Origin of the sequence: Lacibacter sp. MH-610 (assembly GCF_045780045.1) — a bacterium.
Classification (GTDB): domain Bacteria; phylum Bacteroidota; class Bacteroidia; order Chitinophagales; family Chitinophagaceae; genus Lacibacter.
Window position 1 is genome coordinate 1384115 of sequence record NZ_CP116002.1, and the last position, 57671, is coordinate 1441785.

The window sequence follows — 57671 nt, forward strand, 5'->3', positions numbered from 1 at the left end:
CATCCACCGCTAGGTGTAATAGAAACCACCCAGCCTTCTTCATCCGCTGCTTCAACGCTGGTAGTGCCCATCCATAAGCGTTCCATATACTCCGGATCATTCATAGCTACTCCGTTATTACGCACATCATGGCTGGGCATGAAATTATTTTTATTTGTTGATGATGTGTCCATTGAAAAACCACGCTTCTTCAACATATCCATGTAAGGATTTGTTTCGTTCTGAAACGGATAAGGATCACCGGGGCCCACATTGGCATTGTTACGTTCCCACATAATCTGTTTTGCTCTTTGCCTTGCATAGTCTTTACTCAGGAGCCCCTGCATGGGTTCGGCAGGTGGAAATGCAGGATCTCCATAATAAAAATCCCTGTCAGCAAATGCCATATTCATAGTTTGATAGATCGTATGAATGTATTTGGCACTGTTAAAGCCCATGCTTTTCAAATCGAAATTCTCCAGTATGTTGAGTGATTGCAACAGCATCGGGCCCTGTGTCCATTGTTGCAGTTTGTACACTTCAATACCTTTGTAATTCACATGCATGGGTTCTTCTTCAATGGGTTTCCAGTTAGCCAGGTCATTCATGGTAATTAAACCGCCCTGCTCCTGGCATCCACGAACAAACTCCTGCGCAATATCACCTTTGTAAAAACGATCATAAGCTGCCATGATCGCATCTTTTCTATTCTTTCCTTTTTTTAATGCCTGTTGCTCGGCTTCAACTAATTTGGTGAGTGTTTCCAGTAACTCTTTCTGTACAAATATTTCACCACCCTCCGGTGCTTCTCTTTTTTGTCCCAGGTGCGGAAGAAAAACTTTTTTACTGTAAGGCCATTCTTTAATCAATGCTTTTTGCCGTTCAATACTATTGGCAGTTGAACTTTCAATAGGGTACCCTGCAGCCATCTGCATAGCAGGTGCCAATACATCTTTTAAACTCAGCTTGCCATAATTCGCCAGCATTAAACACAAACCGCCAAAAGTTCCGGGAGTAACTGCTGCCAACGGTCCGTACTGTGGCGGAAAATTATAGCCTTTGCTTTTGTAAAATTCAGGTGTAGCTCCTGTTGGTGCCACACCTAAAGCATTAATGCCGATTACTTTTCCTGTTTTTGGATTATAGATGAGTGCCTGTGTTTCGCCACCCCAGCTTAATACATCCCACATGGTGCAGGTAGCAGCAAGCATAGCACAGGCAGCGTCAACTGCATTTCCTTTTTGCTGAAACATCATGGCACCTGCAGTAGCTGCTAAAGGTTTGCCGGTAATAGCCATCCAATGTTTGCCGTGTAAAATCGGTTTTTGTGTTTGTTGTGCGTTGAGAATAATAACGGATAACAGCACAACAAATAAGGACAGAATCTTTCTCATGCGTTTGTTGATTTGTGATAAAGTTAAATCACATGATTAAACTGCAAAAGAAAATGGATGAATGGTGTTTAAAAAACAACTCCGCCTGTTTAAAGCGGAGTTGTTTTTAGATTTTATTTTGAAGCAGGTGGAGCAGCTGCGGATGCTGCACCTGAAGGAGGCAATGGTTGAGGAACTATGTTCTTAACAGGTTTGATTGTTTTGATATAAGCAAACATGGCTTTTAATTCATCATCTGTAAAGTGCCTGGTGGCTTCTACGGGCATAGGCGGTAATAATTTGCGATTCCCTTTTATGCCTTTTGAATAACCTTCACGTAAAGCTGTTATAAATTGTTCTTCTGTCCAGGATAATGTACCTGTAGAGTCAGGTGTTAAGTTGGCGGCAAAACTTACACCCCATGGCCCCATCCAGAATGTGAGTGTTTGAGACGCAAACATGTTTCTTGATTCCAGAAGACTTCGGTCAATATCCGGTAAAGGAAACTGTGCAGGATGACCGCTTAACATTAAACTGCTGTCATCAACCGGCCCCTGCGGTGTAAGTTTTTTAGGCGTGTGGCAATCACCACAACCGCCTACCGTCATTAAGTGTTCGCCCCACTTTACCTGGCTTTCATAACCGCCAAAGGAACGGGCAGCAGTCGTTTTTTGGTCGTTGTTACATTGGGAAAACACCAATACGAATACGAAGAAGGATGCTGTGTACAGCATGGATTTGAATGGCATAGCAAACGGGTTTTAAGAGTTTAAAAATGCTTTCTTGTTTTCATTGCTTGCTGTTAACGGTGTGTATTTTAACTGCGGGGGTGCGGATTGGGACCATAAAATAAAAATGAATTTTTCTGAATTCAAAGTAGTGAAAGTTGAAATTTTCATTGGAGGAACGACATACGTATTCTCATTTTTGATCCTTGTTAAATAGGAAATGGCAGTAAATACGAGGATATTTTCATTGGTGAATGCAGTGAAAATGTACATACAGTTTTGATGTTTTCATTGGAGAAAATGGCGGTTTTTCCTTTTTCTCATTGGGAAACCAAGGTGTGAATAACTCATTTTCATTGGGGAAAACTCAAAAAAAGTGAAAAAGTATTTGTTGTTTCACTCTATTTATCACATATATTTGAAATGGTAATTACCATTCCCATTAACATTCAAAAACAAAAACGTCATGGCAACAAAAAAAGCAAAGAAACCAGCTAAGAAAGCTGCTCCTAAGAAAGCCGCAAAAAAAGCCGCTCCTAAAAAGGCTGCCAAAAAAGCTGCTCCTAAAAAAGCTGCTAAGAAAGCTGCTCCCAAAAAAGCAAAAGCAAAACGTAAGCCTAATGCTGCGTTCATGAAAGCATTAACTCCCAGTGCTGCATTAGCTGCTGTAGTAGGTGCTAAAGCATTACCCCGCACTGAGGCTGTAAAGCAAATCTGGGCTTACATCCGCAAGAACAAATTGCAGGATGCTAAAAACAAACGCATGATCAATGCTGATGATAAACTCAAAGTAGTATTTGGTGGTAAGAGCCAGGTGTCTATGTTTGATATGGCTAAGCACCTGTCAAAGCATCTCAGCTAATCATTCGTAAAGAATGTTATAAAAAATCTCCCGCATGCCGGGAGATTTTTTTTGCTTGCATTTAAAGATGCACTGCAGTATTTTGTTGGGAATCATCAAAGCAACCATTATGTCAGCATTTCTTCCTTTAAACAAGCAAAGCGATCACGATCAGATTATTTCTTATAAAACCCTCCGTATTTTAATGGGGCTGGCCGGTATTTTTTTACCCTTGCTTGTATTTACAGGCAAAGCTGTTGCTGAAAAAAGTTTTCAACTGGAGTTCTCCATCAGTGATTATTATGATAATACCGCAGGGGGTGATATTTTGGTAGGTGTATTGTTTGCCCTCAGCTTTTTTTTATTTGCTTATAAAGGCCCGGAATCAGTAGATAATAAAGTTGCCAACGCAGGATCTGTTATGGCAATGGGAGTGGCTTTATTTCCCACCACCGTTAAAGGATGGGTGCATTATGCACATTTTGTTTTTGCTATTGGTTTGTTTACGGTGTTTATTATTTTTTCTGTTTACCTGTTTCGTAAAACAAAAAAAGATACGGCACCTACCCCCGAGAAAAAACAAAGAAATAAACTGTACCTCGCCTGTGGCCTGATAATGATTGGTTGTATTGCAGCACTTGCTGTAAGTATGTTTTTCTTTGAAGCTGCCTGTGAAAAATACAGTTTGGTATTTTGGGGAGAAGCGATTGCTTTAGCGGCCTTTGGCATTTCATGGCTTACAAAAGCAGAGTGGTTATACCTTGTAGATAAACCCAGGCAGAATTAAATTTTTCCTTTTACTTAAAACCAGAACCCGATTTTTACAGAAGCTTCGGGGTTGAGCAGGGGTAAAGTATATTGTTTGGTATCTACTGCCACATCTTTATCTCCGCCTGTACGTATGCTGAGCCCTGCCCATGGACTCAGGTAAATATTTTTATGCAGTGTAAAATGATAACCCGCACTTCCATTCAATAAATAATTAGTGAAAGAAGCTGTTTGCAGCCTTGCATCAGTTTGTATGGTACTGTTCCATAAAACCAAACCGCCACCCAGCCAGAAACCTTCCCAATCTTTTTTTAACGAGTAATCTGCCACAGCAGCATAAGCCCTTATATGATGATTGGTGAAACCTTTTCTTGTTGTAAAATCTGGTTTGTTTACAGCAGCAGTAAGTAAGCGGATGCGCCACTGCTCATTACCGGCCCATGCTGCTGCAAACCATCCGCCTGTGGCATAAGGCAAGGCATCCAGTTCAATACCAGCATGAAAACGATGAGCCGTTTGTTTTTGTGCGAAGCCGCTGTTGTATAAAAGCAGAATGGCAATTAGTAAAACTGATTTATACATGATTGATGAATGATTAGCCATAACAGGAAAGCCCGCCAGGTTTTATTTCATCCTTAACGGGCTTTCTTTTCCATGGTACACCGTGTTCCATTTTCAGGCTGGTTGTTTCAGCTGTGTTCTTCAGCTACTTTGCCGTTAAATTTCTCTTCCAGCCGTTCTTTGCCCAGTTTCAATTTTTCATTGAACTGATCTTTGAGCTTCTTACCGCTTTCGGCAATTTTTTGACGGGTTTCAACCCCCTTGGCCGGAGCAAACAAAAGTCCCAGCACACCACCAATGGCAGCACCTGCACCCAATGCAATCAATATTTTAGTTCCGTTTTTCATGTTTCAGTTTTATTGATTGATTGTATAGTTTTTTTATTGTTGACGGAAGGTAGTACGAAATAAAGCCCGCTGAAATGATGTATTACAGAGGAATGATTGACAGGCGTCAGCATCTGCAGTGGTTACAACACTGAACTTTGCGCTTTCCTTGCTCAACCAGCAAGTTTCAAGAAGTGATAAAATATTCCTGTGGGACCTTATAAAGAACGGCGATGCGTATTGCCGTTTTTTTATTGTGGTATAAACTCCTGATTATGAGATTGAAAAAAGTTAAGAGCCTGGTGATCCTACTTAATTGTTTACCCGTATATACAGGAAATGTACCCCTATATGAAAACGGTGTTGACCGGACTTGCCTGTGCAGGTCTGTTTTTCCTATCTGTCAATGGCCAGGCCACGAAAGATCTGCCACGACCTGTGGCCAATTTAATGAACCTGCCTGCTAACAGCTATGTAATTCCGATGGACAATAGCTTGCAGCTAAACAGTAGTGGTTATTTTAATCTGAAAACATATGGTCTTATTGTGCATTTGCTCAATAATAAAGTAAAACTCAAATGGGTTATCCGTGCGGGTAAATCAAAAGATGCAACCGATTTTACAGTTGCTGCCGGACGTATGTTGCCGTCTACTGATGCCATGAGTGTACGCAGTTTTTCAAGCGGTCCATTTGTGATCAATGCCACTGATACCGTTGGAGTTGCTGCATTGATCCATTCATTTTATACTTCTAATGGATTAACCGGTAATGACCGTCCTGCCGTTTTTAAAACCACACAGGCAGTAATGGTTGATGTGCGTTATGATATGGCCGGCTATGTGCCTAAAGCTGGTATTATTAAAGATGGTGATAATACAGCCATTCATCTCTCTTATTTTGAATTTGCTTCTGTTCCCAAATTGAATTATGATAGCATAAAGGCGACTGAACTTCTTTCCCGTTGTTTCAATTTTGCAAGTGAACCTCATGATGATTTTGTAGCTGAGGCTGAAATGAGAGCTGTGCGTTCCTTTATTACGAATGGTGGTAATTTTCTGGCACAATGCGAAGCGGTATTAGCTTATGAAAATAACAGCCTTGGCCGGTTTCAATCAACCAACGGAATTACAAAAGTAAATTCCAATATCATGGCAAGTTCTGTTGCTTATCCAAGTGCAGATCTTTCGTTCAGCCAGTTTCAGGGGGAGTTTAGTATTTCACAGGGAGGAAGCTTTCGAAACTGGCAACTGTCTACGCTGAGTTTCAATACAAATAATACACACTTGCATGCGGCTAACAACAACCTTTCAAGATCGCCGATAGGTGCCAGTGTTTCAAAACTTACGAATGCAGATAAAGGGGGAGGATTGGTTTTTTATATCGGTAATCATGAATTTAAAAGCTTAACCACAATTTCCTCAATTAATGGAATCAGGATGTATCTGAACGCATTTCTTACGCCTGCTTCAATCAATAATAACTGTACGCCCGGTGCAACATTGCTCAATGTACTTTCATTTCGCCCGGCTTTTTTTGATGTGGTGAAGCGTAATGAAAACGCCTTTTTAACATGGGGCGTAGCAAAAGAAATAAATCTGTCTGCAATTACGGTGGAAAGGAGTTTGAATGCTGTTGACTTTGAAACTGTAACCAAAATAGAGGGTAAAAATTTTATTGACGATAACGATATTAAGAAGTACAATTTTGAAGAACTGTTGCCTGCTGATCAAGCAGTTGTATATTACAGGATCAAATTTGTTGATTTTACAGGCGCTCACTATTATTCCGAAGTTAAAAATTTGCGTTATGGACAAGTAAGACCTGTATCATCCTTGAAAGTATATCCAAACCCTGCTGTTAATAATCTAACTGTGCAATTGCCAACTTCATGGAGTACTAATGAAACAGTTTTACAGGTTACTGATTTATTTGGGAGAGTTATGATGCAATACAAAGCAGCAGGCCAAACTTTGATATCCCTGGACATGAGTCGGATATCTTCCGGCACCTATTTTATAAAAGTAATCAGTAAGGAAATGGTGTATAGCCAACAGGTAATAAAAAATTAGCAATCATTCTAATATGAACTTTAATAAAACGGTTATTTATATGCATCATATTGTGGAGGTTCTCGATAGCAAAAAAAATCCTGCAGTAATGCAGGATTTTAAATTTATGAATGTTACTGATCATTTATGCCTCTGCATAACTACTCACAGGCTCACAGGTGCAAATCAAATTCCTGTCGCCATGTGTGTTGTTCACTCTTGCCACACTCGGCCAGAATTTGTTATGCGTTACATAGTACAACGGATAAGCGGCCTGCTGACGTGTATAAGCGTGCTTCCATTCATCAGCTGTAACAACAAACTGTGTATGTGGCGCATGCTTTAATGGATTATCTGCCCTATCAGCCTTACCTTCTTCAATGGCCCTTATTTCTGCACGGATGCTTAAGAGTGCATCACAGAAACGATCAAGTTCACCTTTGTCTTCACTTTCAGTAGGTTCAATCATAATCGTGCCCGGTACCGGAAAGCTCATAGTAGGAGCATGAAAACCATAATCCATTAAACGCTTGGCTACATCTTCAGCTTCAATACCGGCTGTATTTTTAAACGGACGAAGATCTACAATGAATTCATGCGCACAGGTGCCATTAGCACCTACATAAAGAATATCAAAATCTTTTTCCAAACGGGCTTTCATGTAATTGGCGTTGAGGATAGCATACTCCGTTGCTTGCTTTACACCAACGGCGCCTAACATGCGTATATATGCATAAGAGATAAGGAGAATAGATGCACTGCCATAAGGTGCAGCAGAAACGGAACCATGTGGTGCCACACTTCGACTACGCTCAGTGTTGGCATCAGTCCCTTCGACTACGCTCAGGGCCCAATGACCGGGCAGATGTTTAGCTAAATGTGCTTTTACACAAATCGGTCCCATGCCGGGGCCGCCACCGCCGTGTGGAATAGCAAATGTTTTATGCAGGTTTAAGTGGCACACATCAGCACCAATTAATCCCGGACTTGTTAAGCCCACCTGTGCATTCATATTAGCACCATCCATGTACACTTGTCCGCCATGTTTATGAACGATATCACAGATTTCTTTTACACTCTCTTCAAAAATGCCGTACGTGCTGGGATAGGTAATCATCGTACCGGCAAGGTTGGCACTGTATTGCTCTGCCTTTGCTTTAAAATCAGCCACATCAATGTAACCATTCTCCAATGCTTTTACCACTACTACTTTCATGCCGGCCATCACCGCACTGGCAGGGTTGGTGCCGTGTGCAGAAATAGGAATGAGCATAACATCACGATGTGCATCACCGTTAGCCAGGTGATAATTGCGGATGGTGAGTAAACCTGCAAACTCACCTTGTGCACCACTGTTAGGCTGCATGCTGCAGGCATCAAAACCGGTAACGGCGTTGAGATATTGTTCCAGGTTGGTAATCATTTCCCGGTAACCTTCTGTTTGATCGGCCGGCGCAAAAGGATGCAGCTTGCTCCAGTGTGCCCAGCTCAGCGGCATCATTTCAGTTGCTGCATTCAGCTTCATGGTACAGCTGCCCAGCGAAATCATAGAAGTGTTAAGCGACAGATCTTTATTCTCTAATTGTTTGATGTAACGCATCATCCTGCTTTCGCTGTGATGGGTATTAAAGTTAGGATGCGTTAAATAATTGCTGCTGCGTTGCAATGCTGCAGGTATATGCTGCAAGGCGGCTGCTTCATCAATGCTGAAAGCAACAGCGTTTACATCATTTTCAAAACAATTGATTAAATCATATAAATCCTCTGCCGTAGTTGTTTCATCCAGAGAAATACCAATCAACTCATTGCTGTAATAACGCAGGTTGATCTGTTGTTTCTCCGCTTTTGCCTTAATAGCAACGGCGTCTTTTACTTTTACCGTGAGGCTATCAAAATAAGCATCACTTACCAGTTCAAATCCTCTTTCTTTAATGGCTTCCGCTGCTGTTTGTGTTAACAAAGCCACTCGGGACGCAATGTTCTTTAATCCTTCCGGACCATGATATACGGCATACATAGCAGCCATATTTGCCAGTAAGGCCTGCGCTGTACAAATATTACTGGTTGCTTTTTCACGTTTGATGTGTTGCTCTCTTGTTTGCAGCGCCATACGCAAGGCACGGTTTCCCTGTGCATCAATACTTACACCGATGATGCGACCGGGCATGGAACGTTTAAACTCATCTTTGGCAGTAAAGAACGCAGCATGTGGTCCGCCAAAACCTAAAGGCACACCAAAACGCTGGGCGCTTCCAAAAGCCACATCGGCACCTAACTCACCGGGAGGTGTTAAGAGGGTTAAGGCTAATAAATCAGTAGCCATGGCTACCATAGCACCTGCTGTATGAACCTGCTCAATGAAATTTCTGTAATCTTCAATAGAACCTTTGTTATTGGGGTATTGAACCAATGCACCAAAATAAGTAGCATCAATGTTGGTCGTTTTATAATCACCAAACACTACTTCAATTCCGATAGGAGTGCCACGGGTTACCAATAAATCTTTTGTTTGCGGAAATACTTCTTCATCCACAAAAAACTTACGCCGTTCAATTTTATCCGTACGATTGATGTGATGAAACAGCATGTTCATAGCTTCAGCTGCTGCGGTTGCTTCATCCAGCAGGGAAGCATTGGCAATGGGCAGCGCTGTTAAATCGCTCACCATGGTTTGGAAGTTGAGTAAGCTTTCCAAACGACCCTGCGAAATTTCTGCCTGGTAAGGAGTGTATTGTGTGTACCATCCCGGGTTTTCAAAAATATTACGGAGAATCACAGAAGGAGTGATGGTATCATAATATCCCTGGCCGATATAATTTTTAAAGACTTTGTTTTTGAGTGAAAGTTCTTTGATGTGTTGCAGGTAGGCTGCTTCACTCATCGCTTCCGGCAGATCAAGTTCATGGGATGCCCTGATGGCAGAAGGCACTGTTTTAGTAATAAGTTCTTCCATGGAAGAAATGCCGATGGCGGATAACAGGGAGGATTCAGATCCGATTGTTCCGATATGGCGTTTGGCAAATTCGTTCTGCTGCTGTTCAAAGAGATTCATAATATTAAGCTGCGTTTTATAAGATGGGGTCAATTTTTAAAACGGGGCAAAGGTACGGGCAGAAGACATTCAAAATGAATGACCAACAGGGCTGGGGATAGCCTGTTAAATCAAAAAATCAACGTTCTTTGTGCCATGGCGGAGGAACTGTTAAACAACTGGGAAAAAAAGAGTACCGATCATCAAAAAGAGTACAAACGCTTTTTGCAAAGGGCCGATAAAAATAAAGTGCTGAAGCAACTTCCCGATCTGCATGAAGAAGCTTTTGAAAAAGTGGATTGTCTGCAATGTGCCAATTGCTGCAAAAATTATTCGCCCCGTTTTAAAACACCTGATATTAAACGGATCAGTAAACACCTGGGTATGAAAGAAGGAGTTTTTATTGAAACATACCTGCGGTTAGATGAAGAAGGTGATTATGTGGTAAAGACCAAACCCTGCCCGTTTTTGGGTGCTGATAATTATTGTTCCATCTACGAAGTGCGGCCTTCTGATTGTGAACGGTTTCCTTATACGGATGAGGATGTGATTTTAAAACGGCCCCATCTCACTCTTAAGAATGCTACTTTTTGCCCCATTACTTATTTTGTGCTGGAGAAATTAATCCAGTCAAAATAAAAAGCCCTATCTTTTGTTGTGAATATGTTTTCAATATCTTCAATGCATTATTGAACAGAAACGCATACCAAACAACTTTAATATCAACACATGAAACATTTCTTTTTTTGTCTCGCTTTGTTTTTAAGTGTAAGCAGTTTTGCACAATTTCAAAAAGGAACCCGTACGGTCGGGTTTAATATCGGCGGTATCAGTTTTACAGGTAACTCTACTTCCTTTGATCAGGAACTGGTTGGTACGGGTAAAACAGCTACCAATAATTTTAATGTATCACTCAATCCATCCATGGGATGGTTTATCAGTGAAAATGTTTTAGTAGGCGGTAACATCGGTGTTAACTTTGCTTCCTCCAAAAAAGATGGTGGTGGTGCTGAAAGCAAGTCCAATACCATTACAATCGGTGTGGGACCTTTTGCCCGTTACTATTTTGGCAACTCCGGATTTCTGCCTTATGTACAGGCAAGTATTTTTGCCGGCTTCGGTTCAGGTAAAGGTTCAGGAACATCTGCTTCAACAGTTCAGACAACCAAGTGGGAAGAAGATCAGAAAGGAATTTTTAATATCAATGCCGGGGGCGGCTTTGGTGTTACAAAAATGATCGGAAAGAATATTGGTTTTGACCTCGGGCTCGGACTTGCATACATCAGCACTTCTTACGACTACTCTTATATTGCCAATACTCAATTTACTGCGCCACCCAGTTCTACAAGAAGTGAGAACAAAGGCAAGTATACCAATAATGCATTCAATGTAAATGCGTCGGTTGGTTTCCAGATTTTTCTTGATCCCAAAAAATAAACGCATTGTATGGCGTTCACAAAGTATTTGTTGCTGATAGGATTCATCGCTTCGGTGAGTTGCACTTCCCGTAAATTTCAATTTGACGGTAAAAAAACACAGGAAGTAACAGTTGCTGATATGGGTGATTTGTACTCCAGCTATTCTTTTAAGCAATCCGATAAAGCAGAGTTATCCTCCCAATTGAACAACAAAGAACTGGTGAACCAGGTAGTTACCTACAGCCAGGAGCAAAACTGGCCTGATGCCGTAAACACACTTGAAAAGCGCCTGGGTGCCCGTAACACCATGCTCAGGTACCGTTTTTTTAAAGTAGGTGTTATCGGTAATAAAACAGTAGTAGCTGTTCCCGCCTCAAAAAACAGGCATATGCCTTATGGTTTTGTGCCTGCGGGAGCTATGTACATGATTTTTAAAACGGAGGCGGTAAAGGGAAAATAAAACAACAGGTTATTCTGAAATGATAAGGCCGGGTAATCATCCGGTAAACAAAAAGCCTCTTCCGGTAGGAAGAGGCTGCTAATCAGTTACCATTAACCATTAAACCTTATCATCACAACAAATTTAAAGAAAAATCCTTTAAAATCTACAATTCTAATCTATTTCCATTGCGGTTTATAACGGCGGGCATAACTCTCAAATGGCTGTTTGCCGTACATTTTTTCGCCAAAATAGGTGGTAACGGTTTCCATATGTTTTACTTCCAGGTAACCTGCAATCGGTTGCGGTTCGCTGTTGGTGTCGGGAATGAACACGGTAGTGGGGTAAGAAAGCTCGCCTCCCGTTAAATAAATGGCTAAATCATGAGTTTTGTATTGGGGGTTGAATACATAGTTTTTTCCCTTCCATGTAAGCCCGGCCCTGGTTTCTGCATTAAGCTTAACGGCATAAAATTTCTCGTTCACATAGCGGATTAAATCCTTGTGACTGTATGTTTTCTTATCCATCATTTTGCACCAGCCACACCAATCTGTATAGAGGTCAATCAGGATAGGGCGGGGTTGTGTTTTCATTTTTGCCTCTGCTTCTTCCAGCGTGAGCCACTGTATGCTTTCACCGGTTTTTTTAGTCTGGGCATCAGCCATGAACAGAACGGGTAACGCAAGGAGAAAAAGAAAAACAAACTTTTGCATTGTACTTTTGTTAGTGTTAAACATTAAACGAATCAAGGTGCAGAAAATTGTTGTAGCTATGACGGGGGCCAGCGGCTCTGTGTATGCCAAAGTTTTGTTAGAAAAACTGGCCGCTGCCAAAAATCAATACGAAGAAGTAGCATTGGTGATGACGGAAAATGCCAAAGATGTATGGCGCACAGAGCTGGGCAATGAAAGCTATAAGGAACTTCCTTTCAAAACCTATTCCACCATGGATTTTCATGCACCGTTTGCATCCGGTTCTGCCCGTTTTACAACCATGATTATTGTGCCCTGCAGTATGGGTACCCTGGGCCGCATTGCAGCCGGTATTTCCAATGATTTGATAACCCGTGCTGCTGATGTTGTTTTAAAAGAACGCAGAAAACTGATTTGTGTGGTTAGAGACACGCCTTACAGTTTAATCCATATCCGCAACATGGAAACGGTAACACTGGCCGGTGGCATCATAGCACCTGCCACGCCTTCTTTTTATTCCGTTCCAAAAACGATTGAGGAAGTTGCGGCAACCGTTGTAGACCGGGTGTTGGATTTAGCAGGGATTGATGTGAAGACGTTCCGTTGGGGAACTTGAGTAATCAATGATGACAATGAGTTATCTGTTTTTATTAAGTTGTTAACTCTTCATAAGCTGCGGTAAGAGGTCTTTGCAATCCATCTCCTTTCCATTGTGTTTCAAACGGCAATTGCGTTGTTTTAATAAATTCTTCTTTTGTTTTGCCGGCGTTGATTTCTTTTTGTGTGAAATCTAATACTGCACCGAGGTAACCACGAAATGCAGCAAGGTCAGCAATAGTTCCTGTTATATCAAATCCCTCGGCAGAGTGACCAAAAACAAACTTTGTTTTTTTATCAAACTTCTTTTCGGCTTTTTCCAGAACGCTTATCCAGCTTTTCATATTGGCACCGCTGCTTCTGTCAACAAATGGATGGCGGCGGTTAAACAGTAAATCACCCATGTGTACAATATTGGCTCTTTCAAAATGTATGAGTGCATCTCCGTTTGTATGTGCAGCGCCGAAATAATGAAGTGTAATTTTTTCTTTGCCGATCTTTTGACTCCATACGGTACCAAATGTTTGGTCAGGGTATAATTGCTTGTCTTCTGTTTTATTGGCTTTAGCTACACGTTCCTGGTTAGTTTTTGAGTTTTCATGTGCCAGCACATGTTTTGTTAATCCTTTGAAAGAAATGTTGCCGCCACTATGATCGCCGTGGTGGTGGGTGTTGATGAGTAATTCAAAAGGTTTATCAGATCGCTTCTTCAATTCTTCAATGAGGTGATTGCTTTGTTCAGGAAACTGGGAGTCAACAACTACATAACCTTCTTTGCCTGCATAGAACAGGATGGTGCCGCCACGTTCTGTAAATATTCCGATATCATCAGTAAGCATAGTAATCTTCCAGGCCGGTTGCTGTAAGATCAATGCCAATAAATCTTTTGCAGGTAAACTTAATGCAGCGGTTGTAAACGCAGTGTTACGAAGAAAATGACGACGGTTCATAGTTAATAATTAAGGCGTGAATATGAATGCAGTAAATTAATACTCCAATTTACGTAATCCCGGCGCTTTTAACCATGTAATGATGGTTACCAGCAAGGTCATACATCCGCCAAAGACCACACTTGGTACCGTGCCCATTAAAGAAGCGGCTACGCCGCTTTCAAATTGCCCCAGTTCATTACTGCTGTTGATAAAGATAGAGCTTACACTGCTTACTCTTCCCCGCATTTCATTGGGTACAAATAATTGCAGTACCGTACCACGGATAATCACACTCACTCCATCAAACAAACCACTTACAAACAATGCTGCAAAACTCAACACGAAACTTTTTGACAGAGCAAATATGATAATGCAAATACCAAAGCCTGCTACTACGTAAAACAGTTTCTTGCCCTGGTTGTTGCGAAGTGGTTTCCAGGTGAGCAAAGCAATGGCCACAAAATTGCCGAGATAGGTAGCGGCCATTAACCAACCTAATCCCTGCGGACCTACATGCAGAATATCCTTTGCAAACACCGGCAGTAATGCTACTGCTCCTCCAAACAAAACGGCAAACATATCCAGCGTCATGGAGCCGAGTAATGCTTTTTGATGCAATACAAACTGCAAACCTTCTTTTACACTATCCCATGTTTTTGTTTTGCCCGGATCATAGGTGATGGGTTTCTGTGCTACCTTCTGCATCAGCAACAGCGAAAGAAAAACCATACTGCTTACAATGATAAATGCAAGGGTAATGTTTGTATAGCCTAATAGTAAACCGCCCAATGCAGGCCCTGTAACTGCTGCCATCAACCAGGCCATGCTGTTAATGGAAGTAGCACGTACCAGTTCTTCCTGTTTTACTAATTGTGCAAGAAATGCATTAAAAGCCGGACTGCTGTAAGCTCTGACTGCACCCGTTGCAAATACCAGTAAATAAATACTCCATTCTATGGCAGGTGTGGGCACACGTAACAGGAAGTAATTGGAAGTAACCAATAGCATGAGTAACATAATGAGCAGGTAGCAAAAAATGCAAATAGAGATCAATCGTTGTTTATTGCTTTGATCCACTTTTACTCCGGCGGGCAATGCCAGCAGAATAGCCGGAATTACTTCACTCAATCCTAAAATGCCTAATGATAATTTACTGCCGGTTATTTCATAGAGCTTCCAGCCCAGCAGTACCGGTGTCATTCGTATGCCGGCGATAAAGATGATGCGGGCCCATACATACCAAGCAAATTCCTTGTTAATGAAAAATTGTTTGATGCTGTTTGGTTGTGTGCTCATGGTAATGCAAGGTAATGTTGTCCTTCATCATAATCTTTTTCCAAAGCTTCAATGATGGTTTGCAGGTGAACAGGATTGCCCAGCAAATCAGCATTGCTCATATCAATGAACAAGGTTTTAATGTTGTGCTGTTTGATGTAATGCGTATAAGTTTCCTGCAGGTTGAACAGGTAATCATCGGGGATATTCTGTTCGTAGCTCCGGTTACGCTTTTTAATATTTTCCTGTAATTTCTGCACAGGGCTGTGCAGGTAAATCAACAGATCCGGTTGAATGAGTTGCTGATGAATGATATCAAACAAACGCTGGTACAAACGGAATTCATCTACCGGTAATGTAACTTTTGCAAACAGCAAACACTTGGTAAAAAGATAATCTGAAATGGTAACACTGTTAAACAGGTCCTGCGTGTGCAGTAATTCTTTCAACTGTTTATAACGTTCTGCCATAAAAAACAGCTCTACGGGGAAAGCAAACTGTTGCGGGTTTTCGTAGAACTTGGCAAGAAAGGGATTGTCAGCAAATTCTTCCAAAATCAAACGGGCATTGTAGTGCTTGCTCAGCAAGTGGGCCAGGGTGGTTTTACCGGCGCCGATATTTCCTTCTATGGTAATAAAGTGATAGTTCATTGAAACATCCAAAATTCAAATATCCAATTCCCGACAATAAAAAGTAAAAGCCCAAAAACAGAAAGTCGGCAAATTAATGGAAGCAGTAAAAGCAAAAAAATGAATTGCTATGTTGTGGAAAAGTTACGGTTCAATTGGTATAACAGCCAATGTGTCGGTACATTTTTTCAACAATGCAGTAACGGTTTGTTTGTATACCGGATGAATTTTTCGTGGTGAAAGCTCTGTCAACGGCACCAGTACAAAGCGTCGATCCTGAATGGCAGGGTGGGGTAGTGTAACCAGTTTGCTTTTCATCACCAACTCATCAAAAAATAAAATATCAAGATCAATGGTACGTGGGCCGAACTTTTCGGTTCTTATCCGGCCAAGCTGTTGTTCGATATCCAGCAGACTTTGCATGAGTTTTTCAGCCGCTAAATCTGTTGTAATTACAATCACCTGGTTGAGAAATGCTTTTTGATCCGTTTTGCCCCAGGCAGCCGTTTCATAAATGGATGATTCTTTTAAAATGGTTCCCGCATACGTTTGAACGAGGCGTTTGGCTTTTTTGAGATAATCTTTTCTTCTGCCCCTGTTACTCCCCAGCAAAATGTACGCTTTGTGCATGCTGTAAAAATAGGAGTAAAAGTTTTTTTAGAGCAGATGTTAAACCAATAGCTTTGCGTTATGCAGTCAAACTACAGCCAGCTTCGTGCTATGCTGGCCATTACCAAAGGAAGTTTAACCGGAATACTGAGAAGCCCTTCGGCGGTTGTATTCAGTTTTGTATTCCCTTTTATTTTTATTCTTGTTTTCGGATTCATCGGTAACAGCGGCGGTGTGCCGGTTTATAAAGTTGCCCTGGGTGAAAAATGTGATACTTTGAATGCCTTATATGATTCTATCAAAGCAAGCAACCGTATCAGGATTGTAAGGTATGAAACGAATGAAGCGCTGGATAAAGACCTTGCCAAAGGAAGACTGGCGGGCGTACTTACAATTCAAAAAACCGGTGACTCCATTCCAACTGTTACCTATCAGCTAAGCAGCACCAATGCCAGCAGTGATCAATGGCCTCAGTTGTTGAGCCTTCTTTCATCTATTTCATCTCAAGTAAGTGATGCCGCTTTTACTAACAGACCGGCTTATGCGGTGCCTGATTTTAATTATGAAAGAGATATACAGGAGATCCGTCCGTACCGCACTATTGATTTTATATTGCCCGGTCAGCTTGGATTTTCGTTGCTCAGTACCGGTGTGTTTGGTGTTGCCTTTGTGTTTTTCGGGTTAAGAAATACGCTGGTGTTGAAACGATACTTTGCAACACCCATTAAGCGTACTTATATTTTATTAGGCGAAGCATTGGCCCGTGTTATTTTTCAAATGGTAGCTGCTGTAGTGATTATACTGGCAGGTTATTTTGCTTTTGATTTTACATTGATACATGGTGTGCAAACACTTTTTGAAATGTTGTTGCTGAGTTTTCTTGGTTTGCTGGTGTTCATGGGTTTTGGATTTATCATCAGTGGTCTTGCAAAAAATGAAAGCACGATACCGCCCTTTGCTAACCTCATTACCATGCCGCAGTTTTTATTAGGCGGAACTTTTTTTGCAGTAGAAGTATTTCCCAAATGGTTGCAGCCGATTTCAAAAGCACTGCCGCTTACGCATTTGAATACGGCAATGCGTGCTGTAGCTTTTGAAGGTCAGAGTTTGTGGGCTGTAAAAACAGAAATAGGTATTCTGTTGCTTTGGGGGATTTTAGTTTATGTGATTGCTATCAAAGTGTTTAAGTGGGAGTGAGGCACGAGATAAGAAGTAAGAAGTGCAAGGGTTCAATTTTCAATTTTCAAATTTTCAAATTTCTTTCATGCGTTTAATAAAGATGTTTTTATTTGTGATAACTGGATTGGCCATCATGCTTACGATGATTGGTCTTGTTATTCCTTCTTCTGTAAAAATTTCAAGAGGTATTATTGTAGATGCTGATAGTGTTAAAGTATACCAACAACTGAGTGATGTTAAAGAGTGGGGTCAATGGATGCCCTGGGTTACAGCAGATGAAGGAGCATTGGTACAAACCTCACCGGTTACCAATGCGCCCGGTGCTTTTTTTAAGTGGAAGGGGTTGAATAAAAACAACAGCGGTACCATTACCTTGCTCTCCCTTTCACCCAACATGGTTACTACCAAATATGAATTGAAAGAGATGAATGACAGTGAGGGAGGATTTCGTATACGCACATTGCCCAACAATTTATCACAATGCGAAGTGCAATGGTTTATGGAATACAAACTCAAATGGTATCCATGGGAGCGGTTTTACGGCATCTTCCTCGATCATATCATCGGCTCATCTTTTGATAAAGGGCTGCTGGAACTGAAAAACTATCTGGAAAAAAATCAAAATACAAATTCATAAAATATTGATTAGTGAGATACGCTAAAGCTTTACCAAGGAAAACTAATCTTTCCCATGGTTACACTAGGTATCCCTTTCAATTCTTTTCCAAACTGCACATCGCCGCCTGCCACACATTCATTAGCCAGTACTGCAAATAACACGGCTTCTTTTGCATCAGGGTGAATACCTAATTCGCTGGTATGCTTGATTACTATAGTGGGCAGTAAGTTTTGAATATGCTCCATCAGCAATGGGTTATGCATGCCTCCTCCACTTGCATACAAAACAAATGAATTTTTTTGCTGCATTGTTTTTTGTACGGCCTCTGCAATGGTAGTGGCTGAAAATAAATTGAGTGTCGCCATGGTATCATATACATTCAATTCTGCAACACCTGCTTTTTGTTTGGCCTGTTCGAGATAAGAAAGATTGAACAGTTCCGGTCCGGTAGTTTTAGGAAAGGATTGCTCAAAGAACGGATGATCTTTTAATGCTTTCAGCAAAGAATCATTGACGGTCCCCTGTCGGGCCACCGCCGCATCTTCATCAAAATACTTTCCGGGAAACTGTTGCTGCATCAATGCATCCATCATTGTATTGCCGGGTCCGGTATCTGTGCTGAAAATTTTGTTGGCATCCATGCTGCCCGGCAAAAATGTAAAGTTGGCAATGCCGCCCATGTTGAGCATAATGCGGTCTTCGCCTTTTTTTGAAAAAATAAAATAATCACCATAAACGGCCAGCGGAGCCCCTTCGCCTCCAGCTGCAATATGTTTCTGCCGAAAATCGCTGATGGTGATAATTCCGGTTGCTACTGCCATATGATCACCATCGCCTATCTGTAAAGTGGCGTTACCAAATTGTTGTTGCTGATGCAGTGCCTTGGGTGCATGATAAACCGTTTGCCCGTGACTGGCAATGATATCTACTTCCTCTTTCCCGATGTTGTGCTTCTTCAAAAAAGAAAGAATGATATCAGCCTGCTGCAAGGCAACCCATGGATGCAGTAATGTGAGCTTTTCAAAATCCACCAGCTTCTTTGAAAAAACAGTTTTGATCTCATCTTTAAAATGAGGTGGGTAGGCTGTTGTTTCAAATGCTGCCAATTGAATGCGGGTGTCACGCCCACTGCCTGTTATATGGCACAAAGCCATATCCAGTCCATCTACAGAAGTACCGCTCATTAAGCCAAGGATGGTTCGCCTGTCTTTTTGGGCAATAGCTGCTAAAGCCCTTATGTTTTTATTCATGGCAAGTGCTTGGTTTTGCATTTAGCTGCCTGAAAATAAGAACGATTTTGCAGGTTTGTGCCGAAAGTTGAAATATTTTTTGCAGGTTTCTGCAAAGTTTTTCTAAATTCGGATATCATTTGATCATCTGCCAAAACTGATTGCATGCTCAAACACGAACGTCAGGCCTTTATTGTTCACCAGGTAAACCTGCACAACAAAGTGCTCAGCAGTGATTTGAGTGAACAGATCAATGTTTCGGAAGATACCATCCGGAGGGATTTGCAGGAACTTGCTGAAAAAGGAAAAGTGATTAAAGTGCATGGCGGGGCATTGTCCAAATCATTTCACAGTTCCTTTAATAATTCCCAGGTTTACAGCATTGATCAGAAAAAGGTAATTGCACAAAAGGCAGCTACATTGATTAAAGACGGCATGTTCGTTCTTACCAGCGGCGGTACCACTATAATTGAACTGGCCCGGGCCCTTCCTGAAAGTTTGCATGCTACATTTATTACCGGCAGTTTGCCAGCTGCATTAGAGTATGTGCATCACCCGCATCTTGAAATTATTTTCATTGGCGATAAATTATTGAAAAGCTCACAGATAACCGTAGGTGCAGAAGCCATTTTAAAAATAAAACAGATAAAAGCTGATCTGTGCCTGCTGGGTATTAACGCTATTGACAGTGAAAACGGACTAACCGATAATGACTGGGATGTGGTGCAGGTAAAAAAAGCCATGATCGAATCTTCAGCTAAAGTAGCAGCGCTCACCATCTCTGAAAAAATCAACACCACCCAACGTATCCAGATTTGTAAAACAGAAGAACTGGATGTTTTGATTTCCGAACTGTCCCCTGATGATAAACTGTTTACTCCGTATAAAAAAGCCGGGGTAACTATTATGTAGTGTTTACTATTTATCACCAATAAAAACTGCACAATGAAACATGTTGAACTATTGATCCGCAGCACAACCCGTTTTGCATTGTTGCTGTTATCGTTTCTGTTATCCGTAGCTTTTGTACAGGCACAGGTAACCATCAGCGGTAAAGTAACAGGTAAGGGAAATGCTGCACTGTCAAACGCATCAGTAATTATAAGGGGCACTACGTTCGGGGCTTCTACTGATGCTGATGGAAATTACTCTATTAATGCCGCCTTAAAGCCCGGTAAATACACACTGGAGTTTTCGGGAATTGGTTTTAAAACAAAGACTGTAAATGTTGATGTAGGATCGGGGGTGAGTTATGCAGCAAACGCAACACTTGAGGAAGATGTATTGGGTATGGATGAAGTTGTTGTTATCGGTTCATCACTTTCCCAATCAAGGAAGCAGTTAGGAAATACCGTAAACTCTGTTAGTTCCAAGCAATTAGTAAATGCAGGAACGGGTAATCTTACCGGGGCATTGCAAGGAAAAGTAGCAGGCGCTCAAATAACACAAACTTCCGGTGATCCTGCCGGTTCTATTTCTGTTCGTATGCGTGGTACCAGTACCATCAGCGGTTCATCAGAACCATTATATGTAATTGATGGTGTAATTGTGAGCAACGCCACTAATAATGTTACCAACTTAAATGTGCCTGCCGGTGCAAGAGCAGAAATAGGTACCAACCGATTAGTAGATATTAACCCGAATGATATTGAAAAGATTGATATCATTCCAGGTGCATCCGCTTCAGCCATTTATGGTTCAAGAGCCAGTAATGGACTAGTATTGATTACAACCAAGAAAGGTAAGGCCGGGCAGATGCGTATTGATTTCAGCACCAGTGTAAATGTGAATGAATTACGCAAACGTGTTTATATATCTACTTACGGGAAACAGTTTGGATATGCAGCATTGCGTTTGGGTAATATCAGCAATGCAGGAGGGCCTCCCACTTATACAGGCGCAACAATTACTTATACAAGACCTGATGGGCAGGTTCGTACACTGGCTACAGATTTAGTAGATGTTACAAGGTATGATTACCAGGATCAGATATTTCAAAAAGGTGTTGGAACGGATAATTATATTTCTATGAGCGGTGGCTCGGAAAAATCAAAATATTTTTTCAGTGCAGGGTATCTTAAAAATGAAGGAATTATCCGTAATACAGATTTCAGAAGGGTAAATTTCAAGACCCGTTTTGAGCATGTTCTTAACAGGTATGTTACGGTTTTAGGTGGTATTGCTTACACTAATAGTTTGGCGAATGAAAAACCAAACGGTAATGTTTTCTGGAGTCCCATCAATTCTGTAAATATCACAAACAATATCTGGAATATTGAAGAACGTGATGCGGCGGGTAACTTAAAAGGGGTTGAACCCACCCGTGTAAATCCGTTGAGTGTTATAGAAGATATGCAATTAACACAAACGGTTAACAGAACCATCAGCGATGTACAATTGAAAATAAAACCATTCAAAGGGTTTAATATTGATTACATATTAGGTATTGACAACTTCAGCCAGGAAGGCCGAAATTTGATTGAGCGGTATCCCTATATAGCTGCCCAGGAAGGGTTAGGATATGTTGCCAGTGCTTTAGTTAACACCTTCCTCATCAATAATGATGTTAACATGTCTTACTCTACAAAGTTTAAGAAGTTTTCATCGTTAACAACTGCCGGATTTAATCATCAGTTTCAAAAAATTACAGGTTTATTTAATGAAGGCAGGGACTTGCTCAATGGTATAACAACTGTTAATGGTGCTTCTGTACAATTGCCACAACGTTATTCTCTTGACCAAAGGCAGGTGTTTGGTGGTTTTGTTCAACAAACATTTGGATATAATAACTTCCTGTTTTTAACTGCTGCCGGCCGTATTGACGGAAGTACCTCTTTCCCAAAAGATACAAGAACTTATTTCTATCCTAAGTTGAGTGCCTCATGGTCCATCAGCGATATGGATTTCTGGATCAATACGCCGGTAAGTAAATGGATGAACTCAGCCCGTTTGCGTGCATCATGGGGCATAGCCGGTAACTTAACGGGTATTGGCACCTATGATCGCTTCACAACCTATTCATCCAATTTTATCAATGGGGTTGCAACGTATAATATCAATACGGCATTAGGTAATGCTATTATTGAGCCGGAAAGAGCCAGTGAGTTAGAGTTTGGTGTTGATCTTTCATTTTTCAACAATCGGTTAGGCATTACGTTTACAAAGTATGATAAAAAAATAGTTGAGAATTCATTACTGGTTGAAAGGGTTCTTGCCCCATCTTCAGGTGGAAGCAGCCGTTTTGAAAATGTGGGTAATTTGACCAATAAAGGTTGGGAATTGGGAATCAATATCATTCCTGTTTCTTCTAAGAATTTTTCGTGGAATGTATATTCATCCATCAACCGTAATAAAAACTTAGTAACTGCATCCAGCCAGGTTTCACCTATTACACTCAGCAATAACGGAGGATCTCCATCTGTAATACTTGCAGGAGCTCCTTTAGGTGCGTTCTTTGGAAACTATTTTGAACGGGATGCTAATGGTAATTTACGTTTAGATGCCGGGGGAAGACCTATTGCAGCAGTAAATAATCCCACACAAAAAACCTTATTGCGTAAAGTTTTAGGCGACCCTAACCCGGATTGGATTATCAGCATCAACAACAGTTTTCAATACAAGAAACTAAGCTTCGGCTTTTTATTTGATGGGGCGCTTGGACAGGAAGTGTTTAATGCTGACAGAAGGACCAGGCAAGGTGTAGGTATTGGTGATTATGCTGAAAAAGAAGCAAAAGGATTATTACCACGTGGTTATATTTTCTCAATCTATGCCACTGAGGAGTGGAGAGTTGAAAGCGGTTCTTATGTAAAGCTTCGTGAACTGTCATTGTCTTACCAACTCCCCGGTTTTGCAAAATTTGTGAAATCATCATCTATTTCACTCATTGGTCGTAACCTCTTGAGTTTTGATAACTATGATGGATACGACCCTGAAACAAACGCTGGTGGTAACAGTGCTGTATTAAGAGGCATTGATTTTGGTAACGTACCTATTCCAAGATCTTACCAGTTAATTTTCAGAGCCAGTTTCTAAAACCAAAAAATGAAAAGACAATGAAAAAGAACATAATCAATAAAATTGCATTCTTGCTCAGCATAACCTGCATTATTACGGCAAGCTCGTGCAATAAAGAATATATAAATCCCAGTGCGGCATCAACCCCCAGTGTAACCAGCAGTGCTGATGCATTGATGAACCTGGCGGCCGGTTTGCAACGCCGCTTCACCATTGGTAGACAAAGCCCTTTATACAATGCTCCTGTTGGCGGTATGTATGCTGTTTATGGCTTGCGCACTTTAAACGTGGGTAATACTGCAGAAGCTGAGCTGGAAGCCGGTAAAGGAGCTGTTACACAGGCTAATTCTATCGTTACGCAGCTATGGTCGCAATGCCTTTTTACCAAAACAGAAGCTGAAACAATACTTAACAACCTCGGTGTGGCAGCAGATCCCGGTGATAGGGTAGGTTTAAAAGCTTACGCAAGTATTTTTTATGCATTGAGTATGGGCACACTCTGTCAGTTCTTTGAAAAAATTCCGCTCAATAGTGAGAACAATGCAGCCTTTAGCAATAGAATTGATGTGATGCAAAAAGTAATATCTGTTCTGGAGAGTGCTGATGCTGATCTTACTGCTACTTCACCCAGTACAAAATTCATCAACCGGATTCCGCCGGGTATTAATATCCCAAATACGATCAAGGCATTGCTGGCCCGCTATTATAATATTCACAGTATGATGACGGGTACTTATAATACTGCTTCCGGTAACAAAGCCATTACGTTTGCTACCGCAGCCAGTCAAAGTATTAAATCAGAATTCAGATTCACTACTACAACTACCAACCCCCTTGGTGAATGGAACGCAACGGTAAATGTTTTTGGAGCAATCGATTCTACGTTGGGATTACGTAATGGTTTAGCGCCCGTTCCTGCAGCTTCTGATCCACGGATTGGATTTTACATCAGTCGTACAGGGCCTACTACTTTTCCATTAAAGGCATTTGCGTTAAATGTAACGGCTGTTTATCCTGTGTACCTTCCGGGTGAAATGAGTTTGATTATTGCCGAAAATCAGGCTCGTCAAAATTCATTTGCTGCTTCTAAAACAGCTTTGGATGCAGTGCTCACCAAAACCACAGATATTTTTGGAGTGAATGCCAATCAGCCTGCTTACGGCGGTCCATTAACTCAGGCAGATCTCCTGCGTGAAATATACAGGCAACGTCGTCTTGAAATGTTTCTGAGCGGACAAGAATTAGAAGATAGCCGTCGTTTCGGTCGCCCGGCTCCAAACACACCTGGTGAAGAGCGTAACCGTAATTTTTATCCTTATCCTCAAATTGAAAGGGATAATAATGTAAATACACCTGCAGATCCTGCTATATAACTTTTTTTATCAGTAGTTAGTTTTATCCTTCGGCCCCCGATTCTTCGGGGGCCTTTTTTCTTTAACGCTTACGCAACGGTTTTTCTTCTTCAATTGTCACAACTTTGAAACCAGGCATGCAGCACCGGCAACTCATAAAAGATTGTGTAAAGGGAAAAGCAACAGCTCAGAAAGAGCTGTATGATTTGTTTGCTGAATCTATGCTGGCTGTTTGCTACCGGTACACCAAATCGCTGGCTGATGCAGAAGATGTACTGCAGGATGGTTTTATTAAAGTGTTCCGCAATCTTGCCAATTACAGGGAAGAAGGAGAACTGGGTGCATGGATCCGGCGCATTATGGTGAATACTGCCATTAATTTTCTGAAGAAGAAAAGAGAGTACCAGTACGATATGTCTTTTCTGCATGAACCGCTGCACCCGGTAAGTGAGGATAACCCGGAAATAAAAGTGCGTACCAAAGAACTGGCTGATCTCATTCGCCAGTTGCCCAGCGGTTATCAAACTATTTTTAACCTGCACGCCGTGGAAGGGTTTACACATGTAGAAATAGGGCAGATGCTGGGCATTAGTGAAGGTACCAGCCGCAGCCAATATATGCGGGCCAGGAATTTATTGATTACCTGGATTGAAAAATTTAATTCCGAACCTAAACTCAGTTCTTATGGACAATAGAAGTTTTGAAGAGGAAGTACAGCAAAGGATGAATGAGTTAAAACTCACTCCATCAGCACCTGTTTGGGCAGGTGTGGATGCTGCTTTGCATAAAGACAAACGCAGACGCTGGTTCTTCTATCTTCTTTTTGCCGGTGTTTTATTGGGTACAGGAACCTGGGTTTTTTATACAACAGGCACCCGGCAAAGCAAACAACAAGAGCTGGCAGTTAATGATCCATCACAAACAACAAATAAACAGAATACAACCATTGCTGAAAAAAATAAAATTGACATCAACAACAGTACAGAGTCAAAGTCATCCGTTAACCATCCAAAACCTTTATCATCACAAAACCGGGTAGAAAACAACATCGCTTCAAACGAAAAAAGTCCGTTGCAGTTAAGTAAAAAATCAATACCGGTTAAAAAGACGGTTCAGCAGCAGTCTTCTCATCATCAGGAAATCGCAGCAAAACCAAAAACAGAATCAACCGTAATGGAAGATGCAGAGGTAAAAACGGCTGTTGCGCCTGTACAACAAGGAAAAACACCGGTGGTTGAGAAGAAAGAACCAGATACCCTGCAAAACAATGTTGATCAAAAATCTGAACCGCAGATTGTTGTTGCTGATACAGTAAGCAACAAAGATTCCATTGTGAGTGCTCCTGTTTCAATACCTGCTGCAAAGCCGGTTGTGAAAAAACCAAATTGGCAATCCGGTTTTCAATTGAACGGAGGTGTTGCTGATATCAGTCAGTCGCTGGTTCCCCGTGCTAATTTTTTCAGCAGCGATTTGAGCGGTACTAACTATGTAGGACCAACCGGGGTTAATTATCCGGGTATAATTATTAAAGAGAATACAGTGAATCATAATATTCAGTTTGGTTTTGGTTATTTGCTGCGCAGGTCATTGAACAAACGTTTCAGTTTTGCTACAGGTATCCACTATCAGTACAGTAGTTTTAAGGTGAATCAGTTTCAACGGATTGATACATTTTCAACTTCACAAAACCGTTTGGTGAATGCTGTTGTGAATGAATCAACTACTAATTTCAGTTTGCATTATCTGCAGGTGCCCACAGAACTGCAGTGGAAGATTGCCGGGAATAAGAAAGGATATTTAATGTTGAACACCGGTTTGTTGCATCATATTCGCCTGGCAGGTACTTCTGCAAAGCCTCCCTTTGCTGATAGTTCTTCCCGTGCTTCTTTTTATCAACCCCTGTTGCAGGTAGCACCTTCCTATGAATGGAAAATGAAGGATGCACAACTGCAAATAGGCTGGTATCTCAATTATGGATTGTTGCCGGTATATAAAACGGCTGCAGAAAATCATTGGTGGCAAACAGGATTGCGTATCCAGTATTATCTTAAACCGAAAGGAAAATAATTATTGCTGAATAAACTTCAGGTTACGTTGGATGCCGGCAAACTTTGTACGCTTCAAAGGGGAGTGTTTAAAAATTTGCCGGAATGTTTCTTCACTTAACTCTTCCCATTGAGAGGTGGTGAGATTTAAAATTTCAGGAAGGGGAGTAAACTGTTGTTCAGTTGTTGCCTTGCTGAAACGATTCCACGGGCACACATCCTGGCACACATCACAACCAAACATCCAGTTGTTAAATTTACCTTTCATGCTTTCATCAATCAACGCATCCTTCAATTCAATGGTGAAATAAGAAATGCACTTGCTTCCATCTACAACTTTGTTGGGGAGAATCGCATCCGTAGGGCAAGCATCAATACATTTTATACAAGTGCCGCAATAATCTTTTGCAAAAGGCGCATCATATTCAAGCTCTAAATCACAGATGATAGTAGCAATAAAAAAGAAAGAACCGTTTTGTTTGTTGATGAGGTTGCCGTTTTTGCCAACCCAGCCCAATCCACTTTTTACTGCCCAGCTCCGTTCCAGTACGGGGGCGCTGTCCACAAATCCTCTTCCGTTGATGTCACCTATTTGTTCTTTTATCAACTGCATCAACGCTTTCAACTTTTCCCTGATCACTTCATGATAATCCTTACCATAAGCATATTTTGAAATTTTAGGGGCTTGTTCAATTTGTTTTGCAGAAGGATAATAATTCATCATGAATGTAATTATACTCTTCGCACCGGGAACAAGTTTTGTGGGGTCAACCCGCAATTCAAAATGATTGGCCATGTACTGCATGCTGCCATGCATGCCTTTATTAAGCCATTGTTCTAAACGCTTGGCATCATCATCCAGCCGTTCTGCTTTGGCAATGCCGCAATAATCAAAACCCAGTTGTTTTGAAAATTGTTTGATGAATTCTGTGTGTGCGGCAATGTTCATAAAGATGCAAGCTACAGAACATTACCGGCAATTGGCTTTCATCTGTTCATTCACAGCCGCCTGCAGTAGATTGTACAATTCACGCTTTTGAACATCCTGTTCCTTTTTAGGCAAAAGAATAGCTGCATATCCCCTGCAATAATCCACCCACACAAAAGGTGCATTTTGCGCATTGCAACTGATTGTGGTTCCTTCTTTATTTTCAACCCATGTACCCAAACTAAATGCATAGCTATTAAAGAAAGGTGGAGTGAATTTATTCACTGCAGCTCCTGTTTGTATTTTCAGCAATTCATTAACGGATGCTTCACTTAAAATCTGCTTGCCCATGAATTTTCCTTTGTTCAAAAGCATGGAAAGAAAGTTCATATAATCTGTTGCAGTAGATTTAGCACCATCAAACGGACTGATGGCTGCTGTGTAATTGCTGAACGTTGTAAACCGCATGTTGAGCGGTCGCAGTAATTTCTCCTGGATCAAGCGGTCAAACTTTTTCTTGGTGAGCACTTCCAGCACTCTGCCCGCAATATTACAGCCCATTTGATTGTATTGAAACCACGTGCCTGGATTTTGTGCAATACCTCTTTTCTCGGCATAATAGTTCACTTCTTCTTCCAGTGTGGCGAATTTGCTTTTCTGAAATAATTTGCCGGCGCCGCTTTTATCAGCTTCAATGCCGGTGGTATTGGCCAAACAATGGCGGAGTGTAATATATCCTTTCATCCATTTGGGAAAGATGGGGAGGTGTTTTCCGATATTATCATCTAAGGAAATCTTTCCTTCATCCACTAGCATCAATACCAATGCTGCCGTGAGCCACTGACTGCTTTCACCAATGGGTGCCTGTATATTGGGTTTAAAATCACCCAATGCTTTTTGATACAGAATCTTTCCGTCTTTATGAATCAGCAGCACCTGGTCATCGCCCAGCGACTTTTGATTGTTTAACATCACCTGCTCAACAGCTGAAAAATTCTGGGCCAATGTTGATCCTGACAGTGCCAGCAAAAAAAGAAGTGTATAAGCTTTCATGAATTGCGGTTAAGCCATAAAGATATTTGAAAAGAAGATGTGGCTTGTGTAATGGTTAAGTTTTAACCAAAAAGTTTTAGAGGGTTCAGTCAGAACACGAGGTCTTTCATCCGGCCTAATTTCATTATACTTGTATCATGAATTTGAAAAAAGTACTGCCCTGGGTATTGCTGGCTGTTTTATTGGTGACAGTGCTGGCAGTGCGTCGTTGCAATACAAAAGGCAACAGCGAACTTACAGATACTGAAAAGCAAAAGCGTATTGAACGCACCGATGAAAAAAGAGAGGAGGAGAAAACCGATAATGAAAAAAGCAGTCTCGATGTTTTCCGTGATCCTCATGCGAAATATTATTTTACCAAACATGCCCGTTGCCGGATGAAATGCCGTTATATTTCACAGGAAGAAGTAAAGGAAATTGTACAACGTGCTGATGTAAACTATCGTAAAAGCGATCTGGAGGCTGTAGAAGGACCAAAATATGCACTCGAGGGCATTACATCAAGAGATAAGCAGCATGTGCGCATTATCGTTGCTCCAAAGAAGCGGCATTTGACGATTGTTACTGTAATTGATTTGGAAAACGAATGGGAGTGCCCTTCCTGTAAATAACTCATAATGAAATTAGTTTTAAAACCATTTCAGCTCCTGTATGCTATTTATGCAATGCTTCTTTTTGTAATGATTTTATTGATTGTTACACCTTTTGTATTCATTGCATCTTTCTTTGGAAAAATCAATGGCGGTAATGCAGTCATGAAAATTGCACATGGCTGGGCTGATGTATGGTTGTTCCTGATCGGCATGTATCATGTTAGAATTATAGAGCAGGAACTTCGTAAAGACCAATCTTATGTGTTCGTAAGCAATCATAATTCGTACATGGATATTCCGCAGATGCTCAAAGCTATTCGTCAGCCATTACGCATTTTAGGAAAAGCAGAGATGGGTAAAGTACCCGTATTCGGCATTATTTACAATGCAGCAGTTGTGCCTGTATTGCGGGGAAGTGCTGAGGCAAGAGCCAAAAGTGTGATGATATTGAAATCAACACTCAATAAAAATATTTCCATTTACATAGCGCCCGAGGGCACATTTAATATGACCAATGAACCGCTCATTCAATTTTACGATGGGGCTTTTCGTTTGGCAATCGAAACACAAACCCCCATCAAGCCACTATTGTTTTTAGATGCGGTGGACCGTATGCACTGGAAAAGCATTTTTGCCATGACGCCGGGCAAACTCCGCACGGTTTATCTCGAAGAAATTTCTCCTGAAGGTTACACGCCATACGATGTAGACAAACTCAAACAAAGAGTGTATGAGTTGATGGAAAAGAAATTGGTGGAGTATAAGGCGAGCTGGGTAAACCCATCCAATGCCCCTATCCCCTAAAGGGGGATTATTATACCTCTTCACAATTGAAAGAGTTACCTAATTTTATCGGTTCATGGATTTGTTTAATGATGATATTAATGATGATGTACAATCATCGGAGGCGTACCCCCCTTCAGGGGATGGGGGCTTCGCTGATGTGATCATTCCTCTTGCCGTGCCACGTACGTATACTTGGAGTGTACCGGAGCGTTTGCAGGCGCAAGTGCAAGTGGGTGTGCGTGTGGAAGTGGAACTGCGTAAGAAACGTTATGCAGGCGTTGTGAAGAAAATTCACAATCAAAAACCCGATGCCTTTGAACCGAAAGGCATTTTAAATGTGCTGGATGCGACACCGATTATTCATGAACAGCAATTGCAGTTGTGGGAATGGATTGCCAATTATTATATGTGCAGCGAAGGGGAAGTGATGGCCGCTGCATTGCCCGCTCACTTTAAGCTCAGCAGTGAAACTATTTTATTGTTCAATGAAGAAATGGGTGAAGATTTCACCATGCTGGATCATGATGAATATTTAGTAGCCGAAGCATTGCTCATCCGCAAGGAATTAAAGTTGCCCGAAGTACAGCAGATACTTGATACATCACATGTATATCCTGTAGTAAAACGCCTGATTGAAAAACGTATTTGCTTTGTGTGGGAAGCGTTGAAAGAAACCTATACTGCCAAGAAAGAAAGCTTTGTACTGCTCAATCCTGTTTATGATAATGAAGAAAAGCTGAGTGAGTTGCTTAACAACTGGAGTCGGGCGCCCAAGCAAATGGAATTGCTCTTAAGTTATCTGCACTTCATGAAAACAGAAGGCGAAGTGAGCAAGACTGCATTGCTTAAAAAAAGCGGAGCAAGCGATGCACAGTTGAAAGGATTGATAGATAAAGAAATTCTTTTCATTGAAAAACGTGCAGTGGACAGATTGGTGAATCTTCCCAGAAATATTGAGATTGATTTTGAATTAACTCCGGCACAGCAAACGGCGTTTGATGAAATTAAAGCAGCCTTCACCCATAAACCTGTTTGTTTACTGCATGGCGTTACCGGCAGCGGTAAAACGCAACTCTATATTAAGCTCATTGAGGAAGCGATTAAAAAAGGGAAACAGGTGTTGTATTTGTTGCCGGAGATTGCATTAACGGCACAAATCATTCGCAGACTGCAAAAGCATTTTGGCGGCTATATCGGTATCTATCATTCTAAGTTCAACCAGAATGAACGTATTGAAATATGGAATAAAATCAAGAGTGGCGAAATGAAGATAGTGCTGGGTGCACGCAGTGCCTTGTTTCTTCCCTTTGTTAATTTGGGTTTGATTGTATGTGATGAAGAACACGATTCATCTTACAAGCAGCAACAACCTGCTCCACGTTACAATGCAAGAGATGCAGCCGTGTATTATGCGTCTGCATTTAAAGCGAATGTATTACTCGGCAGCGGTACGCCATCTGTTGAAACATACTACAACACACAAAGTGGTAAGTATAATTTGGTAGAGTTGAATGAACGTTATGGTGCAGGTGCATTGCCATCAATTGAAATAGTTGATACAAAGCCCATCTTCAAACAAACGAAAGAAAAAGTAATCATCGCTCCTGCATTGAACGAAGCGATTGAAAAATCCCTGGAACAAAACAAGCAAATCATATTGTTTCAAAACCGTCGGGGGCATACACCGCATCATGTATGTAAAGTATGCGGATGGATTCCACACTGCAGGTATTGTGATGTGAGTTTAACTTATCACAAATTCAAACACAAGTTGCAATGCCATTATTGCGGCACTGTTTATCCTGTTGTTACAACCTGTGAAGCCTGCGGCAGTCATGATTTCATGAAATTGAATTTTGGCACGGAGAAAGCAGAAGAATATTTGCAGGAACTTTTTCCCAAAGCTAAGATTGCACGAATGGATTATGATACGGTGAGCGGCAAAACAGCACACGACCAACTTATCCAGCAATTTGAACAGCAGCGTATTGATATTTTAGTGGGTACACAAATGGTGGTAAAGGGTTTGGATTTTGAACATGTGAACCTGGTTGGAATTTTAGATGCCGATAGTTTGTTAAGCTTTGCTGATTTCCGTGTGAATGAACGGGGTTTTCAACTGATGGAGCAGGTTAGCGGCCGTGCCGGCAGAAAAGATGCTGATGGTAAAGTGCTTATACAAGTTGCCAATACTCAGCATCCGGTTCTGCAATTTGTAAAAGCACATGATTACAAAAGTTTTTTTGCCTTTGAAATTGCAGGCAGAAAGCAATTTGCTTATCCGCCGTTTACAAGATTGATACAAATTACGTTCAAACATAAGCATCGGGAAATAGTAGAAGCTGCCGCACAATCATTTGCTGAAAGTTTGAAACCTGTGTTTGGCAATTACATCACAGGTCCTGCAGAGCCGGTCGTAAATCGTGTACGCAATCAATATTTGATGGAAATGATTTTAAAGTTGCCCAAAGATGCCAATCTGTTAACCCGTTGCAGAGAAATGATACATACACAGGAAGCAGCCATGCACCATCATCCTTCGTATAAAAGTGTATTTATGGTGGTAGATGTGGATGCGGTGTAAATTATCCTCCAAAAAACTCTCCATGAAAGCCATACACAACCGGCTCCGGCAATACGGCCCTGGCAATTTCCTGCATCGTTACCGCATCGAGGAATAACAAAAAAGAATTTTCATTTACAGCATCCAATACAATTGAAATCAAAATACCATCTTCATCATTTTTACTTTGCGGTGATGGTTGAAAAAATGGTTCGCCGGGGTAACAATCTTCTTGCTGCCAATAAAACGCATCACCTGTTTTACTGTTAATCTTCACAATGCTGTTATAAAATCCTTGGGGATTCAAGGGATGTACACTTACACCATAGGTGAAATTATATGCACCATCAGTATTATATCGATTGTAATCAATACGAGGTAATTCAATACAAGCAGTGCTTACAATTTCAGCCTGATGCTTTTTGGTGCGGAGATTAAAACGATAACGTCTTAAAGTGCCTGTGGGTAACAGCAAGTCTTCTTTCTCTAATTCTTTGAGATAGTATTTTTGAACGATGCCTGCATCATCATAGGCATTAATATCCATGATGAGTTCTTCGCCTTCTTCCCAAGCATTTACATGGTGAAAGCTGAAAAAAGCTTCTGTTATAAATTTCGCCTTGAGTTTACCGGTTGCTTTTTCAATGATGTAAACAGTGGCGCCGTCTTTAGCATTCCATGTATGATTTTCTATATAAGGTCGTTTCCAGAATAATAATTCAATCGGTACAACAGTTAATGGTCCGGCTGCAATGATGAAATAATTTTTACTCATACCAAAGCCATGCAGATACGCTGGCTTTTGTACCGGAATACTTGCTAATGGTTGATTGCCCGGTTTTGCTGTATCATAAATTTTGTAATGACTGAACATGCCAAACTTCACCACTACATTGTACGCATGCTCATCTTCCAGGTGCGGATGTGCAGTTGTTTTGTAAGCAAAGCCTCCGGGCACAGGTTCACTCACGCCGATTGTTTTCAACGTATGCGGATCAAACTCCACCTGCATCGGTGTTTCGCCCAGCGCCATCAGCTTGCCGGCAATCTTCGCCACATTCACTTTGGGATTATCCGTCATATTGGGCAAAGAAGGAAACACATACGACTGTACTTTTTTGAAAATGGATTTACAGGGATCACTCGCAAATTCTGAAAACTGAATATCTCCCGTCTCTGTTGTTTTTTTGTACGACTCACATTCAATCATCATATTTTGATACGATACTTTTCCGTTGGTAATATCAAACTTGTGCAAAGCACCCATCGCATCAAACCAGTGATTGAGCCGTTTGTTTTGCAGTTGAAACATACCCGGACCGTTACGTATGTAAGAGCCTTGTAGCCAATCAGGAATTTTTCCGGTTACAGGCACATCATCCAAACTGTAAATCTTTTGGTTTTGCTCAACACCATATTTGAAAAATGAAGCCATGTAAATTGTTTATTGTTCAATTGCGGCCGCAGCAATTTTACCCGAAGCCATTACGGCGGGTACACCGGCACCGGGATGCACACCTGCGCCTACAAAATATAAATTATCAAACCATTTTGATTTTACCTGCGGACGAAAATAGCCACTCTGCATCATAGATGGTTTAATTGAAAACGCAGCGCCTTTGTAACTGTTTAAATTGTTTTGAAAGTGTAACGGCGTTACTGCATGTTTAGCAACAATATTGCTTCTTAACTCCGGCAAATAGTTTTCTTCAAGAAAGCCGAGCACTTTATCTACATATTCATCCATCAACTCATTCCAGTTAATTTTTCCATCAAGATTGGGTACGAGTGATAATACGTAAAAGCAATCACAACCTTCCGGTGCAATGGTAGCATCTGTTTTGGAAGGCATATGCAGATACAATCCCAATTCTCTCGGTAAAATTTTCCGTTGAAAAATATCACGCATCAGTTTGTTGTATTTATTACCAAGAATCAGGTTATGATGCGACAGTTTACTGTTTGTATATTTCTTTTTGGTACCGAAATAAATCACCACTAATGAATTACTGTATTGCAAATTGCTGAGCCAGAAATTCATTTGCTTTGGTAAAAGTGTATTCGGGATATAATTTTTATATGCAAATGCCACATCGCCATTACACACTACCTCATCAGCTTCATATACTGAGCCATCTTTTAATTGTACACCTTTTGCCTGTTTGTTGTGAATGATGATTTGCTGTACTTCAGAATTGAGTTGAATGGTACCTCCACAGTCTTCAAACAATCTGCATAGTGCTTTCACAATGGCACCGGTGCCACCCATGCAATAATGAATACCCCATTGTTTCTCAAACTGAATGATGAGCCCGTAAATAGAAGGTGTATCAAATGGGTTGCCGCCCACCAGCAACGGATGAAAGGAGGCTACTTTCCTGATGAAATCATGTTTGATAAAATGGGCCGCAAATGCATACATGCTTCGCCACGTTCCTGTTTTTATTACATGCGGAAAAATGCGCAGGAAACTCCACAGCGTTGGAAAACTTTTTTCAGTAAAGGGATGAAACCAATGAAAAATATCCGTAACGCCTTTTATAAACTTTCGATAACCAGCAATATCATTCGGACTGTATTTTTTTATTTCTGCTTCCGTATGTTCCTGGCTTCTCCAGTAATCAAAATGATCACCTTTGCCATCAAAAATTCTGTAGAACGGATCTAAGGGCACCAGTGTCATATAATCTTCACGCTTCTTACCTGCCAGCTCAAACAGTTCGTCATATTGATGCGGCGCAGTAATAACAGTGGGGCCGCCATCAAACTTAAAGCCGTTTATCTCATATTGATATGCACGTCCGCCGGGTTTATCGTGCTTTTCAAAAATAATTACCTCATGCCCTTTGGCAGCCAAACGAATCGCTGCAGAAAGTCCGCCGAACCCGCTTCCAATCACTGCAATTTTTTTAGGCTGCTGCATGTATACTAATAACGCATGATAATGGTGAGAGAAGTTTCAGTGGTATGTTGAAACGCACATTGTTTATAACCGGGACCGCTGAAAAGATTTTTTACATTGTTGCTCACACCATAACCTTCTTTGGGAATGCCGAGCATGTTAGTGTTGAGTTCGCCATCATTGTTGGTATCATGAAATAACGCAATGGCATAAGTGCCCTTGGGTACATTACTGAATTCAAGCGTGGCTGTTCCGTTTACAGCGGTTCCTCTTGCAACTTTGTAAGCGGCTGAGGCATTGTCAGGAAATCCTTTGTCTGACGCAAACAATGCGGCCAGTATTTCACCTTTTTTGGCTGAAACACGGGTTACTTTTACTTTCACAACTGACGGCTGTGCGGCGGGTTGCTGAACCTGCAGTTTGATTACGGGAAACAGGTTGATAAAGAGAAAAATAAAAAACGACATGAAAGACTAAACAATCAGCCTGCCGGTTTGTTCATTAAGGCGTACATCGTTTTTTGAAAATACCGTCAGGAATTAAGCAAGTGCAAGTGTATGAAACATATAATCGGATTTATTGTCTCTCTTTTTGTTTTTTCTATTATAAACGCACAATCAACCGGTACCATTAATGGATTTGTTCGTAATGCCCGCACATTATCACCCTTAGAAGGTGCCACTATTAAAATTGTTAACAGTGATTTAATCACAACAGCCGATAAAAATGGTTTTTACACCATTTCCAATATTCCCACCAAAACATGGAATGTGGAAGTAAGTTTCAGTGGTTACCGGAGCGAAACAAAATTTGATGTTTCCGTAACATCAGGTAATGCAGTTGAACTGAATTTTGATTTAGAGCCGGAATACAAAGAGTTGAGCGGGGTGGTAGTGCAGCCGAAGTTTATTAAACCCGTGGGTGTGGTCAACTCTGTTCAAACGCTTGGCATCACAGAAATTGCAAAATACCCCGGTGCTAATTTTGATGTGGCAAAAGTAGTGCAGTCATTGCCGGGTGTTTCCGGTTCGGTTGGATTTAGAAATGATATTATCATTCGGGGTGGTGCACCCAATGAGAATACTTATTTCCTGGACGGAATTGAAATTCCCACTATTAATCACTTTGCTACACAGGGAGCTGCAGGTGGCCCTGTAGGTTTGCTCAATGTTTCATTTATTCAGGATGTTACCCTGCATACATCTGCATTTCCGGCAAAGTATGATAACCCGCTTTCGGGTGTGTTGCAGTTCAAACAACGTACCGGTAACCCGGAAAAATTTCAGGGAAACTTTCGTTTGAGTGCCAGCGAAGCGGCATTAACCACAGAAGGACCGCTGGGAAAGAAAAATGGAAAAACAACATTTTTGGCATCCGTACGTCGTTCCTACCTTCAATTATTATTTCAGCTAATTGAATTGCCTTTTCTTCCTGATTATTGGGATTATCAATATAAAATAACCCACAAGATCAACAACAAAAACGAACTCAATTTTATAGGTATTGGCTCCATTGATAATTTCACATTCAAACGTCCTGATAATCCTACGCTTGAGCAGATAGCTATTCTTGAACAAATTCCATTGAACACACAACGAACGAATACCATCGGTGTTTCATGGCGACATACCATCAACAACGGATTTACATTGCTATCAGTAAGTAATAATCGCTTGGTCAACACAGCTGATCAATTTCAAAACAATGAAAAGCCGGATGAAAAGGAACGCATCCTTGGTTACAAATCAACGGAGGATGAAACACGTCTGCGTTATGAAGTAAATTATAATGCCAATGGCTGGCAACTGAGTACAGGATTGGTGGGCATTTATGCTCGGTATAACAATTCTACCTTTCAACGTCGCCCGGGATATGTAGCTGATTATTTTACGGATATTAATTTCTTCCGTTATGGTTTGTTTGTAAACGGCAGCAAACGTTTTTTTGAAAACAGGCTATTACTTTCAGCAGGTTTAAGAGTGGATGGAAATACTTTCACCACCAATGGTAATGAGATTGGCCGTACGTTGTCGCCACGTATTTCAGCAAGTTATCGTGTGGCACCAAAGTTCAACATCAATGCATCGGCAGGCAGGTATTATAAAATTGCGCCTTACACCATTCTTGGCTTCCGGTTCAATGGTGTATTGGCTAATGAAAATGTAGAATATATCAAGAGTGATCATTTAGTAGCCGGGTTTGAATTCAATCCCAAATCATCAACCCGAATTACACTGGAAGGTTTTTATAAGTGGTATGATAACTATCCTGTTTCTATTGACAAAGGAATATCACTTGCTAATCTTGGCGGTGATTTTGGCGTACTGGGTAATGAACGTGTGAGTAGTAATGGAAGAGGTAAGACCTATGGTTTTGAATTTATGTACCAGGAACGGTTAACCAAAAACTTTTACGGTATTCTTGCTTATACTTTTTATTACAGTCTGTTTACAGGATTCGATAGAAATAAATACATAGCATCTGCATGGGATAACCGTCATCTTGTATCATTTACAGGAGGCTATAAATTTAAACGTAATTGGGAATTGGGCATTCGTTACCGTTACCAGGCAGGGGCACCCTTTACACCTTACAATACCTTTGAAAGCTTAGAAAACTATCCGTTTACGAATGCAGCGGTGCTTGATTATGCAAGAGTAAATTCAGAAAGACTAACCGGCTTTAATGCTATGGATGTGCGTCTTGATAAAAAATGGAATTTTAAAAAATGGAGCCTCGATCTGTTTTTAGATATACAGAATTTCTTCAACTCACAAAATCCAACAGCTCCGGGTTTTACATTGCAACGTACTGCTAATGGAAGTATTGCTACTGCCAATGGTCAGCCTTATAACCCGGGTGTGTTCGGTAATCCGGGAGCGCCTAATAATCGCCAGTTTGCTATTCCTGCCATACTGCCAAACAGCAGCGGATCCAGGTTACCCAGTATTGGTTTTGTTGCAGAGTTTTAAAACATTCATTCATAAAGGGGATTGCGGTTTTTATAATTGAAGTATAGTTTATAAACTCAAAACCTTAAAAGCAGTATTATTGTGCAGACAATCTTACTGCATGCTCTTTAATACGTTTGAATTCTTCATATTCTTCGTTGTTGTTTTTACCTTATACTATACCATCCCGGTAAGGTTTGTGGTTCTGTTCCTGTTGTTAGCCAGTTGTGTTTTTTACAGCTATTTTATTCCTGTTTATTTATTGGTGTTGCTGGCAGTTATTTTAATTGATTTTTTCTCTGCCCGGTGGATGGAGCAGCAGCCGCAACGGCGAAGATTGTATTTGGTGTTGAGTATCTGCAGCAATCTCGGTATCCTTTTTTTCTTTAAATATTACAATTTTGCTGTAACGGAAATTAATAGCCTTTTTGATACAAACTGGGTGCTCACTCACCTGATTCTTCCGGTGGGGCTTAGTTTTCACACGTTTCAATCGCTCAGTTATGTATTGGAAGTTTATCATGGCAGGTACCCTGCAGAGAAAAGGTTTTCAATCTTTGCTCTTTATGTAATGTACTTTCCGCAATTGGTAGCCGGGCCTATTGAGCCGCCACAAAATCTGTTGCACCAGTTTACTCAAAAAAGATTTTTTAATTGGGATAATGTTTTAAGTGGTTTACGTTTGGTTTGCTGGGGCTTATTTAAAAAAGCAGTCATTGCAGACAGGATTTCGTTTTATGTAGCAGGTGTATTTGATGCTCCCGCACAATATAATTCATGGCAGGTATTGCTGGGAGTTGTTTTTTTTACCATTCAGATCTATTGTGATTTCAGCGGTTATAGTGATATGGCAGTAGGGCTTTCCCGTTGTTTGAATATCAAACTCTCTTATAATTTTCAACGACCCTTCTTTGCTTCTAATATAAAAGAATTCTGGCGCCGGTGGCATGTAACCTTATCTGACTGGTTTAAAAACTACGTATATATTCCGCTGGGTGGCAACAGGCAGTTACTATTTATCAAACATGCTGCAGTTATACTCGTGGTTTTTTTTCTGAGCGGTGTATGGCATGGAGCAGGGTTTAATTACATATTGTGGGGCGTTTCCAATGGATTGCTTATTATCTTATACCTTATTGTTAAAAACTATTTCAAAGGTCTGCACAGGGCTCTTACAATATTTCCGTTGATGAATGTATTTTTCACTTGTTGTTTTGTTACGGCAACTTTTGTTTTTTTCAGGGCTCAAAACCTTGATCAGGCAGCAGCCGTATTTAACAAGCTTATTCATTTTTCAGGAAGTCTTGATCTGGGTGGAAATTTTCAACGCTTTGCATTCGGTACCATGAACCTGTTTTACATTTTTGCAGTTATATTGTTGATGGTATGGGTAGAGAAAAAAACGGATCCCGGTCTTTTGATCTTACAGCAAAAACCGGTAACAGATATTTTCTTTTTTATTGTAACAGTGAGTTTGATAGTATTTACAGGAGTGTTTTATAAACAGAGTTTTATTTATTTTCAGTTTTAATGAAAGCAGGTGTACGATTGATATGTATTACAGGTTGCCTTATGGTTTGTCTTTCAGTTTTAAATATACTGGGGAGGCGGGGCTACCGAATTCTTTATGAACATACCTATTACACATTAGATGAAGTGTTTGGAAAAAAGAAATCTGATTTTAATACGTTGATTATTGGCAACAGTATTTTTAAGTTCGGTGTAAATCCTTTTTATATTGATTCACTTACAGGATTACGTTCTGTTAATCTCGGTTATGCTGCCACAGGATTTATTACACAGGAATTCCTGGTGAGGGAGTACCTTCAAAATCATGCATCGCCACGGTGTATTATACTTGGTTATAGTCCTCATACATTTTATGGAGATGATGAGCCGAACAATAAATTACCCATGTATGATTATATGAATGATCGGGATATGGCAGCTTTCTTTAAAGCAAATGCTATTCCTTATGAAAGAGTAAAGTATATTCCGCTTTACAGGTATGTGTTGATGGATGAGTACAGCCGCTTTGGAATACTCAGTGCTTACAGGGGCACTGCTATGTTTCAACTACCCGGAACTTATCAATACAATGGGTTTTACAGCAATCGTCTCGATTCAAAAAAGGTATTAACATTTGCTGCATCAGAAGTACAGACACAACCGGTGGTAAATGAAAGCAACTCCGGGCTTTTTATGAAATAGTCAATGCCTGTACAAGCAATAATATTCAACTCATCCTGGTTCCGTACCCGCATCTTTATAATGAGGGAAAGTCAGTAGGGCATACTGAAGTAAAAACGATCCTGTCAACCTTACAAAATCAAAATAAGATAACGGTCTTAAAAGATGAAGTTTTTAATTTAACAGCAACTGATTTTTCTGACGGCACTCATCTCACTTTTGAAGGCTCGTGTAACTTTTCAAAGCAGATTGGAATAGCTGTGGATGCTCTTATTCAAAAATCGTTTTGATTGCTTTCGTTTAGTTAGACTTATTACATCTTTATGCAAAAAAAATCCCGCCATTACAGCGGGACTTTTCTTATTCATAATTTCTGGGTTTATATCCACCTCCACCTTTGTTGTATCCTCCACCACTGCTACCACCACCACGATAACCGCCTCCGCTACTGCCACCACGGTAGCCACCGCCTCCGCCACCGGAGTAACCTCCACCACCTCCACGATATCCACCACCACCACCGCCGGAGTATCCTCCTCCGCCACCTTGTGGTTTGTCTTCAGCTTTTTTAACCACCAACGGTTTTTTGCTGCGGCCTAACTGAATGTCATTGAGTAACTCAATAGCATCATTGCCATCTTCTTCTTTTTCCATGGTTACAAAACCAAATCCACGGCTCTTGCCTGTATTTCTGTCAATGGAAATTTTTGCGGAGAGTACTTTGCCGAACTTTTCGAAAATTTCTTCGAGTTCAGCATCATCTACATCATAGGGTAAACCGGCTACAAATAAGTTCATGATCGGAATTTGTGTAAAGCTAAGGAACAAATCGTGAAATTGCTCATTTCCGCAGCATTTCCTTGTAATAATACAGGTTCATGCCCGGCCGGCCTTTTTTAGTTGAGTTGATCATTGCCGTTGCTATTGTTGCAGCATCAATCGGTCGCCATGCAGCGGGAAGCAGTTTGGCAATCGTTTGAAAAATGACTCTGAATATTTTTTCACCAAGCCTTTGTTCTGTTCGTTTACCCATAATAAACGAAGGCCGGAAAATGTGAAAGCTTTGGTATTGAAAGGTTGCAATTACTTCTTCCACTTCTCCTTTTAAACGGTTATAAAAAATACGGGACTTACTGTTAGCTGTAGCGGCAGTAATAATGGCAAACTGTTGAAAGCCTGCTTCTTTTCCAAAACGTGCCGCATTCACCGGTATATCAAAGTCAATTTTACGGTAAGCGATTTCATCGCCTTTAACCTGCGAATTGGTTGTGCCGATGCAGCAAAAAATACAATCGCCGCTGCCCAGTTTTATTTTATAGTCTTCATAGTTATTAAAGTCTACGAGTTCAACCTGCAGCTTTGGATGTTGCAAGGCAACAGGTTTCCGTACAAGAATACGTACGGCATTGAATGCATCATCAGCTAATAACTGTTGCACAAGATGTGATCCAGTTAATCCGGTGGCGCCGATGACAACGGCGGTTTGTTGCTTCATAATTTATTACATTGCAGCAGCATGCAAGTTGAGCAAAATATTTCACTCCGGCAATTTAACAGCTTTGGTATTGATGTAACGGCAAGGCGGTTTGCTGCATTTCAAACTGAAGCGGAATTACAAGAGTTGTTGCATGCTTCTGCGCAGGACCAACGACTTGTTTTGGGTGGCGGCAGCAATATCCTGTTTACAAAAGATGTAGATGGATGGATATTGAAAAATGAAATCAAGGGAATTGAATTAATCAAAGAAGATGATGCTTTTGTGTATGTACGTGCCGGCGCTGGGGTGAACTGGCATGCCTTTGTGTTGTATTGTATTGAACGGAATTGGGCAGGTGTAGAAAACTTAAGTTTGATTCCGGGTAATGTTGGTGCCAGCCCTATGCAGAATATCGGTGCTTATGGTGTTGAAATTAAAGAGGTGATGGAAGAACTGGAAGCTTATCATATGCACGATGAAGCCAAAATTATTTTCTCCAATAAAGATTGCGCCTTTGGCTACCGTGAAAGTGTGTTTAAACGTACGTACAGGAATCAGTTTGTTATTTTAAATGTTACTTACAAGCTTCGTAAACAACCTGTTTTTAATATCAGCTATGGTGCTATCCGTGAAGAACTGGAAGCGATGGGTATAAAAGAGTTGAGTATAAAAGCTGTATCCAACGCCGTTATAAAAATCCGTTCTTCCAAACTGCCTGATCCAAAGTTCATTGGTAATGCAGGAAGTTTTTTTAAAAATCCAACCGTTTCAAAGCAACGTTATGATGCACTTAAAGCTCAATACCCGTTACTGGTAGGATATGCCAATACAGATGGAACAGTAAAACTCGCTGCCGGTTGGTTAATTGAACAATGCGGATGGAAAGGTTACCGGAAAGGGGATGCAGGTTGTCATGCAAAGCAGGCATTGGTATTGGTGAATTATGGAACTGCCAAGGGAATTGATGTGCTGGAACTGAGTGAAGCGATTGTAAAGAGTGTAGAGGAAAAGTTTGGTGTGGAACTGGAACGGGAAGTGAATTTATATTAGTCCTTGTATGGATCAATCTTTTTTATTTATATTGTCTAAAATTTATTTTATGAACAAAGTAGCTTTTCTTCTTCTCGGTTTTTGCATTATGTCCAATGCATTAAAAGCTCAATCTGATAAGTCAGCCAATTCAATGCCTGCTTCAAAAGCCATTTATGGTGAATTAGGAGGAAGCGGACTTGTGTTTTCTGCGAATTTTGATTCAAGGTTTAAAGGCCATAAAGGGTTAGGTTTCAGAGCAGGATTTGGATTTTTTGGTGCTGCTTCAGGAGGGGAAGCTGATGGCATTATTACAATCCCGGTTGGAATTAACTATCTGTTTGGAAAAGGAGAAGGGCCTCATCATTTTGAAATGGGCTTGACATACACTTATCTCTCTACGGCAAGTTCTACTTTTGGAGATCAAGAATCAACTTTCTTTTTTCACCCCCACTTCGGTTACCGTTTTACAAAACCAAGTAATAGTTTTAACGGACGGATATACATAGGGCCGCTTATCGGGGATGGGTTTGTGTTTTTTCCTTTTGGTGGATTGTCTGTTGGCTATACACTTCCTAACAGGAAATAAGGATTTAACTCACTGTCCAGCTCATTATAATATTTTCAAGAAACCGGTATTTTACATTGAGAGATACCGGTTTTTCTTTTTCAAAACTGCATTGTAATGTTCCTTCTTCATCAGTTCCATCCAGTTGCTGAATAAGGAGGTGTTGTTTAAAATCCACCCCGCCGGCGCCATACCATTTAAACATGGCTTCTTTAGCACTCCATAGTAAAGTAGCAGTTTGTAAAAGCTGGCTGCTGCTCATGGGTTGGTTGAGCAACTGCTTTTCATTCTCATTTAAAAATTTATGGATGATTCGGAAAATTTTTTCAGTGGGCTGTTCAATATCAATACCCACTCTTTGCTGAGCACTTGCAATAGCTGCTGCATAGTTGCCGCAATGTGAAATGGAAAAGTGATATTGCTCATCCGGCAGAAAAGGTTTGCGGGTATCAGCAATCAAAATTTCTTCCAGCGGAAAATCTTCAAACAAGGTGGGTAATAAATAACGACCTGCCAAATGCTGCAACCGCTTGTGCGGATGACTTACATCACGTTTCAACGGTACTTTGGCAAGAAAGAATTCTTCAGGCTCTTCAATGTGCCAAAGACCAAGCCTGGTGTTGCTGTTGATAGTATGTTGATAAACGAACGGCAAAATCCAATTTAAGATTTTAGATTGCAGATTTTAGATTGACTTTACAAAACTAAACCAAGCATATGATTTTATCAGATAAAAGAATTTTAGAGGAGATGGAGAAAGGCACTATTAAGATTGAACCCTATGACCGTTCTTGCCTTGGCAGTAATTCTTATGATGTACATCTCGGCAGCACACTCGCCACATACACTGAACATTTGATTGATGCTAAAAAACACAATCACATTGAAACCTTTGAAATTCCTGATGAAGGTTTTGTATTGTATCCGCATATTTTTTATCTCGGTGTTACACAGGAATACACAGAAACACATGCACATGTTCCATTCCTTGAAGGTAAATCATCAACAGGACGATTAGGTATCGACATTCATGCTACAGCAGGTAAAGGTGATGTGGGTTTCTGCGGCAACTGGACATTGGAAATTTCTGTAAAGCAACCTGTAAAAGTGTACAAAGGTATGCCCATTGGTCAGCTTATTTATTTTCCTGTGGAAGGGGAGATTGAAGTGAAGTACAATCAAAAAGCCAATGCCAAGTACAGCGGTCAGCCGAACAAGCCGGTGGAGAGTATGATGTGGAAGAATAAATTCTAAGTCATTGCTTTTTTCGATAAGCTATTAACCACCCCGTTACTTCATTATAACTGGCTATTCCTTTTCGCTGAGAGTTTTGACGTAAGTAAAAATCATAAAACGCATCCGTCCAGTTTTGTAAAAAGGTGCGGTGCTTAAGTGCAAACTCCCGCTCGGTTCTGATGTCACGCTTCACACCTTCATTCAACTGTTTGGCAATAGCTTTGGAAGCAACAGAATCCACTGCTCTTAAGTTGCCGATAGAATAGAGAAATATATCTAAGTAGGCAGAGTATTGCATGAGTGTATCCGGCGAATGGGTGGCAGCTAAAAATCCTACAAAGTTGGCTTCACTTTCACTCGCATATCCAATCTGGTGCGCCATTTCATGACAGGTTACAAAAGGCTGTACAAAATTGGGAATGCGGGTATTGATTTGCGCTTCACCGGTAAATGGATTGTAATAACCCTGGAAGCCTACATAGTTACCCAACTTACCAAATAAGGATGCTTTGATACTTTTATTTCTGTAACGCAGAAAGGAATATTGTTTTTCCAATTCTTTATAACCCTCCTGTGCGGCCTGAAACATTCTGCCTGTGTTCATCACTGTATCTTTCTTTTGCAGACAAATCTCTTTGCGATGGTTCACCTGCTCTACCAGGTATTGATTTAATGAAATGAGTTCTTCTTTTTTGAAAGCTCCGTTTTGCAAACCCAACTGGTGTTCTATTCCTTTACGGTAATAATTCAATCCCCAGAACAAATAGAAATACACATACACAAACAAGAGAATCAAACCGGCAGTAAGCAAAGGAGAGAGTTTCTTACCCCAACTGTCTTTTGGATGAAATAACCGTACAATAAATTGGCTGATGTTCCAAACCACCGACACCACTACTACCGAATAAATAAGATCGCCCAGGCTGATGGGTAACTTACCCAGCATTAACCGCAACACCGCAGCCAGCTTTGGAAAGAAACCCGTGGAATAATTGGCCTCCACCCAGCCGGGATAGCCCGATATGAAATAGATAAAAAGCGCCAGCAACAAAAGGGTAACAAGTACTGATATGCGGATTGCTTTTCGAAAGGACATACCTCAAAATTAAGGAATAGGTGAGTTATGGGTAGGTGGTAGCAGGTTGCGGATGTTTATTGGTCAGTCCCTGATTAAATAGATTAAGAATAACTCATAATGCTTCGTTTTTTCTGATCAATCAATATTCCCCGGCTGAGCCTAGCCCCGACCGCAGCGGAAATGGCCCCGCCCATGGTTTGCGGGAGCCATTGCAGCGTAGGGCGGGAATCCAAAGCCCCATCAGGGAAAAGACGCTCCTGCTCCTAAATATCTTTGCCAATACTTTGGCCTGAATGGGTTTTTCGGCTACCTTTGCAAACTCTTTTAAAAAGGGTATATGGCAAGCCGGCGTGAATATGAAATAGCGTTTGTGGGGTTGAAGCCCGGTCTGCACGAGTTCTTTTACGAGCCGGATGATAAGTTTTTTGAAGAATTTGGACCGCAGGACTTCCATAACTGCAAGGCAAACGTAAAACTGGTGCTGGAAAAAAACACCGGGTTTATGATGCTGAAGTTTGAAGTGGGAGGTACGGTAGAAGTAGGTTGCGACCGTTGTGGTAACGATCTGCCGCTGGAACTGTGGGACGAATTTGAAATGCTGGTGAAGATGACGGATGAGCCTGAGAAGATGAATGAAGAGGAAGAGAGCCCGGATGTGTTTTATATCAGTCGTACCGAGAGCCACCTGCATGTTAAAAACTGGATTTATGAATTTGTGAGCCTGAGCATTCCCATGCACAAGATGTGTAAGGAAAGCGAAATAGGCGGCCCCTTCTGCAATAAAGAAGTGCTGGCAAAATTGCAAAACATGAATCCGCAGCAGCCAGAAAACAAACAGATCTGGAAAGATTTAGATAAATTCAGAAACGAGTAAAATTTAAAGATATGCCTAATCCTAAACGCAGACATTCGCAGCAACGCAGTGCCAAGCGCCGTACACACTACAAAGCAGAAACTGTTACTTTGAGTAAAGACACTGCTACAGGTGATATGCATGTTCGTCATCGTGCACATGTGAGCGAAGGCAAACTGTACTACAAAGGAAAGTTAGTAGCTGAAAAAGCTCCTGCCAAAGCGTAACGCTTTTATACTTAATTTGCCTGCATGGTCATTGGTATTGACATGATGGGTGGCGACTACGCCCCTCAGCAGCCGCTGTTGGGCGTAGATTTGTTTTTAAAAGAACCTCCTTACGGAATAGAGTTGCACCTGATTGGTGACGAAGCCATCCTCCGGAAACATTACGTAAACATTCCCCCTGCTGTTAAATTTATTCATGCGCCTGAAGTGATTGGTATGCAGGAGCCGCCCACACGTGCCCTGCGTGAAAAACCCAACTCTTCCATGAGCGTAGGTTTTCAACTGCTGGCCGATGGTAAGATTGATGCTTTCATCAGCGCCGGTAATACAGGGGTGATGATGGTGGGTGTGTTTTACACGATTAAAGCCATTGAAGGTGTGATTCGTCCTACCATTTCAACGGTGATTCCCAAAGTGCAGGGCGGTTATGGTTTGTTGCTGGATGTGGGATTGCAGGCAGATTGTAAACCTGAAAATCTGTTGCAGAATGCCATCCTGGGCAGCATCTATGCACAGAATATTCTGGATATTGAAAATCCAACCGTTGGGTTGGTGAACATTGGGGAAGAGGAAGGGAAAGGCAATTTGCTCTCTCAAGCGGCTTACAAACTGCTCAAGGAAAACGAAAACATCAACTTCATTGGAAATATTGAAGGAAGGGAACTGCTTACAGGTAAAGCGGATGTAATGGTGTGTGATGGATTTACGGGCAATGTGATTCTGAAACTGGGCGAAAGTATTTTTGATATTGCCAAAACAAGGCATATAGATGAGGATGATTATTTCAAAAGGCTGAATTATGAAACCTATGGCGGCACACCCATTTTGGGAGTTGACAAGCCCGTGATTGTAGGGCATGGAATTTCCACAGCTACTGCCTTTAAAAATATGATTCTTCTGGCGGTAAAGATGATTGAAACAAGACTGCTGGAAAAGATGAAGGAGAAGTTTGTGACGGAGGAGAACAGTTAATAAGTAATCATGCTGATGTTGCTGTTGTTTAGAAGTATTCTATAGTAACAGTTATTACATTATTAGTTTATAAAATAGTAAAGGGCTGCCCTATACAGGCAGCCCTTCGATTTTAAAGATGAATGTTTCCTGAGTTATCGTTTGATAAAACTGATAGTTTGTATGGCCTGGTTATCTTTCCATGCAATGAGTTTGTAAAGACCGCCCGGCAGGTTAGATGTTGACAGGGTTTGAAATCCTGTGTTCAACGTTTTTAAAAGATGTGTTCTGCCGGCCATATCCATTACTTTAATCTGTGTTTGATTGGCAAATACAATCAGTTGTACATCACCGGTTGAAACGGTTGAAATTAACTGTACCATTTCATTGTCCACAACCTGTTTAACGGCTCTTATCTGCGATACATTTTCTTTTCCATCCAGATCCACCAACCGTAAACGGTAGTAATTTGTTTTTGCAGCCGGCGGGGTAGTATGTAAAAACTCATAGTATGCAGTTGAGCTGCTGTTGCCCTGCGCTTTCACTTCACCGGCGGCTGTATAATTTCTTCCGTCAGTTGAATGTTCAATTACAAAGTGAGAAGTGTTTTGTTCCTGTAAGGTATTCCAGTTGAGTCTTACAGCACCTTGTACCAGCTTAGCATCAAAACTTCCCCAAAGTGCCGGAAGCGTACCGGAGCCCTTTGTAGCAATAACACTATTGGAAGTGTATGAAACGGTATAGCCGGGAGGTAAGGTTGTTTGAGTAAATGTGCCTGTAATGGTTCCGGTAGTTGTAAGAATAGTATAAGATTGTTGTGGCGCTCCGAAGTTGTCTGTAATATTCAAACGGTTTCCGGTTAAAGTAATGTTTCCTGTAAGATCCAGTACGTTGTGACCGGTACCGGCACCTGAACCATTAAAAATCTCAATTCTGATAGTGGATGTCTGGCCGGATAAACCAGCATCATTAATGGTAAGTACACCCGGCGAATTACCCGGTTTAATTGTTCCTGTGTTTACAAGACTGCCGCTGGAGAAATTAAATCCGCCAATACCTTGTAGTATTCCGGCATTTGTGAAAGGCAACGTATTGTTGAGGAATGTAAAGGCTGAAAGTTTTTTAAACGTACCGCTGTTGATGAAAGCATTAGTACCACTGCCTTGCGCAATTCCTCTGTTAGATGTAAAGGTTTCATTTAACAAACCACTATTGGTAAAAACAGCGTTGTTGAAAATGATATTACCGGCCGTGAGCCCAGAACTCCAGTTGAAAGTTCCCTGGTTGATGAAATTGGCTGATAATGTTTTGTTGAAATTGCCACTCACGTTTGTAACAGCAGCTGCAGAAGTGGTTATTGGTATTGCTAAAGTGCCGCCGAACCAATCAAAACTGCCGTTGATCTGTGCTGTACCGGCACCGCTTATTGTTCTTAAATCGGAAAGAACGAGTTTACCATTGATCAGCAGTTCTGCTCCGGGTCCGTCAGTTAAACTGAGGTTGGCTGATTGTACACTTAAAACCCCTCCGCTGTTTACAATCACCTGGTCGGCAGTAACGGCTGCATCAATTTCAAGACTATCAGTTCCTGCAATGGTAATAACTCCTCCGTTGGTACTGTTTGGAATAACAGAGGTGGTAACCCATGCTGCTCCATCAAAACGTCTCCAGTTGGATGCTGTATTCCATCTTCCTCCTGTTGGTTTGGGAGCAGCGGAACGGTAGTCGCCCACATTGGGCGAAAAATCGGTTGTATTTCGTTCGTAAAGAAGAAACCATTCATAAAGGTTCAAACTATCTTGTGTAGCACCGGTTCCTCTTACTGCAGAGCCATTAGTGTTAGGTGCAACGGGTATACCTCCGGCGGCACATCCATTAGTACAGTTACCATTATTACCATAGTAGCTAATGGTTGGTCTGAAGGAAGGATTGTACATCTGGTTCCATGCAGAGTGACCCACTCCGGCCAATACTGTTAATTTGTTAGGTGGTACCGGATTGAGCAGATTCGTACTGTCATGGTAACGTATATCGGTACTTAAAAGGTAATCAGCATCTCCGGCTACCGTCCACATTTTAACGCCATACTGTGAGCCGAACTTCAATCCCTGTTCCACTTCAACGGCTGTATAACCATTGCTGGCATTGGTACCGGCACTGCTGGCAGTAGCCATGGCCGCAAAGTTTTTAATAAACAGGGAATCCCTGCTTCCAAAGGTTGAAAAGGTACCACCGCCCCCGGCTGATAAACCGGTGAGGTAAATACGTCTTCTGTCAACCCTGTATTTGTTTAAAATGGCCGGCAGTATATGTTTGAGCTCTGTGTAATTATAACTCCAGGTAGGAGCTTGAGGAGACACAACAATAAAACTGTCCTGTACGCCGGTGCGGGGATTTACAGCCACTGCATTAAAGCCATTGGCAATACGGTTCGGAAGCCCGGTATTGTTTACACGGGATAAGTTTGCAAGACCGGTACCGGCTTCACCTGATCCATGAAGGAAGATGATGAGCGGATACTCCCTCGTTGTGCTGTTATACGTTTGAGGAAGCCAGGTGAGGGCATAAGTGGTGCCGCCCCAGGCATTGATCGGAAATTGCTCGGCTATCTGACGGCCGATGATTGTTTGACTTTTAACCGCTAAAGACATGCATACAGCCATGCATGTACATAGGAGTACAATTTTTTTCATCACAGGATATGGTTTTAAAATTTAGCGGTGTTTTCACAGGGTTATGCAGAGTTATACCATTATAGTGCCATGTTCCTTCCGTAAAGGACTAAATTTCAAAATAAACATGAAACCGTAATGATTAACTAAGTAAAAATGCTTACCTGTATATTAACAAATCATAAAAGAACTGGTCAGTGATTTAGAAGCAGCAGAACTGTGATTGTAGAGGTATGGAGGATGTAACAGCAGAAAAATGGAAAAGTTTATGGAAAACACGATGCGGTTATAGTTCTGCCCTATTTGCTTTTTTAAGGCACAAAAGCTTACAGGTGTTAAGTTATGTACATAAAAAAACCACGCATTTGCGTGGTTTGTGATCCCGCTGGGACTCGAACCCAGGACCCCAACATTAAAAGTGTCGTGCTCTACCAACTGAGCTACGGAATCATCCAAACGTTTCCGTTTTTGGGAGTGCAAAAATAGGGTAATTCAGTATCGCTCCCAAACTTTCAAAAAAAATGTTTTCACATCTTTCCACATCTTTCAACTTTTGATGCATCAGCACCGCTTATTTTTGCTACAAATCAAGTAATACAAATGGAATTTTTAAAGAATAAAGTGGTTGTTATTACAGGTGGCAGCGATGGAATTGGTAAAGCATTGGTGGAATTAGCGTTAAACAGTGGTGCTAAAGTTGCAACCTGTGCCCGCAATCATGATAAACTCTATCAACTGCAAACTCTTTATTCAGGAAAACCCCTTCATACAGAAGTGAGTGATGTGAGTAAAGAAGATGACTGTAAACGTTTTATTCAACATGCCATTGAAAATTTCGGTGGTATTGATATCCTCATCAACAATGCCGGCATTTCAATGCGGGCAGAATTGAAAGAAGCAGATCCTTCTGTTATCCGCAAAGTGATGGGCATAAATTTTTTTGGAATGGTCTATTGCACCAAATATGCACTTGATTCCATCGTCAGTCGCAAAGGAACGATTGTGGGTGTATCATCAGTAGCCGGTTATCGTGGCTTACCGGGCAGAACCGGATACAGTGCTTCAAAGTTTGCGATGCAGGGATTCCTGGAATCTTTACGTACAGAGTTGTTGCAAAGCGGTACACATGTTATGTGGGTTTGCCCCGGCTTTACGGCCAGCAATATCCGAAATGCAGCGCTGCAGAAAGATGGATCTTCTCAAGGCTATTCAACGCTGGATGAAGCAGGCTTGATGACGGCCGAACAATGTGCACTTATTACTTATGAAGCCATTGGCAAACGCAAACGAACTCTTGTGTATACATTCAACGACAGGCGAACGATTTTTCTTTCCAAATTTTTTCCGGGTTTTGCAGATAAAATGGCTCATAAATTCTTTTATAAGAACAATGAGTTGGTTAAATGAAATTGTTTGTTGCTGCATTTACCTGTTCTTTGCAGTTTGATTTTTTGATTTACTATTTTTACCTGATAATCATTAACCATTCATGCCTCTCATAACACTTACTTCAGATATTGGAAAGCAGGATTATCTTTCCGCTGCAGTGAAAGGGGTATTAATGAAAATGGATCCTTCCTTTCAGTTGGTGGATGTTACCCATGAACTTCATCCCTTCAATGATTCCCAGGCGGCTTATGTTATCCGTAATACCATCAAACAATTTCCGGCCGGTACCTTTCATATCATATTGGTGAATTTATTTCAATACCCGCCGGAGCATATGTTGCTGGTAAAGCACCGGGATCAATACCTGTGTCTGGCAGATAACGGACTCATCACAATGATACTGGAAGAAACACCGGAACAGGTGGTGGCCTTACCGCTCGATAAATCCTATCACCGCAATACACTTTATTGTACAGAAGTGATGGGTCGGGCTATTGCTGCTGTTGCCACCGGCAAAACGCTGCCGCAGTTAGGCGATGCATCTGTTTCCATTCAGGTACGCAACCCGCTTCGCCCACTTACCACCGGCAATTCCATTGAAGGGCAAATCATCTTTATTGATCATTTTGAAAATGTAATTGTGAATATTACCCGTGACGATTTTGAAGCACAGCGTAAAGGCCGCCGTTTTAAAATTGCATTTAAACGGGATGAAGTGATTGATAAACTCAGTGAAACCTATGCCGATGTTCCTGAAGGAGAAAAGCTGGCCCTGTTTAACTCAGCCGGTTATCTTGAAATTGCAGTAAACAAAGGAAATGCGGCGGGTTTGTTTGGTCTCCAGGGTTTTTCTGAAAAGAATATCAGCCAATACACACAAAGCAGGTTGTTTTACCAAACCATCAGAGTGTTTTTTGAGTAAGTGAATTCCGGGATAACTGCGTCTTGTTAAAACCATTTCAAATCCTTCGTTTCTACCTGCATCTCCTTATTTTTGCCTGCCCCCTTAAAAAGGGTATCAAAACCAATTCTCAACTATGAATTTTCAAAAGGTTAACAACATTACAGGTTGGATTGTAGGCCTTATTGCCTGCAGCGTTTATATTTTAACCATGGAGCCTACAGGCAGTTTGTGGGACACCGGTGAGTTTATTTCAAGTGCGTATAAATTGCAGATACCGCATCCGCCGGGAGCGCCGCTGTTTATATTGCTGGGCCGCTTGTTTTCTATGGTTACTCCCAATGATGCTGCAGTAGGTGTTAACCTCTTATCAGCATTGGCCAGTGGTTTTACCATTATGTTTCTTTTCTGGACCATCACACATTTCAGCCGCCGTTTGTTTTATAAAGCACAGGACGAGTTAACCGGTAATGCCTTGTTTAATGTAATGGCAGCCGGCGTTATCGGTTCTTTAGCATACACATTCAGTGATTCATTCTGGTTCAGCGCTGTGGAAGGCGAGGTGTATGCATTGAGTTCTTTCTTTACAGCTGTTGTATTCTGGATGATCTTAAAGTGGGATCATGAAGATGAAAAAGCCGGTGATGATGATTTAAAACGTACCCATGCTGAGCGCTGGATTGTACTCATCTTCTTCATGATGGGTTTGAGTATCGGTGTACACTTATTAAACCTCTTAACCATTCCCGCCATTGTAATGGTGTATTACTTCCGCCGTTACAAACCTACCTGGAGCGGTGGAATCATTGCATTTATTATTGGTTGTGTAATAACAGGTGTGGTACAGAAAGCTGTGATCCAATGGAGCATTTCCGGGGCCGGTTTATTTGATCGTTTGTTTGTAAACGATTTTGGTCTTCCGTTCTTTAGTGGCTTTATCTTTTTCTTTTTCTTAGTGGCGATTCTTATATGGGTTGGTTTACGCTGGGCCCATGCGAATCATAAACGCTTTTTGCGTTTGGGTTTATGGAGTTTTGCCTTCATGTTGATTGGTTATTCTACTTACATGACTACGATGATCCGTTCTAATGCAGATCCTTCTGTAGATATGAATGATGTAAATAACCCCATGGCATTGGTGAGTTATCTAAGTCGTGAACAATATGGTGATGTTCCTCTTTTAAAAGGCCAAATGTTTACTGCTGAAGCGGATTATGAAGAAGTTGGAGATCAATATCAACGTGTGGGTGACAAATATGAAATAGTTGGTAAAAAACGTAAAGCCGTTTATCCTGCTGAGCAAACAATGATTTTCCCACGTGTATGGGATGCCAGTAACGACCAGGGGCATGCTGATTACTATGCCAGTTTCCTCGGTATTCAAAAAGTGCAGGACCGTCAAACAGGGAAGATTTCCTACGAGCGTGATCCAGATATGGCTGATAATATCAAGTTCTTCTTTGGTTACCAGGTAAACATCATGTACTGGCGTTATTTTATGTGGAACTTCAGCGGTAAGCAAAATGATGTGCAGGGTGTGGGTGAAAAAAGAAATGGTAACTGGATTACCGGTATCAACTTCATTGATAATATCCGGTTAGGTAAGCAGGAATTAATGCCCGATAGTTTAAAGAACAACCAGGCGCATAATAAATTATTTGCACTGCCCTTTATTTTAGGTGTATTGGGTTTTGCGTTCCAGTATTATAAAAACCGAAAAGATTGGTTGGTGGCTACCTTACTGTTCTTCTTCACCGGTTTGGCCATTGTACTTTACCTGAACCAGGCTGGTCCGCAGCCACGTGAGCGTGATTATGCTTATGTGGGAAGCTTCTATGCATTTGCCATCTGGATTGGTTTAGGATTTTACCAGGTAAAGGAATGGTTTGATAAGTTTTTGAAAGGGGCCGTTTCTTCTTATGCAGCAGCGGGTTTATGCATGGTAGCTGTTCCTTTATTGATGGCACAGCAGGAGTGGGATGATCATGACCGCAGTAAAAAAACATTAGCTCCTGATCTTGCTACTAACTACCTGGAAAGTTGTGCGCCTAATGCTATCGTGTTTACAGTGGGTGATAACGATACGTATCCATTATGGTATGCACAGGAAGTAAAAGGAGTTCGTCCGGATGTACGTGTAGTAAACACGAGTCTTTTGGGAACAGATTGGTATATTAACCAGTTACGTTATAAAGTAAATGAAAGCGCTCCGTTTGATGTAATCTGGAATGAATCACAGATTGCGGGGGATAAGCGAAATGTAGCATACTATATTCCTTATTCACAAACTCCTGATACCAGCTACTATGATTTGTTCAGTTTAATGAAAGACCAGGTGGGTAGCGATGATCCTTCCAAAATGTATCGGACGCCTGCAGGTGATTTGCTGAACTTCTTTCCTGTAAAGCGTGTGTTTGTACCGGTTGATAAAAATCTTGTACGGGCCAACGGAACTGTTTCAGCTAAAGACAGCAATATTGTAGACCAGGTGAAATTTGAAATTGCCAAAGGTTATTTGTTTAAAAACGACCTGGCTATTTTAAATATCATTGCTGCCAATAAATGGAAGCGTCCTATTTATTTCACACAACCATTAGGTCTTGGTTTTGATGAATTCCTCCGCCAGGATGGATTAACATGGCGGTTGGTGCCATTGGCCAATGTAGGCAATACCGTAAATGTTGATTGGATGCTGGATAAAATCAATAATAAATTCAAATACGGCAGCGCCGATAAAAACGGAGTTTATTTTGATGAAGAAAACCGCAGGCATTTAACCAGCATCCGTAATGCACATACCATTCTTGCTATGAACCTTAATATGCTGGGCCGTAAAGAGGAAGCTAAGAAAGTATTGCAGCGGGCTGATAAGATGATTTCAGAAAAAAATATGCCTTATGCTATGGCCAGCCGTTATGGTAATGATCATAATGAAAAGAGCATCTACTTTGGTATGGCTGCTTTTGAAGCCGGCGATGCAGAACTGGCGAAGAAAGTATTAGAGCAGGTGAAGAAAGATTGCCAGCAGCAGGTAGCTTATTATGAATCATTACAGGATGAAGAAATCGGTCCTTCACAGAATTACGAATATGAAAAAGCTAAAGAATACATTACGATGATTGACAGTATTCTCAAGCAATATGGCGCCGGTGCCAAACCATCGGCAGAGCAGACGCCGGTAATTAAAAGCCCGGTGGATACTCCTAAAAAATAAAACAGAAAGCCCCGCAAAATGCGGGGCTTTTTCTATGAGAAAAGTTAGATATTATAATTGTTTCAGCATCCAGCGATCACAACCAAAATGGCCGCTGTTACCCAAAGGACCATCCAGGTATTCAAACCCGAATAACTCATACACTTTCAATGCTTGCTTTAGTTCGGGCATAGTTTCAAGGTACACCTGTTCATAGCCGTTTTGTTTGGCCCATTGCAGGCAATGTTCAATGAGTGTACGGCCAAGGCCTTTACCTCTTGCATCTTTGTGCAAATACATTTTCACCAGTTCACAGGTTTTGTTCGGTAATCCATCCGTTGGAAAAATACCGCCTCCGCCGAGTAACGCACCATTTTCTTCAGCAATAAAGTAAACACTGCCGGGTGTTTTGAAAAGTTCATACAAAGCATCTGTTGTACTGTCGTAGTAAACGGTTCCGGGTTTGTTGGCACCAAACTCAGCTAATGATTCCCTGATGATGATGGCTAATGCCCCGTTATCTTTTTGTTCAATGGGTCTGATGTGGATAGACATGCGTCAAAACTAAAAAAAAGAAAAACGTGCTGTTGCATTCCTTTGATGGCAGGTATAAAAAAGGCTCCCTGCAGGTAAGACAGGAAGCCCGGTATAACGGATCAACAAATCCTATTGTTTAATCAACTGTCCCCTGATCTCTCCTCCTCCGAAATTGGAAGTGTGCAGGTTTACATAATACAAACCACTTGTAAGATCAGTTTCCTGGTCAGTAGTTAATGCGGCTGAAGTGTAAACAAAACCACTTGGCTGCGGTGTACCGAAATTAAATACGACAGAACCGTTTGATCCTGCGGCAGCTTTATGAACATGCCAGGCTGTTAATGCAGCACTCAGGCCTGTATAAGTAATGGTAACCGTAAGCACTTTTGTTTGCTGGTCAAATTTAGCATTGGCCTCACCGGTTGCGGTAGAAGTATTAGCAGGCACTTCATTAGCACCCGATAGCACGGCTTTAAAACTAAGAGGCGCCGGTGGGGCCGGAGGGTCTTTTTCTTTTTTGCACGCAGCAAATCCAAGGGATAAGAACAGCAGTGCCAGGAACATTTGCTTCATAACTATTTTATTTTAGTGAAGAAATCGAAACAGAAATCTGTTATTAATCCTAACAAGTTAGTGTGGGTATGAACACCGCTCAAAACAAACTGTACTGAAAGGGAAGAATGATTGTCTGAAAGAGATTGTCATTGTTTTGAAAATAAAAAAGTCTTCCCTGCGGAAGACTTTTTAAATATGATTTGCAAAACTTGTATTAAGCTACTGCTTTCTTTACGAGGTCTGCTGCTTCGCTTAACTGGATGGCACTTTGTACTTTCAGTCCGCTTTCATCAATCAGCTTTTTAGCTTCTTCTGCATTGGTGCCCTGTAAACGAACAATAATTGGAACAG

General features: G+C 41.2%; 53 protein-coding genes and 1 tRNA gene (2 of these 54 running past the window's edge). 29 read left to right on the forward strand and 25 right to left on the reverse strand.

Translation table 11 applies throughout. The annotated features are described in order from the left end of the window. Both PDL71_RS06305 and PDL71_RS06310 read right to left on the reverse strand, forming a co-directional pair. Positions 1-1373, reverse strand: partial view of a gamma-glutamyltransferase family protein gene (locus PDL71_RS06305; RefSeq protein WP_407526897.1) — the 5' portion only. The gene continues 526 nt to the left of window position 1, outside the view; the window shows 1373 of its 1899 coding nt (coding positions 1-1373); the start codon lies at positions 1371-1373; its stop codon lies off the left edge, out of view. A gap of 113 nt (positions 1374-1486) precedes the next feature. Continuing rightward, positions 1487-2101 carry a diheme cytochrome c-553 gene (locus PDL71_RS06310; protein WP_407526899.1) on the reverse strand — a complete coding sequence of 205 codons (615 nt, stop codon included), beginning with the start codon at positions 2099-2101 and terminating at the stop codon, positions 1487-1489. A 445-nt stretch (positions 2102-2546) separates the two neighbouring features. Between PDL71_RS06310 and PDL71_RS06315 the strand changes: the two genes are divergently transcribed. Together PDL71_RS06315 and PDL71_RS06320 are read left to right on the forward strand one after the other, a co-directional pair. Beyond that, on the forward strand, positions 2547-2942 hold the full coding sequence (locus PDL71_RS06315) for an SWIB/MDM2 domain-containing protein (RefSeq protein WP_407526902.1): 396 nt from the start codon (positions 2547-2549) through the stop codon (positions 2940-2942). Positions 2943-3051: 109 nt separating this feature from the next. Beyond that, positions 3052-3708: a DUF998 domain-containing protein gene (locus tag PDL71_RS06320; RefSeq protein ID WP_407526905.1), complete on the forward strand. Its 657-nt coding sequence runs from the start codon at positions 3052-3054 to the stop codon at positions 3706-3708. Between the two features lie 14 nt (positions 3709-3722). Here PDL71_RS06320 and PDL71_RS06325 read toward each other — a convergent pair whose 3' ends face one another. Beyond that, positions 3723-4271 carry a hypothetical protein gene (locus tag PDL71_RS06325; RefSeq protein ID WP_407526908.1) on the reverse strand — a complete coding sequence of 183 codons (549 nt, stop codon included), beginning with the start codon at positions 4269-4271 and terminating at the stop codon, positions 3723-3725. 107 nt (positions 4272-4378) lie between these two features. Then, positions 4379-4597 carry a YtxH domain-containing protein gene (locus tag PDL71_RS06330; protein WP_407526910.1) on the reverse strand — a complete coding sequence of 73 codons (219 nt, stop codon included), beginning with the start codon at positions 4595-4597 and terminating at the stop codon, positions 4379-4381. 330 nt (positions 4598-4927) lie between these two features. On the opposite strand from PDL71_RS06330, the gene PDL71_RS06335 reads away from it, so the two are divergent. After that, positions 4928-6646 (forward strand): T9SS type A sorting domain-containing protein, encoded by a 1719-nt coding sequence (locus tag PDL71_RS06335; protein WP_407526913.1) that lies wholly within the window; start codon positions 4928-4930, stop codon positions 6644-6646. A 124-nt stretch (positions 6647-6770) separates the two neighbouring features. Here the strand turns inward: PDL71_RS06335 and gcvP are convergent, their stop codons facing one another. Beyond that, entirely contained in the window at positions 6771-9677 is a 2907-nt protein-coding gene (gcvP, locus tag PDL71_RS06340; RefSeq protein WP_407526916.1) for an aminomethyl-transferring glycine dehydrogenase, read from the reverse strand. A 135-nt stretch (positions 9678-9812) separates the two neighbouring features. Between gcvP and PDL71_RS06345 the strand changes: the two genes are divergently transcribed. The 3 genes from PDL71_RS06345 (at position 9813) to PDL71_RS06355 (ending at position 11534) form a co-directional block, all read left to right on the forward strand. Beyond that, positions 9813-10295, forward strand: a complete 483-nt coding sequence (locus PDL71_RS06345; protein ID WP_407526919.1) for a YkgJ family cysteine cluster protein — start codon at positions 9813-9815, stop codon at positions 10293-10295. A gap of 90 nt (positions 10296-10385) precedes the next feature. After that, positions 10386-11093 (forward strand): hypothetical protein, encoded by a 708-nt coding sequence (locus PDL71_RS06350; RefSeq protein WP_407526922.1) that lies wholly within the window; start codon positions 10386-10388, stop codon positions 11091-11093. A 9-nt stretch (positions 11094-11102) separates the two neighbouring features. Beyond that, positions 11103-11534, forward strand: a complete 432-nt coding sequence (locus tag PDL71_RS06355) for a hypothetical protein (protein WP_407526924.1) — start codon at positions 11103-11105, stop codon at positions 11532-11534. A gap of 158 nt (positions 11535-11692) precedes the next feature. Here the strand turns inward: PDL71_RS06355 and PDL71_RS06360 are convergent, their stop codons facing one another. Continuing rightward, positions 11693-12178, reverse strand: coding sequence for a thioredoxin family protein (locus PDL71_RS06360; RefSeq protein WP_407526927.1), 486 nt, complete (start codon positions 12176-12178; stop codon positions 11693-11695). Positions 12179-12263: 85 nt separating this feature from the next. On the opposite strand from PDL71_RS06360, the gene PDL71_RS06365 reads away from it, so the two are divergent. Further along, positions 12264-12821, forward strand: a complete 558-nt coding sequence (locus PDL71_RS06365) for a UbiX family flavin prenyltransferase (RefSeq protein ID WP_407528390.1) — start codon at positions 12264-12266, stop codon at positions 12819-12821. 34 nt (positions 12822-12855) lie between these two features. On the opposite strand, the gene PDL71_RS06370 is transcribed toward PDL71_RS06365, so the two are convergent. From PDL71_RS06370 to folK, 4 genes are all read right to left on the reverse strand, one after another. Next, a complete protein-coding gene (locus PDL71_RS06370; protein WP_407526929.1) occupies positions 12856-13752 on the reverse strand; it encodes an MBL fold metallo-hydrolase in 897 nt (298 codons plus the stop codon). A gap of 36 nt (positions 13753-13788) precedes the next feature. Beyond that, positions 13789-15030 (reverse strand): MFS transporter, encoded by a 1242-nt coding sequence (locus tag PDL71_RS06375; RefSeq protein WP_407526932.1) that lies wholly within the window; start codon positions 15028-15030, stop codon positions 13789-13791. Beyond that, positions 15027-15659, reverse strand: a complete 633-nt coding sequence (locus tag PDL71_RS06380; protein WP_407526935.1) for a deoxynucleoside kinase — start codon at positions 15657-15659, stop codon at positions 15027-15029. The genes PDL71_RS06375 and PDL71_RS06380 overlap by 4 nt, the downstream gene beginning before the upstream one ends. 123 nt (positions 15660-15782) lie before the next feature. Continuing rightward, positions 15783-16268, reverse strand: a complete 486-nt coding sequence (gene folK, locus PDL71_RS06385) for a 2-amino-4-hydroxy-6-hydroxymethyldihydropteridine diphosphokinase (protein WP_407526938.1) — start codon at positions 16266-16268, stop codon at positions 15783-15785. Between the two features lie 60 nt (positions 16269-16328). Here folK and PDL71_RS06390 point away from each other — a divergent pair, with 60 nt between their 5' ends. Then, positions 16329-17444: an ABC transporter permease gene (locus tag PDL71_RS06390; protein WP_407526941.1), complete on the forward strand. Its 1116-nt coding sequence runs from the start codon at positions 16329-16331 to the stop codon at positions 17442-17444. Between the two features lie 67 nt (positions 17445-17511). Beyond that, entirely contained in the window at positions 17512-18063 is a 552-nt protein-coding gene (locus tag PDL71_RS06395) for an SRPBCC family protein (protein WP_407526944.1), read from the forward strand. A gap of 29 nt (positions 18064-18092) precedes the next feature. Here the strand turns inward: PDL71_RS06395 and PDL71_RS06400 are convergent, their stop codons facing one another. Next, complete coding sequence (locus PDL71_RS06400; RefSeq protein ID WP_407526946.1) at positions 18093-19295, reverse strand: anhydro-N-acetylmuramic acid kinase; 1203 nt, start codon at positions 19293-19295, stop codon at positions 18093-18095. A gap of 144 nt (positions 19296-19439) precedes the next feature. Here PDL71_RS06400 and PDL71_RS06405 point away from each other — a divergent pair, with 144 nt between their 5' ends. From PDL71_RS06405 to PDL71_RS06425, 5 genes are all read left to right on the forward strand, one after another. Next, on the forward strand, positions 19440-20186 hold the full coding sequence (locus tag PDL71_RS06405) for a DeoR/GlpR family DNA-binding transcription regulator (RefSeq protein ID WP_407526949.1): 747 nt from the start codon (positions 19440-19442) through the stop codon (positions 20184-20186). A gap of 33 nt (positions 20187-20219) precedes the next feature. Further along, a complete protein-coding gene (locus PDL71_RS06410; RefSeq protein ID WP_407526952.1) occupies positions 20220-23309 on the forward strand; it encodes a SusC/RagA family TonB-linked outer membrane protein in 3090 nt (1029 codons plus the stop codon). A gap of 20 nt (positions 23310-23329) precedes the next feature. Then, the gene (locus PDL71_RS06415) at positions 23330-24664 is read left to right on the forward strand and encodes a hypothetical protein (protein WP_407526954.1); all 1335 of its coding nucleotides are present in this window, start codon (positions 23330-23332) and stop codon (positions 24662-24664) included. A 116-nt stretch (positions 24665-24780) separates the two neighbouring features. Further along, positions 24781-25338 carry an RNA polymerase sigma factor gene (locus tag PDL71_RS06420; protein WP_407526956.1) on the forward strand — a complete coding sequence of 186 codons (558 nt, stop codon included), beginning with the start codon at positions 24781-24783 and terminating at the stop codon, positions 25336-25338. After that, positions 25328-26710, forward strand: a complete 1383-nt coding sequence (locus tag PDL71_RS06425; RefSeq protein ID WP_407526959.1) for an outer membrane beta-barrel protein — start codon at positions 25328-25330, stop codon at positions 26708-26710. Before PDL71_RS06420 ends, PDL71_RS06425 begins: the two co-directional genes overlap by 11 nt. Here PDL71_RS06425 and queG read toward each other — a convergent pair whose 3' ends face one another. Together queG and PDL71_RS06435 are read right to left on the reverse strand one after the other, a co-directional pair. Continuing rightward, positions 26711-27637, reverse strand: coding sequence for a tRNA epoxyqueuosine(34) reductase QueG (queG, locus tag PDL71_RS06430; protein ID WP_407526962.1), 927 nt, complete (start codon positions 27635-27637; stop codon positions 26711-26713). Between the two features lie 21 nt (positions 27638-27658). Beyond that, positions 27659-28669 (reverse strand): serine hydrolase domain-containing protein, encoded by a 1011-nt coding sequence (locus PDL71_RS06435; protein ID WP_407526964.1) that lies wholly within the window; start codon positions 28667-28669, stop codon positions 27659-27661. A 137-nt stretch (positions 28670-28806) separates the two neighbouring features. On the opposite strand from PDL71_RS06435, the gene PDL71_RS06440 reads away from it, so the two are divergent. The 3 genes from PDL71_RS06440 to priA are packed head-to-tail and all read left to right on the forward strand — an operon-like array spanning position 28807 to position 32632. Next, positions 28807-29280 (forward strand): DUF4258 domain-containing protein, encoded by a 474-nt coding sequence (locus PDL71_RS06440; RefSeq protein WP_407526967.1) that lies wholly within the window; start codon positions 28807-28809, stop codon positions 29278-29280. A gap of 6 nt (positions 29281-29286) precedes the next feature. Then, on the forward strand, positions 29287-30066 hold the full coding sequence (locus PDL71_RS06445; protein WP_407526970.1) for a lysophospholipid acyltransferase family protein: 780 nt from the start codon (positions 29287-29289) through the stop codon (positions 30064-30066). A 55-nt stretch (positions 30067-30121) separates the two neighbouring features. Further along, positions 30122-32632: a primosomal protein N' gene (gene priA / locus PDL71_RS06450; RefSeq protein WP_407526972.1), complete on the forward strand. Its 2511-nt coding sequence runs from the start codon at positions 30122-30124 to the stop codon at positions 32630-32632. Between the two features lies 1 nt (position 32633). Here the strand turns inward: priA and PDL71_RS06455 are convergent, their stop codons facing one another. From PDL71_RS06455 to PDL71_RS06465, 3 genes are read right to left on the reverse strand one after another with little or no spacing between them, the layout of a single operon-like run. Beyond that, the gene (locus tag PDL71_RS06455; RefSeq protein WP_407526974.1) at positions 32634-34046 is read right to left on the reverse strand and encodes a carotenoid oxygenase family protein; all 1413 of its coding nucleotides are present in this window, start codon (positions 34044-34046) and stop codon (positions 32634-32636) included. Between the two features lie 9 nt (positions 34047-34055). Continuing rightward, positions 34056-35534, reverse strand: a complete 1479-nt coding sequence (gene crtI / locus PDL71_RS06460) for a phytoene desaturase family protein (RefSeq protein ID WP_407526977.1) — start codon at positions 35532-35534, stop codon at positions 34056-34058. 5 nt (positions 35535-35539) lie between these two features. Then, entirely contained in the window at positions 35540-35980 is a 441-nt protein-coding gene (locus PDL71_RS06465; RefSeq protein ID WP_407526980.1) for a DUF2141 domain-containing protein, read from the reverse strand. A 90-nt stretch (positions 35981-36070) separates the two neighbouring features. On the opposite strand from PDL71_RS06465, the gene PDL71_RS06470 reads away from it, so the two are divergent. From PDL71_RS06470 to PDL71_RS06480, 3 genes are all read left to right on the forward strand, one after another. Next, a complete protein-coding gene (locus tag PDL71_RS06470; protein WP_407526983.1) occupies positions 36071-38485 on the forward strand; it encodes a TonB-dependent receptor in 2415 nt (804 codons plus the stop codon). 100 nt (positions 38486-38585) lie between these two features. Beyond that, on the forward strand, positions 38586-39995 hold the full coding sequence (locus PDL71_RS06475) for an MBOAT family O-acyltransferase (RefSeq protein WP_407526986.1): 1410 nt from the start codon (positions 38586-38588) through the stop codon (positions 39993-39995). Then, positions 39995-40675 (forward strand): hypothetical protein, encoded by a 681-nt coding sequence (locus tag PDL71_RS06480; RefSeq protein WP_407526988.1) that lies wholly within the window; start codon positions 39995-39997, stop codon positions 40673-40675. The genes PDL71_RS06475 and PDL71_RS06480 overlap by 1 nt, the downstream gene beginning before the upstream one ends. A 339-nt stretch (positions 40676-41014) precedes the next feature. Here PDL71_RS06480 and PDL71_RS06485 read toward each other — a convergent pair whose 3' ends face one another. Both PDL71_RS06485 and PDL71_RS06490 read right to left on the reverse strand, forming a co-directional pair. After that, complete coding sequence (locus tag PDL71_RS06485; RefSeq protein WP_407526990.1) at positions 41015-41452, reverse strand: RNA recognition motif domain-containing protein; 438 nt, start codon at positions 41450-41452, stop codon at positions 41015-41017. Positions 41453-41495: 43 nt separating this feature from the next. Further along, a complete protein-coding gene (locus tag PDL71_RS06490) occupies positions 41496-42149 on the reverse strand; it encodes an NAD(P)H-binding protein (protein WP_407526993.1) in 654 nt (217 codons plus the stop codon). Between the two features lie 21 nt (positions 42150-42170). On the opposite strand from PDL71_RS06490, the gene murB reads away from it, so the two are divergent. Together murB and PDL71_RS06500 are read left to right on the forward strand one after the other, a co-directional pair. Continuing rightward, complete coding sequence (murB, locus tag PDL71_RS06495; RefSeq protein ID WP_407526996.1) at positions 42171-43181, forward strand: UDP-N-acetylmuramate dehydrogenase; 1011 nt, start codon at positions 42171-42173, stop codon at positions 43179-43181. Positions 43182-43230: 49 nt separating this feature from the next. Further along, a complete protein-coding gene (locus PDL71_RS06500) occupies positions 43231-43749 on the forward strand; it encodes a hypothetical protein (protein ID WP_407526999.1) in 519 nt (172 codons plus the stop codon). A gap of 4 nt (positions 43750-43753) precedes the next feature. Here the strand turns inward: PDL71_RS06500 and PDL71_RS06505 are convergent, their stop codons facing one another. Then, positions 43754-44383, reverse strand: a complete 630-nt coding sequence (locus PDL71_RS06505) for a 4'-phosphopantetheinyl transferase family protein (protein ID WP_407527001.1) — start codon at positions 44381-44383, stop codon at positions 43754-43756. Positions 44384-44445: 62 nt separating this feature from the next. Between PDL71_RS06505 and dcd the strand changes: the two genes are divergently transcribed. Beyond that, positions 44446-44982 carry a dCTP deaminase gene (gene dcd / locus PDL71_RS06510; RefSeq protein ID WP_407527004.1) on the forward strand — a complete coding sequence of 179 codons (537 nt, stop codon included), beginning with the start codon at positions 44446-44448 and terminating at the stop codon, positions 44980-44982. 1 nt (position 44983) lies between these two features. Here dcd and PDL71_RS06515 read toward each other — a convergent pair whose 3' ends face one another. Then, positions 44984-46060 carry a DUF3810 domain-containing protein gene (locus PDL71_RS06515; RefSeq protein ID WP_407527006.1) on the reverse strand — a complete coding sequence of 359 codons (1077 nt, stop codon included), beginning with the start codon at positions 46058-46060 and terminating at the stop codon, positions 44984-44986. Positions 46061-46379: 319 nt separating this feature from the next. On the opposite strand from PDL71_RS06515, the gene PDL71_RS06520 reads away from it, so the two are divergent. From PDL71_RS06520 to plsX, 3 genes are read left to right on the forward strand one after another with little or no spacing between them, the layout of a single operon-like run. Further along, on the forward strand, positions 46380-46916 hold the full coding sequence (locus PDL71_RS06520; RefSeq protein WP_407527007.1) for a YceD family protein: 537 nt from the start codon (positions 46380-46382) through the stop codon (positions 46914-46916). Positions 46917-46927: 11 nt separating this feature from the next. Continuing rightward, positions 46928-47122: a 50S ribosomal protein L32 gene (rpmF, locus tag PDL71_RS06525; RefSeq protein WP_407527010.1), complete on the forward strand. Its 195-nt coding sequence runs from the start codon at positions 46928-46930 to the stop codon at positions 47120-47122. Between the two features lie 24 nt (positions 47123-47146). Continuing rightward, a complete protein-coding gene (gene plsX / locus PDL71_RS06530; RefSeq protein ID WP_407527013.1) occupies positions 47147-48094 on the forward strand; it encodes a phosphate acyltransferase PlsX in 948 nt (315 codons plus the stop codon). Positions 48095-48228: 134 nt separating this feature from the next. On the opposite strand, the gene PDL71_RS06535 is transcribed toward plsX, so the two are convergent. After that, positions 48229-50724, reverse strand: a complete 2496-nt coding sequence (locus tag PDL71_RS06535) for a hypothetical protein (RefSeq protein ID WP_407527015.1) — start codon at positions 50722-50724, stop codon at positions 48229-48231. A gap of 398 nt (positions 50725-51122) precedes the next feature. Then, positions 51123-51195, reverse strand: a tRNA-Lys gene (locus PDL71_RS06540). Between the two features lie 150 nt (positions 51196-51345). Here PDL71_RS06540 and PDL71_RS06545 point away from each other — a divergent pair. From PDL71_RS06545 to PDL71_RS06555, 3 genes are all read left to right on the forward strand, one after another. Next, the gene (locus tag PDL71_RS06545) at positions 51346-52152 is read left to right on the forward strand and encodes an SDR family oxidoreductase (RefSeq protein ID WP_407527018.1); all 807 of its coding nucleotides are present in this window, start codon (positions 51346-51348) and stop codon (positions 52150-52152) included. An 82-nt stretch (positions 52153-52234) separates the two neighbouring features. Continuing rightward, entirely contained in the window at positions 52235-53056 is an 822-nt protein-coding gene (locus PDL71_RS06550; RefSeq protein WP_407527021.1) for an S-adenosyl-l-methionine hydroxide adenosyltransferase family protein, read from the forward strand. A 115-nt stretch (positions 53057-53171) separates the two neighbouring features. Continuing rightward, positions 53172-56249 carry a DUF2723 domain-containing protein gene (locus tag PDL71_RS06555; protein WP_407527023.1) on the forward strand — a complete coding sequence of 1026 codons (3078 nt, stop codon included), beginning with the start codon at positions 53172-53174 and terminating at the stop codon, positions 56247-56249. A gap of 51 nt (positions 56250-56300) precedes the next feature. Here PDL71_RS06555 and PDL71_RS06560 read toward each other — a convergent pair whose 3' ends face one another. From PDL71_RS06560 to sucC, 3 genes are all read right to left on the reverse strand, one after another. Further along, complete coding sequence (locus PDL71_RS06560; RefSeq protein WP_407527026.1) at positions 56301-56783, reverse strand: GNAT family N-acetyltransferase; 483 nt, start codon at positions 56781-56783, stop codon at positions 56301-56303. 111 nt (positions 56784-56894) lie between these two features. Next, complete coding sequence (locus PDL71_RS06565) at positions 56895-57338, reverse strand: CHRD domain-containing protein (RefSeq protein ID WP_407527028.1); 444 nt, start codon at positions 57336-57338, stop codon at positions 56895-56897. A gap of 196 nt (positions 57339-57534) precedes the next feature. Then, positions 57535-57671: the 3' portion of an ADP-forming succinate--CoA ligase subunit beta gene (gene sucC, locus PDL71_RS06570; protein WP_407527031.1), read on the reverse strand. The gene runs 1075 nt beyond the window's last position; the window shows 137 of its 1212 coding nt (coding positions 1076-1212); the start codon falls outside the window, past its right edge; it ends in the stop codon at positions 57535-57537.

Excerpts from the sequence above, each read along its gene's own strand:
- PDL71_RS06475 (WP_407526986.1), top strand. The coding sequence starts at position 38,586 with ATGCTCTTTAATACGTTTGAATTCTTCATATTCTTCGTTGTTGTTTTT.
- PDL71_RS06410 (WP_407526952.1), top strand. The coding sequence starts at position 20,220 with ATGAAACATGTTGAACTATTGATCCGCAGCACAACCCGTTTTGCATTG.
- gcvP (WP_407526916.1), bottom strand. The coding sequence starts at position 9,677 with ATGAATCTCTTTGAACAGCAGCAGAACGAATTTGCCAAACGCCATATC.
- PDL71_RS06330 (WP_407526910.1), bottom strand. The coding sequence starts at position 4,597 with ATGAAAAACGGAACTAAAATATTGATTGCATTGGGTGCAGGTGCTGCC.
- PDL71_RS06380 (WP_407526935.1), bottom strand. The coding sequence starts at position 15,659 with ATGAACTATCACTTTATTACCATAGAAGGAAATATCGGCGCCGGTAAA.
- PDL71_RS06405 (WP_407526949.1), top strand. The coding sequence starts at position 19,440 with ATGCTCAAACACGAACGTCAGGCCTTTATTGTTCACCAGGTAAACCTG.
- PDL71_RS06320 (WP_407526905.1), top strand. The coding sequence starts at position 3,052 with ATGTCAGCATTTCTTCCTTTAAACAAGCAAAGCGATCACGATCAGATT.
- PDL71_RS06345 (WP_407526919.1), top strand. The coding sequence starts at position 9,813 with ATGGCGGAGGAACTGTTAAACAACTGGGAAAAAAAGAGTACCGATCAT.
- PDL71_RS06500 (WP_407526999.1), top strand. The coding sequence starts at position 43,231 with ATGAACAAAGTAGCTTTTCTTCTTCTCGGTTTTTGCATTATGTCCAAT.
- PDL71_RS06480 (WP_407526988.1), top strand. The coding sequence starts at position 39,995 with ATGAAAGCAGGTGTACGATTGATATGTATTACAGGTTGCCTTATGGTT.
- PDL71_RS06425 (WP_407526959.1), top strand. The coding sequence starts at position 25,328 with ATGGACAATAGAAGTTTTGAAGAGGAAGTACAGCAAAGGATGAATGAG.
- plsX (WP_407527013.1), top strand. The coding sequence starts at position 47,147 with ATGGTCATTGGTATTGACATGATGGGTGGCGACTACGCCCCTCAGCAG.
- folK (WP_407526938.1), bottom strand. The coding sequence starts at position 16,268 with ATGCACAAAGCGTACATTTTGCTGGGGAGTAACAGGGGCAGAAGAAAA.
- dcd (WP_407527004.1), top strand. The coding sequence starts at position 44,446 with ATGATTTTATCAGATAAAAGAATTTTAGAGGAGATGGAGAAAGGCACT.
- PDL71_RS06420 (WP_407526956.1), top strand. The coding sequence starts at position 24,781 with ATGCAGCACCGGCAACTCATAAAAGATTGTGTAAAGGGAAAAGCAACA.
- PDL71_RS06565 (WP_407527028.1), bottom strand. The coding sequence starts at position 57,338 with ATGAAGCAAATGTTCCTGGCACTGCTGTTCTTATCCCTTGGATTTGCT.
- PDL71_RS06315 (WP_407526902.1), top strand. The coding sequence starts at position 2,547 with ATGGCAACAAAAAAAGCAAAGAAACCAGCTAAGAAAGCTGCTCCTAAG.
- queG (WP_407526962.1), bottom strand. The coding sequence starts at position 27,637 with ATGAACATTGCCGCACACACAGAATTCATCAAACAATTTTCAAAACAA.
- PDL71_RS06485 (WP_407526990.1), bottom strand. The coding sequence starts at position 41,452 with ATGAACTTATTTGTAGCCGGTTTACCCTATGATGTAGATGATGCTGAA.
- PDL71_RS06355 (WP_407526924.1), top strand. The coding sequence starts at position 11,103 with ATGGCGTTCACAAAGTATTTGTTGCTGATAGGATTCATCGCTTCGGTG.
- PDL71_RS06415 (WP_407526954.1), top strand. The coding sequence starts at position 23,330 with ATGAAAAAGAACATAATCAATAAAATTGCATTCTTGCTCAGCATAACC.
- PDL71_RS06465 (WP_407526980.1), bottom strand. The coding sequence starts at position 35,980 with ATGTCGTTTTTTATTTTTCTCTTTATCAACCTGTTTCCCGTAATCAAA.
- PDL71_RS06490 (WP_407526993.1), bottom strand. The coding sequence starts at position 42,149 with ATGAAGCAACAAACCGCCGTTGTCATCGGCGCCACCGGATTAACTGGA.
- PDL71_RS06445 (WP_407526970.1), top strand. The coding sequence starts at position 29,287 with ATGAAATTAGTTTTAAAACCATTTCAGCTCCTGTATGCTATTTATGCA.
- PDL71_RS06520 (WP_407527007.1), top strand. The coding sequence starts at position 46,380 with ATGGCAAGCCGGCGTGAATATGAAATAGCGTTTGTGGGGTTGAAGCCC.
- PDL71_RS06435 (WP_407526964.1), bottom strand. The coding sequence starts at position 28,669 with ATGAAAGCTTATACACTTCTTTTTTTGCTGGCACTGTCAGGATCAACA.
- crtI (WP_407526977.1), bottom strand. The coding sequence starts at position 35,534 with ATGCAGCAGCCTAAAAAAATTGCAGTGATTGGAAGCGGGTTCGGCGGA.
- PDL71_RS06370 (WP_407526929.1), bottom strand. The coding sequence starts at position 13,752 with ATGAACCGTCGTCATTTTCTTCGTAACACTGCGTTTACAACCGCTGCA.
- PDL71_RS06390 (WP_407526941.1), top strand. The coding sequence starts at position 16,329 with ATGCAGTCAAACTACAGCCAGCTTCGTGCTATGCTGGCCATTACCAAA.
- PDL71_RS06560 (WP_407527026.1), bottom strand. The coding sequence starts at position 56,783 with ATGTCTATCCACATCAGACCCATTGAACAAAAAGATAACGGGGCATTA.
- PDL71_RS06400 (WP_407526946.1), bottom strand. The coding sequence starts at position 19,295 with ATGAATAAAAACATAAGGGCTTTAGCAGCTATTGCCCAAAAAGACAGG.
- PDL71_RS06335 (WP_407526913.1), top strand. The coding sequence starts at position 4,928 with ATGAAAACGGTGTTGACCGGACTTGCCTGTGCAGGTCTGTTTTTCCTA.
- rpmF (WP_407527010.1), top strand. The coding sequence starts at position 46,928 with ATGCCTAATCCTAAACGCAGACATTCGCAGCAACGCAGTGCCAAGCGC.
- PDL71_RS06515 (WP_407527006.1), bottom strand. The coding sequence starts at position 46,060 with ATGTCCTTTCGAAAAGCAATCCGCATATCAGTACTTGTTACCCTTTTG.
- PDL71_RS06545 (WP_407527018.1), top strand. The coding sequence starts at position 51,346 with ATGGAATTTTTAAAGAATAAAGTGGTTGTTATTACAGGTGGCAGCGAT.
- PDL71_RS06550 (WP_407527021.1), top strand. The coding sequence starts at position 52,235 with ATGCCTCTCATAACACTTACTTCAGATATTGGAAAGCAGGATTATCTT.
- PDL71_RS06555 (WP_407527023.1), top strand. The coding sequence starts at position 53,172 with ATGAATTTTCAAAAGGTTAACAACATTACAGGTTGGATTGTAGGCCTT.
- priA (WP_407526972.1), top strand. The coding sequence starts at position 30,122 with ATGGATTTGTTTAATGATGATATTAATGATGATGTACAATCATCGGAG.
- PDL71_RS06395 (WP_407526944.1), top strand. The coding sequence starts at position 17,512 with ATGCGTTTAATAAAGATGTTTTTATTTGTGATAACTGGATTGGCCATC.
- PDL71_RS06325 (WP_407526908.1), bottom strand. The coding sequence starts at position 4,271 with ATGTATAAATCAGTTTTACTAATTGCCATTCTGCTTTTATACAACAGC.
- murB (WP_407526996.1), top strand. The coding sequence starts at position 42,171 with ATGCAAGTTGAGCAAAATATTTCACTCCGGCAATTTAACAGCTTTGGT.
- PDL71_RS06440 (WP_407526967.1), top strand. The coding sequence starts at position 28,807 with ATGAATTTGAAAAAAGTACTGCCCTGGGTATTGCTGGCTGTTTTATTG.
- PDL71_RS06535 (WP_407527015.1), bottom strand. The coding sequence starts at position 50,724 with ATGTCTTTAGCGGTTAAAAGTCAAACAATCATCGGCCGTCAGATAGCC.
- PDL71_RS06360 (WP_407526927.1), bottom strand. The coding sequence starts at position 12,178 with ATGGCTGATGCCCAGACTAAAAAAACCGGTGAAAGCATACAGTGGCTC.
- PDL71_RS06310 (WP_407526899.1), bottom strand. The coding sequence starts at position 2,101 with ATGCCATTCAAATCCATGCTGTACACAGCATCCTTCTTCGTATTCGTA.
- PDL71_RS06470 (WP_407526983.1), top strand. The coding sequence starts at position 36,071 with ATGAAACATATAATCGGATTTATTGTCTCTCTTTTTGTTTTTTCTATT.
- PDL71_RS06350 (WP_407526922.1), top strand. The coding sequence starts at position 10,386 with ATGAAACATTTCTTTTTTTGTCTCGCTTTGTTTTTAAGTGTAAGCAGT.
- PDL71_RS06455 (WP_407526974.1), bottom strand. The coding sequence starts at position 34,046 with ATGGCTTCATTTTTCAAATATGGTGTTGAGCAAAACCAAAAGATTTAC.
- PDL71_RS06375 (WP_407526932.1), bottom strand. The coding sequence starts at position 15,030 with ATGAGCACACAACCAAACAGCATCAAACAATTTTTCATTAACAAGGAA.